A 56,685-nucleotide genomic window follows, 5' to 3' on the forward strand; every position below is an offset into this window, starting at 1 on the left:
GATGGCGACGCGTTGCTCCTGGACCGTCGGCTGGTCCTGGGCGAACTGGGTGCTGTACAACTCGTGATAGCGGCCACCAGCCGCGAGCAGGTCACTGTGTCGCCCGCGTTCGACGATGCGTCCTGCCTCCACGACGAGGATCTGGTCGGCCGCCCGGATGGTGGAGAGCCGGTGCGCGATGACCACGCTCGTCCGGCCGGTCAGCGCCTCGGCGAGGGCGTCCTGAACCGCCGCCTCCGAGGTGGAGTCGAGATGCGCTGTGGCTTCGTCGAGAATGACCACGCGCGGACGAGCCAGCAGCAGGCGCGCGATGGTGAGCCGTTGCCGTTCACCGCCGGACAGGCGGTATCCGCGCTCGCCCACGACGGTGTCGAGCCCATCGGGAAGTGAGCGGATCAGGTCGTCGAGGCGGGCCCGACTGAGCACCTCCCACATCTCGTCCTCGGTCGCGTCCGGCTGGGCGAATGCCAAGTTGGCGCGGATGCTCTCGTGGAAGAGGTGCCCGTCCTGGGTCACCACGCCCAACGCCGTTCGGATCGACTCGGCCGACAGTTCACGTACGTCGACGTCGGCCAGCTTCACCGCGCCGTCCTCGACGTCGTACAGGCGAGGCACGAGCTGCGCGATAGTCGACTTGCCCGCCCCGGAGGAGCCGACGAGCGCCACCATCTGCCCCGCTTCGGCGCGGAACGACACCCCGTGCAGCACTTCCTCACCGCCACGCGTGTCGAGCTTCGCCACGTCCTCAAGGGATGCGAGCGACACCTTGTCCGCTGAGGGGTAACCGAACCGGACCCCGTCGAACTCGACCGCGACCGGCCCTTCCGGAAGGGGCCGGGCGTCGGACCTGTCGAGGATCAGCGGCTTGAGGTCGAGGACCTCGAACACCCGCTCGAAGCTCACCAGCGCGCTCATCACCTCGACCCGGGCACTGGCCAGTGAGGTCAACGGTGCGTAGAGCCGCGACAGGAGCAGCGCTAGGGCGACCACCGTCCCGGCGTCGAGGCTGCCCCGTAGGGCGTAGAGACCACCCAGCCCGTAGACCAGGGCCAGTGCCAGCGAGCCGACGACGGTGAGCGCGGTGATGAAGACCCACTGGAGCATCGCGGCGCGGATGCCGATGTCCCGGACCCGACGGGCCCGCGCCGCGAACTCGGCGGACTCCTCGGCCGGCCGCCCGTACAGCTTGACCAGCGTGGCACCGGGTGCGGAAAAGCGTTCCGTCATCCGGGTGCTCATGGCCGCGTTGTGCTCGGCCGCTTCACGCTGCAACTGAGCGAGCCTCGAACCCATTCGGCGGGCCGGGAGAACGAAAATGGGCAGCAGGACGAGCGCCAACAGCGTGATCTGCCAGGAGAAGGTGAGCATCACGGCCAACGTCAGCATCAGCGTGACCGCGTTGCCGACCACACTCGACAGGGTGTCGCTGAAGGCCCGCTGCGCGCCGATCACGTCGTTGTTCAGGCGGCTGACCAGCGCACCCGTGCGGGTCCGCGTGAAGAACGCCACCGGCATGCGCTGAACGTGATCGAAGACAGCCGTCCGCAGTTGGACGATCAGCCCCTCACCGATGCTGGCGGAGAGAAATCGCGTCACCAGACCCAGCCCGGCCTCGGCGAGGGCGATCACGGCGATCAGTACGGCCAACCGGATCACCACGCCGCTGTCGGCGCCGTCGACGATCGCGTCGACCACCCGACCGGCGAGAACGGGTGCCGCCACCGTGAGGACCGCCGTCACCACACTCAACAGCAGGAACCTGACGATCAGGGCCCGGTGCGGCCGCGCGAACTGCGCGATCCGCTTCAAGGTGGCGCGGGACAGCGGTCGTTCTTCCTGCGCGTTCATCGCGTGGTGCAAAGACGTCCACGCCGTGAATTCCATGCTCATGCGTAACCTCCGATACCGGGAGGCTAGGACCTCACCCGAGCTTGAGGTCAAGTCGCCACGCAAGTTTGTGGCTACGGGTTGTTCACGGAGCTCGTAGCCAAGGACCGCGTCGATGCCGTCGACGGCATGCGGTACCGCGCTCAACGACGACGAGCTGGCGTCCGTGAAGCGTTGGCGCGTGGATGTTGGCCCACGAACCGTCGCTGCGGGTCGGTGCGGGTCGTCGTGGGCCGTCGCCGGCGGCGTAGGCAGTTGCATGCGTTGCGGGGTCGTGGTGGGCCGTCGCGGGCGGTCGTGAGCTGTTGCGGGTCGTCGGGCGCCTGCTGGCCTGCGACGGCGTCACCTGGCCCGCAGGCCGACGCGGCGTTGCGGCCCGTCGCAGGCGGTCGTGAGCTGCTGCGGGTCAGCGCGAGCCGTTGTGAGCAGCTCTCTTCTCGACCCAGCCGGCATGCGCCCGAGACGCGCCGCTCGACGCTTCGGCCTGCACAGTGGGTACCTGGCCAACCAGCCTCCTAGGATGCCTAAGGCGGTGTGCGGTGGGCGACGGTGTCGACCCGACATGGACGATCGTTCTCGGCTGCCTACCCCTACGTTCGTCGGTGGTAGTGGTTGCGGCGGGGGAGTTGTTCGGGGTCGAGCCAGGCGGGTGGAATGAACTCCGGATGTCCGTCGTCGCCGAGCCGGACGACCCAGTCGGCCTGGTGGACGTGCCGATGGTGGTGGCCGCAGAGCAGGACGGCATTGCCGAGGCTGGTTGGGCCGCCGTTGGCCCAGTGGTGGATGTGGTGGGCGTCGCACCAGCGGGGTGGGCGGTCGCAGCCGGGGAACGCGCAGCCGCGGTCGCGGAGCACCAGGGCGCGGCGCAGTGGCCCGGTGATGAGACGGCGTTGTCGGCCGACGTCGAGGACCTGGCCGGCGCCGCCGAGGACGGCGGGCAGGATGGTGGCGTCGCAGGCGAGTCGGCGCGCGGCCTCGGGTGTGAGGTTGAGGCCGGTGTCGAGGGTGCCGGTGCCGAGTTGCCGGGTCAGCGCGTCGTAGCTGGTGGTGACGACGATCTGGGCGGGGTCGCCGCCGTGTTCGGGCAGTTCGGTGGTGCGCAGGGCGAGTCGGCAGATGTCGGCGAGGGCGTCGTGGCGGCGTTGCCCAGGGGGGCGGGTGTCGTCTGGTCCGGACGGGGCGGTCAGTGGGTCGATGGCGGCGCGGAACAGGGTGGCGGTTTCGGCGTCGAGGGTGCCGGTGAGTCGCAGTCGACCGTCGGTCTGTTCGGACAACGTGAGGTGCCGGTCGCGGGCGGCGCGGCGGGCTTCGGCGTCCAGGGCGGCTTGGGCGGCGGCGTCGGCGATGTCGGGGGCGACGTGGTCGAGGATGCGGGTGCCGAGTTTGCGCAGGTGGGTGGGGTCGAACTGGCTGGCCCAGTCGGTGAGCAGGCTGACGGCCTTGTCGGCGGCCTGCGTGCCGGCGGTGGCCTGGACGGTGGTGGCGGTGTCGCTGATGACCCGGGCCTGGTCGAGGCTGAGGTGCCCGTCGGCTAGGGCTCGCCGGATGCCGGGGTTGCCGGTGTCGAGGGCGGTGGCGAGGTCGACGAGGCGGCGGGCGGCGGGGATGGTGAGTCGCAAGCGTTCGCGCAGCCACACAGCGGTGGTGGAGGCGCCGTGGGTGCGGGCGGTGCCGCGGCCGTCGACCTCACGAATCAGGGTGAGGGTGACGGCGGCGAGGCGTTGCTGGAGGCGGTGCGCGGCGTCGAGCGCGGCGATCAGGGCGTGCTCCGGCAGGGCCCAGGCGGCGGCATCGGCGCAGGCAGCGATCGCATCGTCTGCCTGCGCCAACTCCTCGACCATGCCCCGACACTAGAACAGGTGTACGACACTTTCAGTCACCAAGATCGATGTGCCGGCTGGTCGTCAGGGACTCGTCGGTGCTGGACTCCTCCCAGGCGGCGGTTGGGGACTGTGGTACGGGTCGAGGACACCGTCGCAGCAGCAGGGGTCAGCTCACCCGCAGATCACGACGCCGATGTCGGCGCCATCGACAATCGTCTCCACCACCCGCCCGGCGGGGACCCGTGCCGCCACCGTGCGGACCACCGTCGCCACGCTCAACAGCAGGAGGCGGCACTCGACCGGCGGTGGCAGGTCACAGGCCGGCGTGCATGGTCAGGCTCTGCCGCAGATGGAGTTTCGGCCTGGACCCGACGACCGAGCCGACGACCTCGCCCCCACGGAACACCAGTAGCGTCGGAAGGGACATGACCGCGTAGCGCCGCGTGGCCTGCGGGTTGTCGTCGGAGTTGAGCTTGGCGATGGTCATCCGGTCGCCGAACTCCCCTGCCAGCTCGACGAGGCTCTTCTCGATCATCTTGCACGGCGGGCACCACTCCGCCCAGAAGTCGACGACCACGGGCCGGTTGCTGGCCAGCACCAGCTCGGCGAACGTGTCGTCGGTGACGGTGATCAGGGAGCTGACGCTCGTCTCCTGGGACATGGTTCCTCCCGGTGCGCGATTGCGTGGGTGAGCTGGCTGTGCAACTGCTGACGGACCGCTCCGAGCCGATCGAGGTAGTCGTCGACCTCGGCGAGCTTGCGCCGCAGCACCAGCACGGAATCCGGACAGACGTCGCCGGACGTGTTGCCCGCTCGCAAACAGGCGACGAACGGACGGACGTCGTCGAGGCCGAAGCCGACGTCGAGCAGCGCCCGGATCTCCCGGACGACCCGCAGCTCCGCCTCGTCGTAGACGCGGTAGCCGTTCGCCGAACGCTGCGGGTGTACCAACCCGTGGGCCTCGTAGTAGCGCAGCGTTCGAGTGCTCGTGCCTGCTCGTTCCGCCAGCTCGCCGATCAGCATCAGACCTCCTCGACCAGCCTGTCGCGACCAGGCTAAACCTTGTCGTCAGCGTCAAGGCAAGGCTGCTCCCGGTCCCGAGAACCGCTCAGGGCGCCGCGAGGCGGCGCCCTGAGCGTCTGCGGGCTCCGAACTAGCCGATGCGGAACTGGTCGCCGTAGACGGCGAACACCAGTGGCGTGTTCAGGTTGAAGTTGCCGTTGTTGAGGAACACCCGCTGGGCGGTGTCGACGCGGGAGGTGTCCGAGTGGGCCACTTCCTTCTTCATCTCGACGACCCGCTCGTCGAGGAACGCGTTGAGCCAGGTCCGCTCGTCGCCGCCCTGGGCTGGCGGCTTGGCCCGGTTCAGGGCGCGGTTGCGGATCTGGCGCATGCCCTCGTACCCGTGCATGACCGCCGCGTCGTAGTAGGCGAACTGGCCGAGTGCCCGGACCTGGTCGTTCTTGCCGTCGCGTACCGATGGGTTGAAGTAGACCCGGTCGCGTTCGGCCTCCTGGGCGGCCTGGAACACCGAGTCGGTGGCCGCGGTCCGCCAGTCGCGGGGGAAGTTGGGGTCGAGGCCGGCGTGTGACGGGGTGCCGTTGACGTTGCGCAGCGCCGGCAGGTAGCCGGCGAGCACGTTGCCCGGCTTGGTGCGGGTGTACGCCTCGACCAGTTCGAGCATGTCGCCGGTGCCGGAGCAGAAGCCGATGATGCCGGCGGTGTAGCCGCGTCCGTCGCCGATGTCCTCGATGTAGGAGAACTGTGCGCGCCAGTCGAGCGAGGAGTTTTCCGCTGCCGAGACGAGTTGCATGGCGACGTTCTTCTTCGCCGGGTCGTCGAGGTTGGTCCCGCTCGGGGTGGTGGGCGTGGGGGTGCTGCCGCCGCCCGGCAGGGTCCACCGCTGGTTCGTGGTGCCGCCGCAGGTCCAGATCTGCAACCGGGCGCCGTTCGCGGTGCTGCGGTCGGTGACGTCGAGGCACTTGCCGGAGCCGGAGTTGACGAGCGTGCCGTTGCTGGCGGTCCACTTCTGCGCGCCGGTGTTGTTGCAGTCGTACAGCTGCACCTTGGCACCGTTGGCGGTCGACGCGGCGGTCACGTCGAGGCACTTGCCGAGTGCCCGGATCGAGGTGTCGGTGTTGCCGACGGTCCACGTCTGGGCCGCGCTGCCGTTGCAGTCGTAGAGCTGGACGGGCGTGCCGTTGGCCGAGCTGGCGCCAGCCACGTCGATGCACTTACCGCCGAGGCCGGTGATCGGCCCGGCGGTCGCGGCGCTCGCCGACGGCAGGCCGTAGCCGACGGCGGCGACGCCGATCAGCAGGGTGCCCACGACGTAGGCGGCTGTTCTCTTGTGAACCATGGGGTGTTCCTCGGGGAAGGGGCGGCGTGCCGCCAGCCGGTCGGTGGCCCGGCGCGACGGTTCGGCCTCGGCGGGCACCCGCGAGCATCTGGAAACTGTATTAACAGATACCAGTACGTCGATTCCTCGTCAATCGACGACCGCAAGGCGTGACGGGACGGCGACCGACGTCGTCGCGCCCTCGCCGATCAAGGGCAAGCTGCGCGGGTACGCCACCGTGCGGCAGCCGGACATGGCGCACATGTCGAAGCTCGAGGCGGCCAGGCCGTGGTGCTCTACCTCGCCCGGGACCCGGCTGCCCCGACGTTCCGGACGCGCAGCGGCGACTTCGGCGTGTTCGACCTGAACGGGTCCGACGCGGAGGCCGTCGCCACGACCCGCTCGCAGACCATTGCCGTCAACGGCCTGAACGCCGAGGACCCGGCCGCGTCCGGCCACGGTTTCCGCACCACTCTCGGCCGGCTGCGGGCGGTCGCCGCCCCGGCCAGGTAGGACGAGTGGGCACGCGGACGGCACCCGCCGAGTGCCGTCCGCGTGGTCACTGTTCCCGGTAGGTGGCCAGGTCGAAGTCGGCGTGCACGCCGTCGCCGCCCAGGTCCTGCACCCACAGGCCGAGAAACGCACCGGTGAAGCCCCACGCCGCCGGCTCACCGTCGATGATCAGCGCGGCGTGCTCGTCGGACAGGATGGTCGCGTCCAGCTCGGCCGGTAGCCGCTGCCAACCGGCGCCGAGGTCGTAGTCGAAGCGCACCGCCGGCCCGTCGAAGACGGCCCGCAGGCCGACCCGGGTGACGCCGTCGACATCGACTGTCAGCTCCGGGTACGCGGTGCGCCGCCCGTTGTCGGAGCTGAGCAGCTCCAGCACCGTCCGGCCGTCGTCTGCCCGGGTCAGGTAGAGGTGGTGCCAGTTGAGCGTGTTGTAGTAGGCGGTGATCCCGGCGAGCTGACGGTGGTCGGCCGGTTCGAACTCCACAACGGTCTCCAGCGAGCACTCCCGTGCGCCGACGCGTCGCCCGACCAGGCTGGGTGCCTGTCGACCGACCGGCGACTGCCCGCCGTGGACCCGCAGGTACGACGGGCGGGTGTGCAGGTCGACCCAGTCCGGGGCTGCCGGCCGACGCAGCGTCGACCAGCACCGGCCCAGCTCGGGGCCATCGAAGTGGTCCGTCTCGGGCTCCGCCGGCCACGGGTGCGCGGGCAGGTCGGGTGCGACGACGTCGTCAGCGGGCACCCCTCCGGCGATTCGCGGCCAGCCGCCCGACGGCCACTCGACCCGCTGGATCGCTGTCTCCCGACCCAGCACGCAGTTGCCCAGCGGGGAGTACGGGCGGCCGACCAGATGGGCCAGGTACCACTCGCCGCTCTGCGTGTGGACCAGGCTGCCGTGACCCGCCTTCTGCAACCGCAGGTCGGGCCGCCCGAAGGAGGTGAGCAGTGGCCCGTCCGGGTCCACCTCGTACGGTCCGAACAGCTCCCGGGACCGCGCCACTGTGACCTGGTGCTCCCAGCTGGTGCCGCCCTCGGCGGTGATCAGCCAGTACCAGCCGTCGTGGCGGTACAGGTGCGGACCCTCGGTGACCCCGACCGGGGAGCCGGTGAACAGGATGCGGGGGCTGCCGACCAGACGGCGTGCGGCCCGGTCGTACTGCTGGATCTCGATGCCACCGAAGCGGTCGCGGCCGGGCCGCCAGTCCGCGCTCATGCCCAGCAGCCAGGTCGTGCCGTCGTCGTCGTGGAACAGCGACGCGTCGAACCCGCGCCCGTGCAGCTTCACCGGATCGGACCAGGGGCCGGTGATGTCCTCGGCGGTGACCAGGAAGTTCTGCGGATCCCAGTAGCCGCTGGCGAAGCTGGCCACGTCGCTGTAGACGAGGTGGAACTGACCGTCGTGGTACGTCAGGTCTGGCGCCCACACCCCGTTGGAGTCACCGCAGCCGCGCAGATCGAGCAGGCGCCGGTCGGTGATGATCCCACCCAGGCTGCGCCAGTTCACCAGGTCACGCGAGTGGTGCACCAGCACTCCCGGATACCACTCGAAGGTCGAGGTGGCCAGGTAGTAGTCGTCGTCGACGCGCAGGATCGACGGGTCCGGGTGAAACCCGGCGAGGACGGGATTGCGGATCGACCGGGTAGCGGTCGCCACGTTAGCGATGTCGGTCGACACGAGCACTCCTCTGGACGGACTGTCTGGAACTTCCGGAAAATCGTGGTCCCGGATCACTGGAAGCCCTGCTTACGCTAGCTGGTCTCTTCGCAATAGGACAGAGGTCTTGACCGCTGGGACAACAGCTCGTAGCGTGCCGGCCATCGATCGACATTACCGGCGAAGCATTGAAAGTTTCGGAGATCCATAGCTCCGCAGGGGGGACCGTGGGCACGGAGAACGGCCGAAACGTCACCATCGCCATGATCGCGCGGTTGGCCGGAGTCTCCGTGCCCACCGTCTCCCGGGTCATCAACGGCCGCTCCGACGTCGCCCCCGACACCCGGGAACGCGTCGAGGCGCTACTGAACCGACACGGCTACCGCCGCCGCTCACCGTCACGGCGTACCGACGCCGCCCTCATCGACCTGGTCTTCAACGACCTGGACAGCCCGTGGGCCGTGGAGATCATCCGTGGGGTGGAGGACGTCGGCCAGACCAGCGGCGTCGGCACCGTCGTGTCGGCCATCCACTGGCGCATCTCCTCGGCCAAGCAGTGGCTCGACAACATGCGTACGCGCTCCACCGAGGGAATCATCTTCGTGACCTCGATGGTGAACCCACCGTTGCAGGCCGAGCTGCGCCGGCTCCACCTGCCGGTCGTCATCATCGACCCGGCCGGGGTCGACCCGCAGGAGTCACCCACCATCGGCGCCACCAACTGGGCGGGCAGTCTCAGCGCCAACCAGTACCTGATCAGCCTCGGCCACCGCCGCATCGGCTTCATCGCCGGCCCACCGCACCTGATGTGCAGCCGGGCCCGGATGGACGGCTATCGGGCCGCCCTCGGCGCCGCCGGGATCCCCATCGACGACGCCCTGATCCGCCCCGGCAACTTCTACCACGAGGCCGGCTTCACCGCGGGTACGCAACTGCTGACCCTGCCCGACCCTCCCACCGCCATCTGCGCCTCCAGCGATCAGATGGCGCTCGGCGTCTACGAGGCGGTCCGCAAACGGGGTCTGCGGGTGCCCGACGACGTCAGCGTGGTCGGCTTCGACGACCTGCCGGAGGTGCGCTGGTGCTCGCCACCGCTGACCACCGTCCGGCAACCCCTGGCCGAGATGGGCATGCTGGCCGCGCGGACCGTGCTACGCCTCGCCGGCGGCGAGAGGACCGAGAGCCCTCGGGTCGAACTCGCCACGGAACTCATCGTCCGCGACAGCGCCGCACCACCACGCTCGTGACCTCCCTCAGTCGACGCGCAACGCGTCGTCGACGCCCGTCTCCCGGCGGCCGAGGTGCGCCGGGTCCCGACCGGAGAGCAGCTCCAGCGCGGCCTTCAGGCACGCGCCGTTCTCCCGGGACGAACTGAACCACCACGTCTGGGCGTACCGCTTCGCGCTGTCGTCGCCCACACCGTTGGCGTCGATGCCGAGGCGCCGGCACAGCGCCACGGCGCGCGGCAGGTGGAAGGACTGGGTCACCACAGTGGCTCGCCGCACCCCGAAGATCCGCTCAGCGCGCGCACACGAGTCGTACGTGTCGAAGCCGGCGTAGTCCGGCACCACCTTGTGCGCTGGCACACCCCGCTGCACCAGCCAGTTCCGCATCGCGGCGGGCTCGTTGTAGTCGGCGTTCATGTTGTCGCCCGACACGAGGATCGCCCGCACCTTGCCGGCGTCGAACAGCCGCCGCGCGATCTCCAGCCGGGCGGTGAGGACGGGTGAGGGCGTGCCGTCGGCGTCCACCTTGGTGCCCAGGACCAGGGCGACCGGGGCGTCCGGCACCTCGGCCTCGCCGTAGAGGTGGCCCTCCGCGGTGTCGCGGATCCACGTCACGCTGGCCACCGTGCCGCCGGTCAGCACCACGACCCCCACCGTGAGTGCGAGGACCGTACGGCGGACCAACCCCCGGTGCTCCCCGTACCACCGTCTGGCCCCGCTGAATCGCCCCCGCATGCCGCAAGGCTATTCCGCCAGTGCACACGACTGTCGTCGGCGTAGCCGCGACCGTCCCGACCAGCGGACAAAGAACGTTGTCTATGGACAATCGCTCACTGTTAGCGCTAACGTGACGGACAGTCGTCGATCCTCGACCGACTTCGGGCCGCTGCGACGGGGCTGTCGCCATCGGCCCGATGCGTGACGGACGACGATCGTGGCGTGGGGCGGGTGGCACGTGGCCGGCGCGAGACGGCCCGAGACCACCACTGGGCGACCCGCGCGCCACGCGGCCGAGGCATGAACGGCCACCGCGATTCCAGGGCACCGCAGCAGCCGGAACAGTCGTGCGACGACAACCCGGTCCGCTCACCCTGCCCAGCGGACGCCGCTGGGCAGGAGCCCGCGCCTGGGCCGCCCTGATGGCGACCGTCGGCCCCAGCCCTGGCCGCCGGGTCGCGTCCCGCTGCTCGGAGTCCGGGCCCGAGCAGCGGGACGCACACCCGCCCGAGCAACCGACGGGGTACGCCGCCGTCGATCACCGCGTCAGCTTCGGGTCCACCGCTGGCTGTTCGAGCCGTTGCAGCTCGACAGGACCACAGGGGTGCCGTTGGCGGTTCCGGCGGCGTTGGGCGTCAGGCACAGGCCGGACTGCACACCGGCCACCGTGCCGTCGGTGTTGACGTTCCACTGCTGGTTGGTGCCGCCATTGCAGTCCCAGATGATCACCCGGGTGCCCGGCGAGGTTCCGGCGCCCTCGGCGTCCAGGCACTTCGTGCCGTACACCTGGAGTTGTTTCGCGGCGGTCGACGTCCACTGCTGGTTGGCGCCGCCGTTGCAGTCCCACAACGTCAGCTGCGTGCCGTTGGTCTGCGACCGCGACGGGACGTCGAGGCAGCGGTTGGCGCCGGTGTTGCGCAGCGGTGCCGACGTGCCGCCGGGTGGTGGGGTGGTGGGGCTCGTGGCGTCGAAGCCGAGGAACCGGATGGCCTGCGCGGCGTCGAACGGGATCGAGTGGCCGTACCCCTGGAAGCTGATCGCTTCGACGGGCGCCGTGCCGCCGGTGCCCCCGTACCGGGTACGGGTGGCGCTGGCCTGCGGGGAGTCGGTGAAGCTGGGGGTCTGCGACACGCCCTGCACGTTGGTCCACTGCTTGATCTGCTCGCCGAAGTTGACGTAGCTCAGCGTGGTGTCCGTGGTGCCGTGCCAGATCTGGAACCGGGGACGCTTGCCGGAGTAACCGGGGTAGGCGTTGCGGACCAGGTCACCCCACTGCTGCCCGGTCCTGACGATGCGTCCGCCGGAGCACTCGCTGTTCCACTCCGCGCCGTTGGTGGTGGCGAAGCACCCGAACGGGGCCCCGGAGGAGCTGAACCCGGCGTGGAACAGGTCCGGGTAGAGGCCGACCATGACGTTGGCCATCATGGCGCCGGAGGAGAACCCACCCACACCGATCCGGTTGGCGTCGACCGGGTAGCGGCTCCGAACGTGGTCGACCATGGACTTGAGGCCGACCGGGTCGCTGCCGCCGTCGCGCCGCAGGGCCTGCGGTGACGAGACGTCCCAACACTTGCTGCTCCGGGTCACCGACGGGTAGATCACGATGAAGCCGTAGTGGTCGGCGAGGGTACTCAGCCCGAAGCCGCTGTGCACCGCCGGACCGCTGCCGGTGCAGTAGTGCAGGGCGAGGAGCAGGGCCGGCTGGGCCGCGACCCGATCCGGCACGTACAGGTGCATCTGGAGGTTCGTCGGGTTGGTGCCGAAGCTGGTCACCTGGGTGAGCGCCGCGGCCGACGCCGGGGTGGCGACCGTGACCACGGCCGGCGGCAGCGCGGCGGTCCGGCGCAGGCGGTCGACGTTCGGCAAGCTGTAACGTATGACGTCTGTCGATCTCTTGTCGAGCGTCCGCTGACGCGACTTGAGATTGTCGAGCCGGCAGTGCCATTGTGATACGTCGATGAACAGCCGCGCGCGGGGCCGACCACCGTCCACTGGGCAACCGGGATCCAGATGTGATCTCCGGGGGACGGTGACACGAGCGATGGACCAACCAGAGTCCGCCGTCCACGAGATCGCCCGTCCCCGCGTCGCACCCTGACCGGTCGGGCGGCTCATCTGCGCGAAGGAACCCCGCCCATGCCTAAACCGAAGACCCGAACAGCACTCCTGACGGGCCTGCTGCTCGCCGCGAGCGCGCTCGCGGGCGTCAACCCACCAACCGCCAGCGCGGCTGTCGACCCGGTCACCGTGACCGTCAACACCCGCGCGGGACTGGCGACCGTGCCGGACACCGCTCTCGGCGTCAACCACGCCATCTGGGACTCGAACCTCGGCACCGCCGAGACATCGGACCTGCTCAGAGATGCCGGCGTGCAGATGATGCGCTACCCCGGCGGCTCGTACGCCGACATCTACCACTGGAAGGACCACACCGCGCCCGGCGGCTACGTCGCGCCGGGGACCGACTTCGACACCTTCATGGCGGCGGTCCGGCGCGTCGGCGCGCAGCCGATGATCATTGCGAACTACGGCACCGGCACGCCCGCCGAGGCCGCCGACTGGGTGCGGTACGCCAACGTGACGAAGGGCTACGACGCGCGGTACTGGACCGTCGGCAACGAGAACTACGGCAACGGCCACTACGGGTCCGCGTGGGAGGCCGACGACCACCCCGACAAGAGCGCGACACAGTACGCGAGGCTGGTCGTCGAGTACGCCGACGCGATGAAGGCGGTCGACCCGAGCATCAAGGTCGGAGCGGTGCTGACCATGCCGGGCAACTGGCCGGACGGGATCACCGCCGGCAGCGATCTGGGCCCGTGGAACCAGACAGTGCTCTCCATCGCCGGCCCGAAGATCGACTTCGTGGACGTGCACTGGTACCCGGGCGGCACCGCCGCCGAGTCGCTGACCCGCGTCAACCACCTCCCCGACGCCATCTACCTGCTGCGGCGGCAGCTCGCCCGGTACGCCGGCCCGAACGCCGACCGGATCGGCATCAGCTTCACCGAGCTGAACGTCGACGCCGGCCGGAACACCCAACCGGGCGCGCTGTTCCTGGCCGACGTCTACAGCGCTCTGCTGGAGAACGGCGTCTTCACCGCCCACTGGTGGAACGTGCACAACGGCATGGGCACCGTGACGCAGGTGGCCGGTCAGACCGACTACGGCGACTTCGGGATGCTCTCCAGCGGGGCCTGCGCCGAGGACGGCTCGGTCTGCCAACCGCCGCTGAACACACCGTTCGCGCCGTACCACGGGCTGAGCATGATGAAGCTCTTTGCGAAGACCGGCGACCAGTTCGTTCGCGCCGGCACCGACGAGCCCCTGGTCACCGCCCACGCCGTTCGCCGGAGCAACGGTGACCTTGCCGTGCTGCTGGTGAACAAGGACCCGGACAACGACCACCCGGTCACCATCGACTACGCCGGGTTCACCCCGTCGGCCGTCGCGCCGACGGTGTCCACCCTCACCAACGGCGCCACCGGCATCGCCACCAGCCAGTCCGGCTCGGCGACCAGCCGGACGCTGCCGGCGTACTCGTTGACCACGCTGGTGCTGCGCGCGGCTGACGCGTCCGCCGGTCGGCCGGCCGCACCCGGCCAGCCGACCGCGAGCGGTGTCACCGACCGCGCCGCGACGATCACCTGGCCGACGGCCACCCCGGGCGCCAGCCCGATCGCCAAGTACGAGGTGCACCGGCAGCACGGCGCGGTCAGCGAGCAACTCGGTGAGACGGCTACCACCTCGTTCACTGTCGACAACCTCGTGCCGGGCAGCCGGTACACAGTCAACGTGCTGGCCCGCGACACCGCCGGGCGGGTCTCCTGGGCCTCACCGCCGCTCACCTTCGCCACCGGCAGCCCCGCCGCCAGTACGTGCACAGTCCGCTTCACCGCCAACAACGACTGGGGCAACGGTTACATCGGCGGCGTCGACATCACCAACAACGGGTCCAGCCCGATCGACGGCTGGACGCTCACCTGGGCGTGGCCCACCGGCTGGCAGCAGGTGAGCAGCGGGTGGAGCGCCACCTGGGAGCAGGTCGGCACCGCGGTGCGGGTCACGCCCACCACCGACAACCGGCAGATCGCCGCCGGCGGCACCGTGAGCGCCGGCTTCGTCGGCGCGTACGGAGGGCCGAACGTGCTGCCCACGGCGTTCAGCCTCAACGGCACCATCTGCGCCACCGGCTGACCGATCGGCCAGGGCGTCGATGGTCACGGCGGCTCGGGTTGGCCCCTGACGCACTCCCCGAAGTGTGTGATGCCTGTGAGTCATCAAGATGACTCACAGGCATCGCGCTCGTCCGGGAAAGGCCGGCCCCACAACAGCCGCCGCAGTCAGCGACCCTGACGCATGATGACCGTGCCTGAGCCGGTGTCGTCCGCCCACGGGTCCAGCACGAGGGTGTACGTGCCGCCCTTCGGCAGCGGGCCCGACTCGAACCGCCCCGTGCCGCCGATGACGCAGCCACTTCCACCGTGTCGCCGGCCGGGCCATTCAGGAGCAGAATTCCGCACCGGTCGGGCAGGCTGGCGGCGTCACCTCGACGGTGACGCGACGACCGGCGTCGGCGGGAAACCTCAGCCGGCTCACGGCACCGGGTCGGCTGACCGTCAGAGTGGCGGCCCGGCCGTCCGCGAAGGTGTCGGCCTCTTCGTCGTGCGCGTCGCGCAGCCGCACGTCCCGGTCGGTCGATCCGGCTTCGACGAAACCACATCGTGACCGTGAAGATCGTGTGGAAACATGCGCGACGTGGCTCACGAACACCTCTGGTACGCGCTGCCAGTCCTCACCGGTCGAAGAATCCGGCTGGAGCCATTGACGCTCGAACATGTCCCCGGCTACCTGGCGGCGGCAGGCACCGAACCCGACGACGCCGAAGTCTTCCGCTGGCAAAGTCCACCCGGCGGCGCGCTGCTCCAACCCGTCACCATCGAGGACGCGACCCGGCACATAACCACCGCGCTCGCCGCCAGAGCCACCGGCACCAGACTCCCCTACGCCCAGATCGACACGTGTAACGGTGAGTTCGTCGGAACCACATCGTTCGCCGACCCGCAGCCCAGCCTGTTGGCGCTGTCCATCGGCTACACCTGGCTCGGCCGGGCCTGGTGGCGATCAGGCCTGAACACGGATTCGAAGCTCACGATGATGACGTTCGCGTTCGAAACCCTCGGCGCGGTCCGGGTCGCGCTGCAGACCGACATCAACAATATTCGGTCTCAGCAGGCGATCGAGCGATTGGGAGCGTCCCGCGAAGGCGTACTGCGCAAGCACCGGCGCCGGGCGGACGGCACCTGGCGTGACACGGTGCTGTACGCAATCGTCGACGACGCCTGGCCAGCGGCGAAGGAGAAGTTGCTGGCACGGCCGGCGGCGCACGAGCAGAACTAGCGATCTATACCGCCGACAACTCATGACCTCGTTGTCCTCCCACCAGCCGCGTCGCTGCTGACGCTCCGGTGTGGAGGAAACTACGCTAAGGCAACGCTCGCCGGATCGGATCGAGCTGGCGAAGCGCTCCACGCCGGATAGCGGTGTGAGTAGTTGTGGGGAGTACCGAATGGCCGACTTGCCGCACCCGCTCGCCGCGTTCATCGTGGCCGAGATTCGCCGCGCCCGAGGGGCCTCCGGGATGACCCAGGACGCCTTCGGTCGGGGCGCCGGCTTCAGCGCCTCCCACGTCAGCGCCGTGGAGAGCGAGACGCGGGCGTTGACGATGGACTTCATCAAGGGCGCCGACCGGGCGTTCAAGAACGGCGGGCTGTTCGAGCGCATGGTGGGCAAGCTCGGCGCCCCGTCCTGGTTTCTGCCGTGGCTGGACGCGGAGCGCACGGCGACGCAGCTCAGGTGTTTCCAGCCGAGCCTCGTTCCGGGCCTGCTCCAGACGGAGAGCTACGGCCGCGCCGTCATCCGCTGCAACGACACGCTGAGCGACGACGAGGTCGAGAAGCGGCTCGCCCACCGGATGGGCCGGCAGGAGACCCTCACGAAGGCGACTGCCCCGCACTTCGTCGCCGTCATCGCCGAGGCGGTGCTCCGCCGCGCCCGCACGGACTTTTGCGACATTATGGCGGGGCAGATCAAGCAGTTGACCACCCTCGCGGAGCGCCCGAACATCAGCATTCACCTGTTGCCGGACGAGGTCAGCATGCACGTCGGCCTGACCGGGCCGTTCAGCCTGGCCCGGCTGCCCGACCACAAGTGGGTGGCCGAGATGGAGAACCAACTCGGCGGCGTCGTCATCGACCGCGACGACGATGTGGATACCCTCATGTCGAGGTGGGAGATGGTTCGCAGCGAGGCGCTACCCCGCCAGCAGTCGCTGGATCTGATGAAGGAAGTGGTGACGTCATGGACCTGATCGACGCTACGTGGCGCAAGTCCACCCGCAGCGGCTCCGGCGGCGGCAACTGCGTCGAGGTCGCGGACAACCTGCCCGGCGTTGTGGGCGTGCGGGACTCAAAGGACCCCGATGGGCCGGCGCTGGTCTTCGGGCCGGTGGCCTGGCGGGCGTTCGTCACCGAAGTCCCCCGGCGGTCATAGCCCTAGCACGAACGGAAGCGCCCGCCCCAGCCGAGGGGACGGGCGCTTCGCTGTGCGGGCTCCGTCAGCCCACCACCGACCGCAGCGGCACCTTGGCGGCGTTCAGCGCGCGTACCAGATCTCTTGCGAACGGGTGTTCGTCCACCTGGAGCCCCTGCGGGTTCGGGATCACGACGTACGCCGAGCCGTTCTTCTCGGACGCCTTCGCGTCGGCGGTGAAGCGTTCGACGATCGCCCGGGTGCGGGCCAGGTCGCCGGCCGCCACCTGGATGGTGATCGGCCGCCAGCCGCCGCCCAGGTCCGGCGGCACCGGCGCGGCGGCGGCGCTGGCGCGTGCCGCGTCGACGCCGGCCGGGCGTCGCGCGTCGGGCGCGGCGGTCGCCGGGTAGAGCAGCGCGTTGGCGACCAGGTGCAGGCCATTTTCGTTGTACGCGCGGAAGAGCGGATTGAACGCGAACAGCACCGCCCGACCGGCGCCGGTCGGCTCGTCGACGACGGCCGCCGTGCCCTTCAACGTGTCCGCCCCGACTGTGTAGCCGTTGGCCCAGAAGGTGTCACCCGTGGGGTAGATGAGCACGTTCGTCCCGGTGGTGCTCGGGGTGAGGATCGGGTCGCTGTTGTTGAACTCGAAGTCCTCCGCCGGGCGACCCAGCGCCACCGGGCTGTCCTGGTCGACGTCGACACGCAGGTGCGAGCCGATCACCAGGTAGTCCGCCGGCTTGGTCTTCTCCGTGGTCGAGGTGAGCCCGGCGGCGCGGGCCACCCGGGTGCCCTCGTTGCGCAGCCCGAGGTAGGTGTGGCCCTGGCCGATCCAGTCACGCAGGTTGGCCTGCCCGGCTGCGGTCAGACCGCCGGTGGCGCTGCTGCCGTCCGGCACCAGCAGCACGGTACGCCCGGTGAACGCCTCGGTGTTGTCGTTGATGTCGGCGGTGGTGACCGGTGTGAGGTCGAGCCCCCACCGCTTGCCGAGCACGTAGCGGGCTTCGCCGTGCGAGCCGGAGGTGGTGGAGATGCCGGCGCCCTGGAACAACCCCACGTCGGGCAGGTCGAGGCGGGTGCCGGCGGGCCGACCGCCCGGGGTGAGGGTGACCCCGAGGGATTGGGCCAGCCCGTCCACGGTCCGGTTCACAGTGGCCGCCGGGATGGCGACCCGGCTGGTCGTGAGGTCACGGACCAGGGGTACGCCACGGCCGAGCAGGTTGAAGGTGAACTCCGCGGCGGCGGCCGAGTCGAGCGGGTACGTGTACGAGCCCCAGGGCCACGCCGCGCCGGTGCGACCGCCGGAGACCTTGCGCACCAGTTCGGCCCTCGGCCGGACGGTGTCTCCGGTGTAGATGGTGTTGACGCCCATCAGCAGCGGGTTGCTCCAGGACGACACGTCGTAGAAGTACGGGAACGGGACGTACGGGTCCTCGCCCATGACGGCCTGGATCCAGTGTTTCTGCGGCTGGTCCGTCGGAATCCAGTACGCGCCCTTGGGCACCGTCACGTTGGTGGCGCTGCGCCCGCCGAAGACCCGCACGGTGGGCACCCGGGTCGCCTTCTGCACCTCGTACACCTCGACGTCCATCCGGCGCAGTCGCTCGACGAGTTGGCGGACGTCGGCGAGCTGCCGGTCGGGCAGCAGGAAGTACGAGCGGATGGTGAGGTCCGGCACCGGGAACTGCACCTCGTTTGTGGGCTGCACCACCTCGTTCGGTTCGAGGGTGCCCGCCCTGCCCTGGGCGAGCGCGTCGGTCCAGATGTCGAAGTAGCCGTCCAGCACCTCGCGCTTGTTCGCGGCGGCCCAGCCGAGCGTCGACCACTGGGTGTGGAACTGCTGCTGGACCCGGTCGGCCACCGCCGACGCGCTGCCCTTCTCGTACGTCATGCCGGCCGCGCCGAAGCCGGTGGTGGGCACCGTGTCGCCGTAGCCCATGAAGAACATGTCGTACGTGTCGTAGTTGAAGTAGCACTCGGTGAAGGCGGTGTCGTCGCAGGCGCCGTTGAAGCCGAAGCCGACCTTGTTGGCCTCGCCGATGCGGTTGATCCAGTCCACCGCCTCACCGGCGATCTCGTGGTGGATCGGGTCGGCGTTGGGCGGGAAGAAGTACTGCCGACCGCCCATCTCGTGTGCGTCGATGAACACCTGCGGCGGGTAGCGGCGCAGCAGTTCGAGCTTGCCGTCGGTCTCCTGCTGGGTGCGGGCGAACCAGTCCCGGTTCAAATCGAAGCCGAACTCGTTCTGCCGGCGGGTCGCGTCGCGGCCGTCCGGGTTCTGGGTGGGGACGACGATGGTGACCAGGTTGTCGTTGCGCTGGGCGACAGCGCAGGACAGGCCCGCTGCCAGCTCGTACAGCGTCTTGAGTGCCGCGTCGGCGCCGCTCTTCTCGCCGCCGTGCACGTTCGCGGTGACCCAGACGATGGCCGGGCTGTCCTTCGCCGTCCGGGCGGCCGTTCGCGCGCTGGTCCGGCGCGGGTCGCGCAGGTCCCGGATGTCGTCGGCGATCTCGCGTAGCGCGGCGGGCCGCACGTGGCGTTCGTTGGACACCACCGCGTACGGCAACGGCTGGCCGAGCACGCTGGTGGTCATCACGCCGGTGACGACCCGGTTGGAGGCGCGATCGACGGCCCCGAGGTAGGTCCGGACCTCGTCGTTGGTGACGACCCGCTCTTGCCCGGCGCCGAGCGGGAAGCCGAGCACGGTCTCCGGGGCAGGCACCGTGCTCAACCGCGCCGTCGGGTCGTCACTGCACCGGGAGGGCTGGGCGGCGCTCGCGGCCGTTGTGCCGCCCAGCAGGGGAACCATGCCGAGCAGGAGCGCGATCGTGGCGGCACTCGCCAGCCGCCTGGCAGGCACGATCCGGAACTGACGCATCGATGGGGCCATGAGCCGTGTTTCCCTTCTCGGGAACAACCTCGCAGTGGCCGGAGCCTATGAACCGCCGATACGACGGTCAAGGGTAGATCGATATTGCTGACTACTCGGCGTGCCGGTCCCGACGCGGAATGGCAGGATGGTGGCGTGGGCTCGTCGTCGTCTGGGAGGAGGAGACGTGCCGGAGATGATCATGCTCTCGGTCCATCCGGATCTTCCGTCCGCCGATGCTCGGCGCTCGCTGGCGTCCTGGCTGCGCGCTGAGGATCGGCTGCGGGAGGGGGTGACCACGACGCCCCCCGACGAGATGTCCGCGGACACCACTGACGAACTGCGGGTGGCGGCCAGCGACGCGGGCACCGCCATGGTGCTGGTGCAGGCGATCGCCAGCTGGCTGACCCACCGCCGCGACGATGTGACTGTGAAACTCACCCGGCCCGACGGATGGTCGGCCGAGGTGGACGTGCACCGGGCTCGGGACATGGACCAGGTGACAGCGCTCATCGAGGCCGCGGTGCGCGCGGTGACACCCGCGCAGCGGTAAACGGCCCGCCGCCGGCCGAGAGGTCGGCCGGCGACGGGCCGCGCGGATCGGGTACGGCTACCAGGTCGTCAGGCCGAGGCCGATCGTCTTGGTCAGCGTGGCGTTGTCGTCGTCGCCGTCGAGCGACCAGATCATGGCGCCGGCCAGACCGGCCCGTCGGATGTAGAGCGTCTTCTGCAACACGACCGCCGGGTCGTCGTACGTCCACAACGTCGTACCGTCGAACAGCCAGGCGTGTCCGGCGCGCAGGTCGCGGTGCACTGTGTAGCCGTTACCGGCCAGGGTCTTCAGCTTCTTGTAGTCCTCGTACCCGGCCTCGAACGTCGCCGGAGCGGGTCCGGTGGCCGGCTGGAACAGGCCGTTGCCGCCGTCGGTGATGCCGGTCCAGCCGCGACCGTAGTAGGGGATGCCGAGCACGAGCTTGTCGCGCGGCGCGCCACGGGCGATCCATCCGTCGATGGCCACCTCGACGGAGAAGTCCGGGTTGTCCGGGGCGCCCGCCGGGACGCGAAGCGCCGACTGCTGGTTGGCCCGCGCGTCCCAGCCGCCGTGGAAGTCGTACCCCTGCACGGTGGCGAAGTCCAGGTACTTGAATATCTTGCGGCCCTCGTAGCCGGCGTCCATGGTGGCCGGGCTGGCCGGCAGGAACGCGGTCAGCGGGTGGTGCGCGCGGGTCGTGCGCCCGTACGCGTCGAGCTGCCGGCGGAACTCGGCGAGCAGCTTGGTGAAGTTCTCCCGGTCCTCCGGGCGGATGACGTTGCCAGGCTCACCCTCCGAGCCGGGCCACTCCCAGTCGAGGTCGATGCCGTCGAAGACGCCGGCCCCGGCACCCGGGGTGCTGCCCGGCAGGTTCCCCTTGAGGTAGAGGTCGATGCAGGACGTGACGAACGCCTTGCGGGAGGCGTCGGTGCGGGCCGCGTTCGAGAAGTACGTCGACCAGCTCCAGCCGCCCAACGAGATCAGCACCTTCAGTTTGGGGTGCTTGGCCTTGAGCTTGGCGAGCTGGCCGAAGTTGCCGCTGAGTGCCTGGCCCGGTGCGTCCGCGACGCCGTCGACGCTCTCCTCGGCCGGGACGGGACGCTGGTAGTCGGCCCAGGCGTCGCCCTCGCCCGGCCCACCGTCCACATAGCACCTGCCGTCCTCGCTGACGTTGCCGAAGGCGTAGTTGAGGTGGGTGAGGCGGCTCGCCGCCCCGGAGGTTTCGAGCTTCTTGACCGGGAAGGCCCGGCCGTAGATGCCCCACTGGGTGAAGTAGCCGACCCGGTGGTAGCCGGTCCGGCGCTGGTGGTTGTCACCGGCGCTGGCGGCGGTGGGCGGAGCGGCGGTGACCAGCACTGTCGCCAGGGCGACGACGGCGGTGAGACGGCGGTGGCGGAATGGTCGCATCGGCACACTCCCACGAGACATCAAGCAGAATTAGTAAAGACACTTATCTGATTGATGAAGTTAAGCCGATCACCCTCCGGGGTCAAGAGCCGTCCAGCCACATGGGGGATTGTGACGGCGTTACCGGGTGGTAACGATGTTGTGCCATGGACTCCGCCGTGACTCTGATCGGACTACCCGTCGCCCTCGGCATCATCATGCTCGGTCTGGGTCTCGGACTGACAATGGCGGACTTCCGCCGGGTGGCCGACCATCCACGAGCCGCCGTCATCGCCCTGGTCTGCCAGGTGCTGGTGCTGCCGGCGCTCTGCTTCTGCCTCGTCCTCGCGTTCGACCTGGCACCCGAGCTGGCCGTCGGCATGATGCTGCTGGCCGCGTCACCGGGCGGCACCACCGCCAACCTCTACAGCCACCTGTTCGGCGGGCACGTGGCCCTGAACATCACCCTGACCGCCATCAACTCGGTGCTCGCCGTGTTCACCCTGCCGATCCTGGTCAACCTGTCGGCGGCGTACTTCCTGCCCGACGGCAGGAGCATCGGCCTCCAGTTCGACAAGGTGCTCCAGGTCTTCGCCATCGTGCTCGTCCCGGTCGCGATCGGCATGCTCATCCGGGCGCGGATGCCGCACCTGGCCGAGCGGCTGAACCGTCCGGTCCGGATCCTCTCCATCGTCGTGCTCGTCGCGGTGATCGCCGGCGCGGTGCTCGGTGAGCGGGAGAACATCGCCGACTACTTCGTCTCGGTCGGCCTGGCCGTGCTCGCCTTCAACCTGCTCAGCCTCGCCATCGGGTACGGGGTGCCGCGCCTCGCCGGTGTCGACCGGAGCGCCGCGACTGCCGCCGGGTTCGAGATCGGCATCCACAACAGCGCCCTGGCCATCACCATCGCGCTCAGCCCGGCGCTGCTCAACAGCACCCAGATGGCGATCCCGGGTGCCGTCTACGGCATCGTCATGTTCTTCACCGCGGCGGCCTTCGGCTACCTGGTGACCCGCGTCGGCGCCCGGTCCGCCACCGCCCTGACGCCCTGACGGCCGGTGCCCTGTCGCCCCGACGGCAGCCGTCGAGGCGACAGGGCGGACGGCAAACGGTCAGCCGACCTGGTTGTTGTCCTTCTGCGCGCCCCAACCGTGCCAGCGGTCGATCTCGATCAGGGCACTGACCCGGGCACGTTCGCGACGTGGGTACGCGTTGCCCGTGTAGTGCTTCGACAACCGGTCGATGTCCGCCAGGCCCTCGTCGGGGCGCAGCTCGGCGACGTGCCCGATGATGCTGACGTGGGTGTACCAGCCAGCCTCGTCGAGCACCGTGAGGGACACCCGTGGGTCGTTGCGGACGTGCTCCAGTCGGCGGCGGCTCTCGTCCATGTTCACCAGGATCCGGCCGTCCTCCCACAGGTACCAGGTGGCGGCGGACACCGGCTGGCCACCGTTGCGAAGGGTGGTCATGACGGCGGGGTTCGGCTTCTGGAGCATGGCGACCGCGGCCTCGGGAAGCGGTGGCTTGGACATGAAGTCTCCTCGTCGCGACAACGTTTACCCCTGCACGTTACGCACCCGCAGGCCCCGATCATGGTGGTACGCGCGGGTCGGCGATGTCCACCGGCTCGGCGATGCCCTCGACGATGCTTCCTCCGGTCACATCGCGGTCGCCAGCGATGCGGCTTCCCAGGCGAACCCGTCCGGGTCGGTGAAATGCCCGGCGTCGCCGCCGATCGTGAGTCGGTGCGATCCGGTGCCGTCGGGGGCGACGCCGACGTCCCGGGCGAGGGCACGACGTCGGTACAGCGCCAGCTTCACGGGGCTGGACCCGGCTACGAACTCGACGTACATGCGGCCGAAGCTCTTCGCCACGGCGAGGCCGCGCTCGACGTAGAACCGTTTGCTCGCCGCCACGTCCGCGACTCCGAGCAGGAGCACGAAATGGTCGATCCGCCGGGTAGCGGGGCCGCTGTTCTTTTTCGCCGAGGTCGCGATCTTCCAGATCGTCCCGTCCGGGGCTTGCACGACACCGCCGTAGCCCCAGAGCGACTTCGCGGCGGGCTTCAGGGACGTGGCACCGGCGTCCAGTGCGGTGCCGATGAGGCCGTCGACGGTGACCGGCTGGGACACCGTGAGCGCCAGCGTGAACCCCCGGAAGCCGCTCGTCGGTGCGTCCGAGGCCCGCAGGCGAATCTGCTCGTCCAGACCGAAGGCGGCGCTGTAGAAGCGCTGGGCGGCCGCGGGGTCGGTCACGTCGAGGGTGACGGATGCGATGGATGTCATGGTGGTCACGCTAGGTGCGGCCCGACGACCGGTGCTTCTTGATTCCTGACCGGTCTCGTCAGCTGTCCCGAACGGCGCCCTCGAGGATCGGACGGCTCAGCGAAGCTCTTGGATGCGGACCAGGTTGCCGGCGGGATCGCGGAAGGCGCAGTCGCGGATGCCGTACGGCTGCTCGGTCGGCTCCTGGACGACCTCGGCGTCGCCGGCCTGCACCTTCTCGAAGGTGGTGTCGAGGTCCCGCGTGGCCAGCAGGATCCAGCCGTAGGTGCCCTTGGCCATCATCTCGGTGATGGTGCGGCGCTCGTCCTCGGTGGCCCCGGGATCCGCGGCCGGCGGCGCCAGGAGGATGGACGTGCCGGGCTGGTCGGCGGGGCCGACCGTGATCCAACGCATCGTGCCCTGACCGACGTCGCTACGGACCTCGAAGCCGAGGGCGTCGCGGTAGAAGGCCAGGGAGGCATCCGGGTCGGTGTGCGGCAGGGAGCACGTGTGAATCGTGATGTCCATGTCGATCATGTTAGGGGTAACGCCGCACCCCCGTGTGGGTCCTCGTTTGCCCCCGGCGAGGATGTGGTCATGACCAACCCCGCACTGCCCAGGCGTGTCGTCGTCACCGGCGCCACCGGCAAGCTCGGCCGAGCCGTGGTCGCCCACCTGCGCGCCGTCGGCGTCGACGTGCTGGCAGTGGACCGCGCCGGTGGCCGCGACCCGCGCGACGTGAACGGCGAGTTCCTGCTGGTCGACCTGACCGACTACGGGCAGGTGGTGGAGGCGTTCACCGGGGGCGCCGACGAGCACGCGGGCGGCGTCGACGCGATCGTGCACCTCGCGGCGGTGCCGGCCCCCGGGCTGATGTCGAACGCGACCACCTTCGCGAACAACTCCGCCGCGACGTACAACGTGTTCGCCGCGGCCCGGACGGCCGGCATCAAACGGGTCGTCTGGGCGTCGAGCGAGACGGTGCTCGGGCTGCCGTTCGACACCCCACCGCCGTACGCGCCGGTCGACGAGGAGTACGCGCCCCGGCCCGAGTCGACGTACTCGCTCAACAAGGCCCTCGAGGAGGAGATGGCCCGGCACTTCTGCCGGTGGGACCCGGAGCTGGTCATGGTGGGGCTGCGCTTCTCCAACGTGATGGACGTCGAGGACTACGCCCCGTTCCCGTCGTTCGACGCCGACCCGCGGCTGCGCCGGTGGAACCTGTGGGGCTACATCGACGCCCGCGACGGGGCCCAGGCGGTCGAGCGCGCGCTCGCGCACGACCAGCCCGGTGCCGACGTCTTCGTCATCGCCAACGCCGACACCGTCATGAGCAGGTCCAGCGCCAGCCTGATGGCCGAGGTCTACCCGGGTGTCGAGATCCGTAAGGAGCTGGGTGAGCACGAGACGCTGCTCAGCATCGACAAGGCCCGCCGGGTGCTGGGGTACGAGCCGCAGCACTCCTGGCGGGACCACGTCGACGTGCTGTAGGTCAGCGCGCCGCCTGGTAGGCGCGGCCGACGGCGGTCGCGGCGCTGCCGGTACGGAACAGGCCGGTCTGGTCCTTGTCGGTGGCGGGCAGGCCGAACCACGCGTACCGCTGTAGCCAGGACAGGCCACCCAGCATCCGGGTCGCCGCGGTGAGGAACGCGGCCTGCTGTGCCTGGGTGGGGAAGCGGACGCCGTTGGAGAAGTCGATCAGGGCGAACTCGGTGAGCCAGACCGGCAGCCCGTACCGGTCGTGCACCGCCTGCAGGTACGACCTGAGCTGGTTGACCGCGTTGGCGGTGGTGAAGTCCCCGCCGTACCAGTGCAGGGCGATGAAGTCGACGCGGTAGCCGCGCTGCTTCGCCCCGGCCATGAAGCGGTCGAGCCACTCGCCCGGCCGGTCGCCGCCCCAGGCCACCGCCGGGCTGCCCAGCGGAAGGCCGGTGGCCTGCAACTGCGGCCACAGCTCCAACGCCTGCTCGACTGTCATCTCCGCCTGACCCTTCAGGTCCGGTTCGTTAAACCCGAGCAGGTGGCGGCCGTTCTTCTTGGCCTGTTGCAGGTTGGTGGCGGTGACGCTCTTCGCCCCCCAGATCATCGGGACGAACTCGGCGCCCTTCGGGCTGGTGACGCCCGAGTGGGCCACGTCCCAGGTGTAGTACCAACTCGCCCCGGAGTTGGCCAGCGCCTGGCTGACGCCGTCGAAGGTCCACACCCCGACGCCCTTGCGCTTCGAGGTCGCCGCCGGGGCCGCCGGAGCGACCGGACGCCGCGATGTCGGCTTCGCCGTCGGCGTCGACGTCGGGGTCGTCCCCGCCGGGCTCGTCGTGGCGGCGGTCGTGGTCGCGGTGGGTGCGCCGGGTTGCGGGCTCGCGGGCGGCGGCGCGTCGAGCGCCTGCGTCGCCGCCGGGGCGGGCGTCGGCCCGGTGGGCTGCACCACGACGATCACACCCGTCACCAGTACGGCGACCACGGCGGCCACGAGGAGCGGCCACAGCAGCCGCCGCGCGCCGATCGGAAGGCGGCCGAGCATCCCGCGTCGGGGTTCCGCGTGGACGCCCCGGTTTCCCCTCGCGGCGTCCGCTTCACCCTGGCCGGTTGCGCGCATCGTCTCGACTCCCTCGTGTGTGGTCGCAGCACTGTTGCATGCTGCGGTGGCGGGGGAACCCCGCCAACGCCTCACCTCAGGAGACTCGCCGGCCGTACCCGGATAACAGTTTCGTCGGCCCGGAGCAGTGTCAGATGGATCATCCTTTCAGACCGGTGTGGGCGAGGCCCTCGATGAACTGCCGCTGCGCGATGACGAACACGACCAGGACGGGCAGCGCCGTCATCGAGGCCGCCGAGAGCTGTACGTCCCACATCGGTCCGCCGTACGCGTCGACGAACTGGGTCAGCGCCTGCGGCAGGGTGAACTTCTCCGGGGTGGACAGGAAGACGATCGGCTCCAGGTAAAGGTTCCAGCTGTGCAGGAAGGTGAAGATCGCCACCGCGCCGAGGGCTGGGCGGGCCAGCGGCAGCGCGATCCGCCAGAAGGTCGCCAGCCGGCCCAGCCCGTCCACCCGGGCGGCTTCCTCCAACTCGCCGGGCAGGGTGATGAAGAACTGCCGCATGATGAAGGTGGCCAGCACACTGGGCGCGCCGAGCGTCGGCACCAGGATCAGCGGCCAGTGGGTGTCGATCATCCCGACCGAGTTGAACATCTGGAACAGCGGCACGATGGTCACCTCGCTCGGGATCAGCAGGCCCACCAGCACCACCAGGAAGAGCGCGTGCTGACCACGGAACCGGATCCGGGCGAACGCGTATCCGGCCAGCGACGAGACGGCGAGGGTGCCGACGGTGACCACCGCGGCGATGTACGCGCTGTTGAGGTACTGCTGGGCGAACGGTTGCAGCTCGAACACCCGCCGGTACGCCGAGAAGCTCAGCTCGGTGGGGATCAGCGACGGAGGGAACGCGAAGATGTCGCTGACCGGCTTGAACGACGAGGTGACCATCCACCAGGTCGGGAAGACGAATGGGATGGCCAGCAGGCAGATCAGCCCATAGATCGCCACCCGGGCCCGCAAGGGGAGCCTATTGTTCATGGAAGACCCACTTCCTGCGCATCCGCCACTGCACGACGGTCAGCGTCAGCACGATCAGGAACAGCAGCACCGACAGCGTCGAGCCGTACCCGAACTGGTGGAACTGGAAGGCCTGCTGGTAGAGGTAGTAGACGAGCACTGTGGTCGAGGTGCCCGGGCCGCCCTGGGTGAGCACGGCGATCTGGGCGAAGACCTGTAGCGCGCCGACCACGGTGATGATCGAGGTCAGCAGGATGGTCGGGCTGATCAGCGGCACGGTGATCCGGCGGAACTGGGTCCACCGGCTCGCCCCCTCTACCCGGGCCGCCTCGTAGAGTTCGGCGGGCACGCCCTGCAACGCGGCGAGGAACAGCACCATGTTGAGGCCGACGTTCTTGACCACCTGGACGACGATCACCGACAGCAGCGCGGTCCATTCGCCGCGCAGCCAGTTCGGACCGTCCAGGCCGACCGCGCCGGCCACCCCGTTGACGCCGCCGTTGTCCTGGAGCAGGAAACCCCAGACGATCGTCCAGGCGACCAGCGAGACCACCACCGGTGAGAAGAACAGCGTCCGGAACACCACGGTGCCGCGCAGCCGCTGGTTGAGCAGGACGGCGAGCAGCAGGGCCAGGGCGAGGTTGAACACGACCAGGCCGACGGAGAAGAACAGCGTGCTCCGGAGTACGCCCGGCAGCTTCGGGTCGTCGACCAGCTCGCGGTAGTTGTCAGTGCCCACGAAGTCGAAGGTGTCCGCGAGCACGTTCCACTCGTGCAGGCTGTACCAGACCACCAGGCCGAGCGGCAGCAGCACGAAGAGGGCCGCACCCACCAGTTGTGGGGTCACGAAGAGCAGGCCGGCGAGCTGGTCACGTCGACGACTGGTCCACCACCCGCGTCGCGGCGACGCTGCCGTGCCGCCCGGGGCGGGCCGGGGCTCAGCCCGACCCGCCACGTTGTCCGTCAGGACCGGCATCGCTGATCCCCTACTTCGCCAACAGCGGGTTGATCGCCGAGCAGACCCCGTCGAGCACACCCCGCACGTCCGCGTCGGCCTTCCACATCGGGTCCAGCGCCGACCGCACGGCCTGGCTCAGCTCGGCCTGCCCGGTGTGGTTGGGCTTCACCACCCCGTTGGCGATCCCGTCGATCACGACGCTCTGCAACTGCTCCGGCTTGAGCAGGGGATTGGTCTTGGCCAGCGTCGCCGCGGTGAGCAGCGGGGTACGCGGCGGCGGGAAGAACTGCGCCAGCTTGGCGGAGTTGGCGGGGTTGGTGAGGAAGGCCAGGAAGTCCGCGGCGACGGCGGCGTGCTTGCCCTTCTTCAACACGCCCATGCCACCCTGACCGATCACCGAGTAGTTGCCCTTCGGCCCGGCCGGCAGCGGCACCAGGTCCCAGCCGAACTTCTGCTTCTCCAGCAGCGAGGCCCGGGAGATCTGGGTGATCGTCATGCCGGCCTCGCCGGCGAAGAAGTCGGCGGCGGTACCCGGGCCCGGCAGCGCCTTCGCGGTGAAGATCGCCTGGTGCAGGAAGGCCATCGCGTCGACCATCTCGGTGGCGTTGAAGCCGCAGGTCTTTCCGTCCGCGCTCCACGCCTGGGCGCCCCAGCCGGTCCAGATGGTGGAGAGGTTGTCCCAGCCCTTGTAGTCGAAGTCCCGTACCACCAGGCCCGCCTTGCCGGTCCGGGCGGCCACCGCCGAGGCGGTGGTCACCGCGTTCTCCCAGGTCCAGGCGTTGGCGGCGATCAGCTCGGCCGGGCTCTTCGCGCCGGCGGCCTTGACCAGGTCGGTGTTGACGAAGATGCCGAACGGTGAGGTGGAGAACGGGTAGCCGTAGAGCTTGCCGTCGGCCTGCCACAGCTTCGTCGCGGCCGGCGCCAGCTCGTCGAAGCCGTACCCGTCGGTCTTGCGCAGGGTTTCGTCCAGCGGCAGCAGCGCGCCCGAGGAGACGAAGTCGGGAGCCGCGTTCTCCAGGACCCAGGCCAGGTCGGGCGGGTTTCCACCGGCGATCTGGGTGGTCAACGTGGTGGTGTAGCTCTCGAACGGGATCGGGTCGAAGGTGATCTTCGCGACGTTGGGGTGGCTGCTCTGGTACTCCGCCGCGATGTCGTTGAACAGCTTCAGGTGTGCCTCGTTCGCCGACCAGGTGGTCATCCGCAGCGAGACCGGGCCGTCGGAGCCGGCGCTGTCGCCGCCGCCGCACGCGCTCAGGCCGAGCATCGCGGCGAGCGCGACGACGGCCGTCAACCGTTTCCTCATCAGGGTTCTCCCTCAGTAGCCGGCGATGTCGGGCCAGCGCAGCTCGACGCCCTCGTCGGCGAGGCGGTTCTGGAATTCGGCCAGCAGGCCGGGGGTGTGACGCACCGCGCGGGGAGTGACCCGGCGGGCCAGGCAGAAGTCCGCGAGCAGACCGGCGACCTCGCCGATGTTCCACTCCACGGGGTGCAGGCGGTACGAACCGTTGGTGATGTGGGTGGTGCCGATGTTCTTCCCGGCGGGCAGCAGGTTCTCCACCCGTCGGGGGATCAGGGCGCCGAGTGGGATCTCGAAGGGACACGAGGCCACGTCGACGTAGTTGTCCCCGCCGGTGGACGGGTGCAGGTCGATGCGGTACATGCCGACGCCGACCGCGTCCGGGTAGCTGACCGCGCCCTTGTCGCCGCGTACCGCCAGGGACAGGTCCTGCTCGACGACGGTGTACTCGGCGCGGATGCGCCGCGCCTCACGGATGTACGGGGCCTGGGCCAGACCGCTGTGCGCGACGTCGCCGCCGATGCTGATGCCACCGGTGCCGGTGACGTCGCCACGCAGCCGCAGCCCGGGGAAGCCGGTCCCGCCGTCGGCGCGCGGCGCCTCGGTCTGCAGCCAGTAGAGCACCGACAGGGAGAGCTCCCGGGCTGCCGCGATCTGGTGGGCGGGGTCGGGCACGTCGATCAGCGGCTGCTCGAAGTAGTCGATCATCGGCCAGTTGACCAGGCAGATGTCGCTGTCGTAGCTGCCCGGGACGAAGCTGCGCCGAGCGGCGATCCGCCGGAAGGTCCACAGGTTGCCGTCGCCCGGGCTCAGCCGTTGGTCGGCCATCACCAGCCACGGGTCGTCGTCCGGGTTGGGGGTGAAGCTGCGCTCGGAGATCTCCAACGTGCGCGGGTTGGGTGAGCGGAAGGAGAGCATCCGGTCGCCCCAGAACGGCGGCTGGTACGCCCGCCAGAAGTCGTACCGGGCCGGCCGGTCGATGGTGTGGTCGCCGTCGACGTGGTCGACCGCGAAGCAGACCGAGAACGCCTGCATGTTCTCCGGCTGCGCCTCGTCCGGCGCGCTCGGCTCCCCGGTCTCGCCCCGCGACTCGAAGCCGGTGACGTACTCGGTGCCGGTCAGCGGCAGCAGTTCGCCGGTCTCGGTGGCGTCCAGCACGTACGGCGCGACAACGTGCACCCGTTCGCCGCTGTCCCGGTGCGCCAGGGTCACCCCGGTCACCCGGTCGCCGTCGGTGTCGGCCCCCACCGGCAGGTACGGCTGGAGCAGCCGCAGCCGGCCGGCCCCCCGGTACGGCGCGAGCATCGCCTCCAGCACCGCCACCGCGACCCGTGGCTCGTGGCAGAGCCGGCTGACGTGCCCGGCCCCCGGGTTGAGCGCGGTGGCCTGGCGGGCCCGGTCGGTGAGCGGGTAGTAGGCGCGGTAGTAGTCCCGGATGCCGTCGCGCAGCTTGCGGTAGCTGGCGGTGACGCCGAACTGTTCGACCCAGGAGTGCTCGTCGGGCGGTACGGCCTGGCTGGTGAGTTGACCGCCGAGCCAGTCGTACTCCTCGCTGAGCACCACGGAACGGCCGGCGCGCAGCGCGGCGAGGGCCGCGGCGACGCCACCGAGTCCACCGCCGACGATCAGAACTTCGGCCTGCATCTCTGGCAAGAGCTGTCCTTTCACGGGGTCACCTTCGGCGGCGCGAGGGTGGCGCCGTCGACGGGCTGGCAGGGCACCAGCCGCTGCGGCACGGTTTCCGGGTCCGCCTCGAGCAGCCCGGTCAACACCTCGACGGACTGCCACCCCATCTCGCGGCGGGGGATGCGGAAGCCGGTGAAGTCGATGTCGGTGCTGGCCGGCCGGGTCGGGTCGCCGAGCGCCAGGATGGACAGGTCACCCGGGATGTCGAGGCCCCGTTCGCGGGCCAGCTGGGCGATGGCCACACCGTCGGCGTACTCCTCGACCACCGCCGCCGTGACGCCCGCCGCGAGCAGGGCGTCGAGCAGTTCCGCGGGGGAGCGGTCGGTGGTCGGCAGGTGCCGTGGCGTGCGTCCGGCCTCGTCGAGCGCGGCCCGGAAGCCGCGCATCCGGTCGGCGTGCGACTCGGGGCCGGAGCCCTGGCCCAGGTAGGCCAGCGCGGTGTGACCTGCGGCCAGTGCGCGGCGTACCACGGCGGCGGTGGCGGTCGGGTAGTCGGCGCCGACGTAGGGCACTGGCCCGCCCGCGTCGTCGCGGCGGCCGACCGAGACGAACGGTTGGCCCTCGGTGACCAGCCGGGTCAGCTCGTCATGGTCCAGCGATCGACCGAGCAGGACGCAGCCGTCGGCCAGGCGGAGCCGGTTGTCGTCGTGGAATATCCGCCGCCGGCCGCCCGCCACCGGCGCGCTGGTGAGCAGCAGCAGGTCACAGCCGAGCCGTTCGGCGCACTCCTCGATGCCGACCAGGAACGGGTGGTAGAAGTCGCCGGTGCCGGTGGGAAAGACCGGCTCGTAGGTGAAGACACCGAGGATGCGGTTGTGCCGCGCGGCGAGCCGGCGGGCGACCGGGTCGGCGACGTATCCGGTGGTGCGGATGGCGTGCAGGACCCGTTCCCGGGTTTCCGGGGCGATCCTGACGTTGCCGTCGTCGCGGCCGTTGAGCACCAGCGAGACGGTCGCCTGGCTGACGCCTGTCATCCGGGCGATGTCGTGCTGGGTGACTCGCCTGCGCGAACCAGTCACGTTCCGTGTCCAATCGTTACCGGGGTAATACGCATTAGCGTCGGTGAGGTGAAATGGTGCGGCGCATCCGGCGTCGCCGTCAAGACCCTCGGGCGGAGAAGTTCTGCCGACGAAAGCCGCTCGATAATTCGTATTAGCACCTTGACGGTCGACTGAGGACCCGGCCAGACTCGTCGATGACGACCCCGGGCCACCGGCCAGGCAGCCACATCACCGACAGTGACGCTGGTTGCGCTCTCGTCAGTGCCTTCCGGGCCGCCGTCGCGCCACCACTCACGCTCCGCGATCGACGAGCGTCCCCTCACGATCGGAGACACCAGATGGCACACCCGTACCCGAATCCGCCCTCCGGCCGACCCACCGAGCTGAGCCGGCGCGGGCTGTTGCGTGGCGCGGCGCTGCTCGGCGCCGCCTCCGCCGCCGGCGGTGCCGGCACCCTGCTCCAGGGCGCGCCGGCGCTGGCCGGGCCGGCCGGTTTCCCCAGCTACCGGTACGTCCGCGACGCGTTCGACCGCCCACTGGCCTACAACCCCACCGGCGAAACGATCTTTCCCTGTGTGCGCGGGGTCTACGACAAGATCACCGGCGCCAAGGGGCGGTACTACCTCTACTACGCCCCGCACGACGCGCCCGGCGGGATCTGCCTCGCCTACGCCGACCGGCTGGAAGGCCCCTACACCGAGCACCCCGGCAACCCCATCGTCGACCGGGTGCTACCGACCACGACGGTCAGCCACGTCTCGTCCCCGCACGTCGTCTGGAACGCCTCCAGCCGGGAGTTCTTCCTCTACTTCCACGGGGAGAACACCACTACCCGGGTGGCCCGGTCCCGAGACGGCATCACCTTCAGCGACGAGACGCCGATCCTGAGCACCAGGCTCGTGCCGAACACCACCGAGACGTCGTACGCCCGGGTCTTCGAGCACCGGGTGACCGGGCTCGCCAACAAGTACGTGATGCTCTACATGGGAGCGCACACCGTGCGGCCCGGCACCCGGAAGATCTTCTGGGGTTGGTCGCCGAACGGCTGGGACCAGTGGCAGTTCGCCCCGGAGCCGCTGATCTCGCCGGCCGGCGACGGCCTGAGCGACATCTCCGCACCACATCTGCTCACCCGCAACGGCACCGCGTACGTCGTCTACCACGGCGGTGACGGTCGAATGCACCTCACCGAGGTCGGCAACGGCTTCGACCGGGAGGTGCATCTCGGGGTGTTCCACAGCCCGATCGCCTCCGACAACGGTCGGGTCGCGTCACCGAGCTTCGGCACCGACGGCGGCGTGGGCTACCTGATCTACGAGGCGGGTCCACGCCTGGGCGCCCGGATCTGCGTGGCCCGGGCGGTCTGACCGGTCGTCACCGACGCAGGGTCGTGGACGGCGTCTCGCCGAAGCGGCTCCGGTACTCGGTAGCGAACCGGCCGAGGTGCACGAAGCCGTGTTGCAGGGCAACAGTCGTCACGGACGCCCCCGGCTCGGCCGACCGGAGCGTGCGGCGCGCCGCGTCGAGCCGGCAGGCCCGCAGGTACGCGGTAGGGGTGGTCTGCAACTCACGGCGGAAGCAGTCCTGCAGTGTTCGTACGCTCACCCGTAGCGCCTCGGCGACGTCGCCGACGGTCAGTGCCTCCCCGTGGTGTTCGGAGATCAGGGCGCAGGCCCGGCGGACGAGACGCCCGGGGTGGGCGTGCTGGCCCGGCTCGGCCAGCAGGTGGGAGTGGCTGTGCTGATGGGCCAGCAACAGCTTGCCGATGAGTCCCTGTTCGAAACGGGCGGCCACCTGTGGGTGGTCGAACAGGGACGCGTCCGCCGGCTGGGACAGCTCGTCGGCGAGGAACGCCACCCCGCGCGCCCACGCCCGCGCGGTCGGCGTGGTCATGAGCATGCCGACGTCGAGGCGGACCGGGTCGTCCACCGGGTGGCCCAGTAGGCGGGCGAGTTCCCGGTCGACGGCTCGCCGGTCGGCGTAGAAGATCCGGTGGGGCGATCCCTCGGACCACCGCATGTCCGAGGAGTCGTACGGGGACAGCACCGAGGCGACGTCGGGGGTCGAGGTCACTGTCTGACCGGCGTGCCGGACCATCGTGCTGCCGGCGCTGGGGATCTGGACGAGGTAGAAGGTCTCCAACGCGGGCGGTTGGATGCGCACCGCCTGCCCGTAGTCCAGGTCGATGACGCCCACACCGCCGGCCCGGCGAGCCGCCATCCGCAGTTGCACGCTGTGCACACCCGCCTGCGGGGTGAGCCGGTGGGGACAGAAGACCCGGCCCACCTCGGCGCGAGCCTGGTCGACGTCGTCCGTCCGGACCGTCATCGCATCCATCCGACACCTCCCGGGCGTCCCGTCGCGCTGACCGTAAGGCGTGACCGGGCCGGACCAGACCCGAAAGCCGTCGACCCGACAGGAAAAGGGTCCGGCCGCGTACTGCGGACAGCGCCCGCGTCGCGCGGATAGCGAACTTCCCGGCCTGCTCGCTAGCGTGCGAGCACCGCGGGCGGTCAGCGTCGGCACCGTTCGCACGTCCTTCGGAGGAGATCATGAGGATTGCCGTCGTTGGTGCCGGATTCGCCGGTGTGAGCGCAGCGAAGGTGCTGCGGCAGAGCGGATTCGACGTCACAGTGTTCGAGCGCGCGCCCGACGTCGGTGGGGTGTGGAGCCGTACCCGGCGTTACCCCGGCCTGCACACCCAGAACGACAAGGGCACCTACCACCTCTCCGACCTGCCGATGCCCGCCGACTACCCGCAGTGGCCGTCGGGTGAGCAGGTCCAGCGGTACCTGGAGAGCTACGTGGAGAAGTTCGGGCTGGCCAGCGCGCTGCGCCTGTCCACTGAGGTCGCCTCGGCCGAGTTGGTCAACGACGAGACCGGGTGGCTGGTCACCTCGCGGCCGGCGGGCGCCCAGGACCCGCTGACCGTGGAACGGTACGACCACCTGATCGTCGCCAACGGCATCTTCTCCGACCCGTTCGTCCCGTCCTTCGACGGGCACGCGAGCTTCGCCGCCGCCGGAGGGCGCGTACTGGCGACGGGGGAGTTCCACGACATCGAGGCGGCCCGAGGTAAGAACGTCCTCGTGGTCGGGTACGGCAAGTCATCCTGCGACGTGGCGGTCCCGGTGAGCGAGGTAGCCGCCCAGACCCACGTGGTGGCGCGCGAGCTGCTTTGGAAGATGCCCCGCAAGCTCGGTGGTGCGCTCAACTACAAGTACCTGCTGCTCACCCGGATGGGTGAGGCGCTCTTCCGCTACCTGCACCTGAAGGGCTTCGAGCGGTTCCTGCACGGCCCGGGGAACGGTCTGCGCCAGCGCATGGTCGACAGTGTCGGCTCGGTCGCGACCCGGCAGTTCAACCTGCGCGAGCTGGGTCTCGTGCCCAACGGCAGCTTCGAGGACATCGCCCGCAGCACTGTCAGCCTCGCCACCGAGGGGTTCTTCGAGCGGGTCACCGACGGCCGCATCGCCGTGCACCGGGAGCAGGTGATCACCGAGTTGCTGGTCGACGGTGGCCGGCCCGCCGCCCGCCTGGCCGACGGCACTGTGCTCCCCGCCGACCTGGTGATCTGTGGCACCGGCTTCCGCCAGCACGTGCCGTTCTTCGACGACGCGTTGCACGCCCGGCTCCAGGACGACGCCGGCAACTTCATGCTCTACCGGCAGATCCTGCCGATCGGCGTGCCGAGGCTGACGTTCGCCGGCTACAACTCGTCGTTCTTCAGCCCGCTCAGCGCGGAGATGGCGGCGGTCTGGACGGCCGCGTACCTGCGGGGTGGGCTCACACTGCCGACCGAGGTCCGGATGCGTGACGAGGTGCGCGCCCGGCTGTTCTGGATGACGAAGCGCACCAACGGACGACACGCTCGCGGCACGAACATCATCCCGTTCTCGATGCACAACGTCGACGAGGTGCTCGACGAGTTGGGGCTCAACGTCGGCCCGCTGACCCGGGCCCGGCAGTGGCTGTTCCCCGTCGACCCGGGCTCGTACCGCAGGGTGACGGCACAGATGATCCGGCGTACCGACGACCCGGTATCCGCCATCAGCGACGGCGACCCGATGAAGATGGATAAAATACGCAGATAGGGATCAAGCGGGGCCGGTCGGCGAGGGAGGCTCGGGGGCGATGGCAGCGGAACAGGGTCACCACAGTGGTGTGCCCGTGCCGGCGGCCCTGGCCGGCTGAGCTGTCTCGCCGTCCGTGCTGACGCGCACCGAGTTCTTTCGTGGGCTCGGGGACAGTAGGAGCCCCCGCTCGGCGACCGTCCTGGAACTGCTCTTCGACATCGTCTACGTCTTCGCGCTGGCCCGCCTCGCCGGGCGGATCGCGGACGACCTGACCATCGTCCGGCATGCGTTGCTGTCCGAGGCCGGTCAGACCGTCCTGTTCTTCACGGCGATGTGGATGATCTGGTCGCTCAACGCCCTGCTGGCGAGCACCTACGACCCCCGGCGCCCCGACCTGCAGGCCGTCCTGCTGGCGACGATGTTCGGCACGCTGGTGCTGGCGGTCACCCTGCCGCAGGCATTCGGCCAACGCGGCGTGATATTCGCCTGCACCTACGTCGTCATCCAGGTCGGTCGACCGCTCTTCACGTCGCTCGCCCTGCGGGGTCACGCGGGCCAGGCGTTCGCGCTCCGGGTGCTGACCTGGCACCTGGCGTCCAGCGTGCTCTGGATCAGCGGCGGCATCAGTGGTGGCCTCGGTCGGGGCATCTTCTGGACCATCGCCCTCGCCATCGAGCTGATCGGCGCCGCCACCACCTACCCCCTGCCCCGGATGGGAAGGAGACAGCTCACCAGCTCGGGGGTCACCGTCTCGCAGGAGCATCTCGCCGAGCGGTACAACCAGTTCTTCATGATCGCCCTCGCCGAGGTGGTGCTCGAAGCCGGCGCCGCGGTCAGCTTCCCGGGCTTCACCACCGAGGGGACCATCACCCTCGTCGCCTCGTTCGTGGCGGTCGTTTCGTTCTGGCGGATCTACTTCTACCACGTCAGATCCGGCCATGCCTCGACCCCGAGCGGGGAGGGGATCCAACTGTCGCGGTGGGCGAGCTACAGCCTGCTGTTGATCGTCGGTGGCATCATCTGCACCGCCGTCGGCTTCGGACAGGTCATCGAGGATCCGCACCCGCCGATCGACTGGGCTCTGGTGGCCATCATCTTCGGCGGCCCGGTGCTGTTCCTGATCGGGCGGAGCACCCTGGAGCGGGCCAACCGATCCGCCCCGCGGTGTCGGGCGCTGTACTTCGGCGTGGTGGCGCTCGTCCTGGCGGCCCCGCCGATGGTGCTGCTCCCGCCGGTCGCCGTCGCGGCCGTCGCGGCGATCATCCTGGCCGGCATCACCGTGTACGACCAGCGTGCCCACAAGCGTGGGGCGGAAACCAACCCGACGCTGTGACGATCCGTTGCGTGCCGGCGACCCCGGCGCGTAAGGTCGTCGGGCACGCCGTCGAGCTGGAAGGAGGTCAGAACAATGTCCGATGTTCTGCGCCCCCTCCGCGCTCCGGCGTCCGCGCGGATCTGATCCGGGGCGCGCGCTTCCCGGAGGACCAACCCATGACTGATCTCGTCATCCGTCCGCTCGTCGCGGGCGAGGAAAACCTGTTCGACTCCATGCCTGATCCGCTGCCCCAACTGCGCCAGGTCGCGTACGCCGACGGGATCGCCGGCGGCGGCTACCGTCCCGAGCACACCTGGGTCGCCCTCCGTGCCGGCCGGGTGGTCGGTCGAGCAGCCTGGGTCCTCCCGCCACGTGCCATCGGTGCCCCATGGCTGGAACGGTTCGACCTGGACGCCGAGCCGGAGGTGGGCGCCGAGCTGCTGCGCGCCGCCCACGAGGCGCTGGGCGGTCCCGTGCTGTACTACGCCGCGCTGCCGGCGCACTGGCGGCGTCGACCCGAGGTGCTGGCAGTGGTCCGGGCACCCATGGAGGCCGCCCGGCTCGCCGGGCTGGTCGAGCGGGGGGAGCGGCTCCGCTGCTCCTGGACGGGCACCCCACTGCCGGCGTCCTCCGGGCGGTACGACTTCCGCGCGCCCGTCGACGCGGCGGAGATCAAAGCCCTGGTTGCCCGGATCGCCGAGCCGGACGTGCTGACCGGCGTCGAGAACGCACTAGCGGTCAGCGGTGTCGACCTGGCCACCGACCCGCTGGCCTGGCTGGGCGACGCCACCGAGGGGTGGCGCGTCGCGGTGGACGCCGGTAAACCGGTGGGCCTGGCCGGAACGGCCGGCGATGCCTGCTTCCCACTGCTCGCCTATCTCGGCCTGCTCGACGAGGCGGCCCGGCCCGAGCTGCTGGCCGAGGCGGTCCGGGTGCTGGCCGCCGGCGGTGCCCGCGAGGTCATCGCCGACGTGCAGTCGCACCGGGTGACCGTGCTGGCGGAGCTGGAGCGGACCGGCTTTCGGCAGTTGCGCTCCCGGGTCGTCTTCGCGCCCCCGAACAGCCAGGAATAGCTGACCGGGTGCGCCCGGTCACCCGGGTGCACCCCCTCAGCCGACGCCGAGCGCAGCCCCTGTCAGCATCTGACCATGCCGGAGATCATCGCGCTTCTCGTCGGCGGGTTGGCGCTCGTCGGGGCGGCGGTCGCCGGGCTCTACCTCTGGCCGGTGGGCCGCCGTGGGCTACGGGTCGCGCCGGCCCGACCGCTCGACTTCGACACCGCCACCCGGGCCGCCGCGGCCATCATCGCCGCCGAGGCGGCCGATCCGGCGGTGCGACCGGAGTCGCGCAGTCGCCTGCTGAGCCATGGCTCCCGTACCGGCCGGGCCGTGCTGCTGTTGCACGGGTACACCCTCGCGCCCGAGCAGTACGAAGGGCTGGCCGAGGAGTTCTTCGACAGCGGGTACAACGTCTGGGCTCCCCGGGCGCCCCAGCACGGGACCGTCGACCGGCGGGCCCACCACCGGGTCGAGGCCGGTGAGCTGACGACGTACGCCGCGCAGGGCTGGGCCGTCGCGGCGGCCCTGGGAGACGAGGTCGGTGTCGTGGGGATCTCCGGCGGCGCCGTGCTGGCCGCCTGGCTGGCCCAGGTGCCGGGCAACGTCGTACGGCATCTGCTGTTGCTGTCGCCGTTCTTCGGCCCGAATCCGCGACAGGCACCGGCCTACGCGGTGAGACCGCTCATCGTGCTGTACGGGCGCCGCGTTCTGCGGGATCGCGTCACGTCGCGCGGATACTCGCTCGCCGCCGTCACCCAGTACCTGACGATCGCCCGTAGCCTGCCGAAACCGCCCCGGCGGGTCGGTCTACGGTCCGCGGCGGTCGCGATCAGCCCGCTCGACGGCGTGGTGGACCTCAGGGCAGCGGTCGACGTGCCGCGCCGCATCGCCGACGCGAACGCGATACCGCTGCGGGTGTGCACCCTGCCGGCGGCGTTGGGCGTCGAACACAACACCCTCAACCTCGCCGCCCTCGGCGCCGACGGTGACGAGTGGCGTCGGCGGTACGTCGCCCTCTACGAGGGTGAGCCAGCGCCGACGAACGACGCCCCGACCCGTCGGTAACCCCGCCGCCCCGCCCCGCGCCCCGCCCCACCCCGCCGATCTTGCACTTTTGGTTGTCGACATGAGTGGGACGCCCCTTATGCCGGGACAGCAAGTGCAAGATCGCGGGCAGGGGGTTGGGGGCCGGCGGCGTGCTGCGCGCGAGGTTCTAGGCGGCGCTGTTGAAGACCGGTGGGGCGTAGCCGGCCGGCTTGTCGCCGATGCCGAGACCGGGGCTCACCACCCAGGACTGGTACTGCGGGGTGAACATCACGTAGGGCGCCCCGAGTTCCGGCGCGCTGGCCTCCTCGAGCCGGCGGCGGGCGTCGGCCGGGATCTCGAAGTCGAGCGCCTCGAAGTTGCTGCCGACCTGCTCGGCGCTGCTCGCCCCGATGATCACCGAGGCGACGGCGGGCTGGGTCGCGACCCAGTTGATCGCGACCTGGGCCATGCTGCGACCCAGGTCGGCGGCCACGCTCTCCAGTGCCTCGATGACCTGCCACTCGCTGGGGCTGACCTCGCGACCTCCGGCGTCGGGATTGGTCAGCCGACCGCTGCCGCTCAGACCGTCGCCGGTGCGCCGGTACTTGCCGCTGAGCAGGCCGCTGGCGATCGGGCTCCACGCGGTGAGCCCCATGCCCATGGTCTGGGCCATCGCCACATACTCCGCCTCGATGCCCCGGCTGACCAGGGAGTACGGGAGCTGCAGATTGATCATCGGGGCCAGCCCGTGCGCTTCGGCGTAGCTCTGCGCCCGGGCCGCGTACCAGGCCGGTACGTCGGAGAGACCGGCGTACCGGATCTTGCCGGCGCGTACCAGGTCGTCGAGGGTGTGCACGACCTCCTCGACCGGGGTGATCCGGTCCCAGGTGTGCAGCAGGTACAGGTCGATGTAGTCGGTGCCGAGCCGGCGCAGCGACGCCTCCACGGCCCGCATGATGTGCTTGCGGCCGTTGCCGCTGGCGTTCGGGTCGCTCGGGTCGACGGTGTTGGTGAACTTGCTGGTGAGCACGAGTCGTTCGCGGACGCCGGCCCGGTCGATCAAGCGGCCGAGGATCTTCTCGCTCTCGCCGGCGGTGTAGAAGTCCGCCGTGTCGATGAAGTTCCCGCCCGACTCCAGGTACTGCCGGAAGATCGGCTCGGCTTCCTCCTCGGTCTTGCCGTACGCGGCGTGGAACCCGTCGACGCCGAAGTTCATGGTGCCCAGCGCCAGCCGGCTCACCCGCAGACCGGACCGCCCGAGCAGGTAGTAGTGGTTCACGGTGGTGCCCTCCCGATCGTGGTGTCGGCCCGCTGCGGGCCGCGCGTTCCCGACCTTTGCTCGGCAAAAATGGACCTGCAAGTCCAGAAACCGAGATAGGTTGGACCCGCAGGTCCGAACCCAGGAGGTCGCATGACACGGGCGTTGACCCGCAAGGGCGAGGCGACCCGGGCGCGGATCGTCGCCGGCGCCGCCGCCGAGATCCGCGAGCGCGGCGTCGACGAGGTACGCCTCGAGGACGTGATGGCCCACACCGGCACCAGCAAGGGCCAGCTCTTCCACTACTTCCCCGACGGGAAGGAAGGGCTGCTGCTCGCGGTGGCCCAGCACGAGGCGGACCAGGTGCTCCTCGACCAGGAGCCGATGCTCAGCAACCTGACGTCCTGGCCGGCCTGGCTCGCCTGGCGCGACCGACTGATCGAGCGGTACCTCGCCCAGGGGGTGAAGTGCCCCCTCAACGGTCTGCTCGGCCAGACCGGCCGACGGGCGCCCGGCGCGCAGGCCATCGTGACCGGGCTCATGTGGCGCTGGCAGAAGGCGATCACCGAGGGGATCCGGCACATGCAGTCGACCGGCGACGTCGACCCGGACCTCGACGCCGACCGGGCCGCCGCGGCACTGCTCGCCGGCATCCAGGGCGGTGTGCTGCTGCTGCTCTCCACCGGAAAGATCGACCACCTCGAAGCCGTCCTCGACCTCACCATCGACTCGCTGCGCGCTGGTGCCCGCACTGGCGGGAGCTGAGCCGGGGCCAGCGACGCCGAGTTATCCTTGCGCCCGAGTTTTCGGAGATCGGAGCAGGCGTGGCAGGTGACGACGACATCTCCGGGTGAGCACCCGGACCGGCCGCCGACGGGCGCGTGATCGCGCCTCAGTCGCCGCGGCCACTGTCGTCATGTCCTGCTTCCGCCGGGGTGCCGGTGTGCGCCCCGGATAGTCGTTCTCCGAGGTTCCCCATGTCTGTTCGACCTGCTCTCATCGCCCATGACCTCGTGCGGGTCCGTGGCGACCGCCGGGTGCTCGACGGCGTCTCCCTGACCGCCACGCCCGGCCACCGGATCGGCCTGATCGGTGAGAACGGCACCGGCAAGACGACTCTGCTGCGGGTCCTGGCCGGCGTCGACCAACCCGACTCCGGCACCGTCACGCGCCCACCGGACGTCGGCTTCCTGCACCAGGAGTTGCCCTTCCGTCCATCCACCACCATCGCCGCGGTCCTCGACGACGCGCTGCGCGAGGCCCGCGCCGACCTCGCCGAACTGGACCGGATCGGCGTCGCGCTCGCCGACTCGCCGGAGGGCACCGAGCGGCACGACCGGCTGCTGGCCGCGTACGGCGAGGTGCTGGAACGGGCGCAGGACCGCGACGCCTGGGACGCCGACCGGCGTGCCCGCACCGTCCTCGACGGCCTCGGCCTCGGCGGGCTGCCCCACGACCGGATGGTAAGCGCGCTCTCCGGCGGGCAACGTGGCCGGCTCGCCCTCGCGGCGATGCTGGTCCGCCGGCCGAGCGCGCTGCTGCTCGACGAGCCCACCAACCACCTCGACGACGCGGCGGCGGCGTTCTGCGAGGACCAGCTTCGTGCCATGCCGGGGGTCGTCGTGGTGGCCAGTCACGACCGGGCCTTCCTGGACGCGGTCTGCACCGATCTCATCGACCTCGACCCGGCGGTCGACGGGCCGGTCCGCTTCGGCGGCGGCTACACCGCCTACCTGACGGCGAAGCGCGCCGAGGCGCAACGGTGGCGCCGGCGCTACGACGACGAGCAGGCGCTCCTCGCCGAGCTGCGCGAGGCCGCCGCCGTGACCGGGCACCAGGTCGCCCACGGCCGGGGCCCGCGCGACAGCGAGAAGATGGGGTACGGGCACACCGCCGGCCGCGTCCAGAACCAGATCTCCCGTCGCGTCCGCGACGCCGTCCGTCGACTGGAGACGATCGAGCGCGACCCCGTTCCGGTGCCGTCGGAGCCGTTGCGCTTCCACGCGCCGGCGCTCGCCGTCGGCGACAGCGACGGGGTCATCGTCACGGCGGACCGGCTGGAGGTTCGCGGCCGACTGCGGGTGGCGAACCTGGAGCTCAGGTCCCGCGACCGGCTGTTGGTGACCGGCCCCAACGGCACGGGCAAGTCGACTCTGCTCGCCGTGCTCGCCGGCCACCTGGCCGGTGCCGGAACGCTCTGGCGACGACCGGAGCTGCGGATCGGCCTGCTCGCCCAGGACACCGTCTTCGCGGATGCGCGGCGCACGGCCCGGCAGGTCTTCGACGCGGCCGTCGGCGTGCAGCGGGCCGCTGTCGTACCGCTGTCGTCCCTCGGGCTGCTCGCCCCGGCGGACCTCGGCCGCCCGGTGGCCGACCTGTCGGTGGGGCAGCGCCGTCGGCTCGCCCTGGCGGTGCTCGTCGCCGATCCGCCGGAGCTGCTCCTGCTCGACGAGCCCACCAACCACCTCTCGCCGACGCTCTGCGACGAGCTGGAGGACGCCCTGGGCACCGGCCCGGGTGCCATCGTCGTGGCCAGCCACGACCGCAGACTCCGCTCCCGCTGGCCAGCCCGAGAGCTGCCCCTGACGTTGCCTCGCCCTTAGGTCGGTGATCAAGAGGTTGGCGTCACGCCACGCCGGGCGGGATGACGAAAACCTCTTGATCAACGGCGGTCCGGTCTGCTGGTACGGGGGTTGGAAACGTTTTCGTAACGGGGGGTTGACCTCTCTGGCGCCTGCGGAGCAGACTCCCCGGAAACGTTTACAGCTATCGGGTGGAGGTGCCGGACGTGGGTCGTAAACGTTTACAGGAACCGGCGGACGGCCGGCCCACGGTGCACACCGTCGCCGCCCGCGCCGGCGTCTCCATCGCATCCGCCTCGCGGGTGCTCAACGGCGTCGGCGGCAGCCCCGAGACGATCCGCAAGGTTCGCGAGGCGGCGGCCGAGGTGGGCTACGTGCCCAACGCGATCGCCAGGTCGTTGCAGTCCCAGCGCACCGGCCTGATCGCACTCGCGGTGGAGGACATCGGCAACCCGGTCTACGTGGAGATGATGCGGGCCATCGAGGCAGTGGTCGCGTCCTCCGGGCGGCAACTGCTGGTGCACGCCACCGGCGGGCGGATCGACAACGAGACCGCCCTGCTGCGACGACTGGCCAACCGCTACGTGGACGGCATGATCGTCTCGCCGATCCGGGTCACCGACGATCACCTCACCGCGCTGGTGGACAGTCCGGTGCCGGTGGTGGTCGTCGGCCAACTCGGCGCGGACGCTCCGATCGACAACGTGCGTACCGACTCGCGGCACGGCGTGGCGCTGGCCGTGGACCATCTCGTCGCCACCGGCCGACGGCGGATCGGCTTCGTCAACGGCCCGCTCGACACCGTTCCGGGTGCCGCCCGCGACGCCGGGTTCCGGGCCGCCCTGGCCCGACACGGCATCGGGCTCGACGACGAGCTGATCGAGGTCGGTGACTTCCAGTACGCGGCCGGCCGCGCCGCCACCGAGCGACTGCTCGCCCGCGCCGACCCGGACGCCCTGGTCTGCGCCAACGACCTCATCGCGGTCGGCGCACTGCACGCCCTGCTGGTCGCCGGTCGCCGGGTGCCGCAGGACGTCGCCCTGGTCGGCATGGACGACACCGAACTAGCCCGGATGATGTTTCCCCAGCTCTCCAGCGTCTCGCTCGGCTCGGCCGAGCGTGGTCGCCGAGCCGCCGAACTGCTCCTGCAACGCATCGCCGACGCGACTCTGCCGCCGCGGCGCGAGCAGGTGCCGCCAAGTCTCGTCGTTCGCGCGTCCAGCGCCGCGACCCTGCCGGTCCCTCGACCCGCCACCGGGCCGGCCGGCCCACCGACCACCCACCCGTCCAGCGAAGGGGTGACCGCATGACCACCCTGGCCGAGCGGCCGGACGTCGAGCGGGCCGAGCCGGCCCGCCGGCCGAACCGGTTCCGCTCCGACCGCACCACCATCTACCTTCTGTTGCTGCCGTCGCTGCTGCCGATCCTGGTGCTGTCGGTGTTCCCGCTGCTGCGGGGCATCTACCTCGGCTTCACCGACGCCCGCGCCGGTCGCAACGTCGAGGTCAGCTTCACCGGCCTTGCCAACTACCGCGAACTCCTCGGCGACGAGCTGTTCTGGAACTCGTTCAAGATCGGCCTGCTCTGGGCGGTCGGGGTGACGGTGTTGCAGTTCCTGCTCGCCCTCGGGCTGGCGCTGCTGCTCAACCAGCAACTGCGGTTCCGCGGTGTGGCGCGGGTGCTGGCCGTCGTGCCGTGGGCGATGCCGCCGGTCGTGGTCGGCATCCTGTGGAAGCTCGTCTACCACCCCGACGCCGGCCTGATCAACGAGTTCTTCCACCGCATCGGCGCCGACGGACTGCGGACGAACTGGCTGGGCGACTTCAGCACCGCCCTGCCCGCGGTGATCATCGTCGGGGTCTGGGCTGGTATGCCGCAGACCACAGTCGTCCTGCTCGCCGGTCTGCAGGGCGTGGGTCGCGAGCTGCACGAGGCGGCGGCGGTGGACGGGGCGAGCACCTGGCACCGGTTCCGGCACGTCACGTTGCCCGCGCTGGCGCCGGTGATCGTGGCGATCACCTCGCTGGACTTCATCTGGAACTTCAACTCGTTCGGCCTGGTCTACGTGCTCACCGCCGGTGGACCGGGCGGCAAGACGATGCTGCCGATGCTGTTCGCGTACGAGGAGGCGTTCCGCTACGGCAACTACGGCTACGCGGCGGCGCTCGGCAACGTCATGGTCGTGATCATCATCGCGCTGCTCGCTGTCTATCTCCGTCGCCGGCTCAGGGAGGCGAACTGACATGTTCGGAAAACCGAGCCGCACCAGCCGGACGCTGCAGTACCTGGCGCTCGCCGGTTACCTGATCTTCCTCGGGTTCCCGCTGGTCTGGCTGCTCTCCACGGCGTTCAAACCGCCGCGCGAACTGGTACGCCTGCACCCGACGTTGATCCCGGACAACCCGACACTGCAGAACTTCGTGCAGGCCTTCACCGAGCAGGAGCTGGGTCGGGCGGCGCTCAACAGCCTCCAGGTCTCCCTCGCCTCGGCGGTGCTGACCGTCCTGGTCGCCATGCCGGCGTCGTACGCCCTCGCCCGGTTCCGCTCCAAGCTCGGCACCGCCGCACTGGGCTGGGTGCTGCTGTCCCAGCTCTTCCCGTTCGTGCTGCTGATCATCCCGATCTTCCTGGTGCTGCGGCAGGTCGGCCTGGCCAACACGCACGCCGGGCTGGTGCTGATCTACGTGGTCTGGGCGCTGCCGTTCGCACTGTGGATGCTGCAGGGCTTCGTCCGCAACATCCCGAGGGAGCTTGAGGAGGCCGCATCGGTCGACGGCGCGACCCGGGTGCAGATCCTGCGGCGGGTGGTCTTTCCGCTGCTCGCCCCGGGCCTGGTCGCGACCGCGCTGTTCTCCTTCATCTCGGCCTGGAACGAGTTCTTCTTCGCACTGGTGCTGATCAAGACTCCGGAGCTGGCCACCCTGCCGGTGGCGCTGGCCCGGTTCGTCGGCATCGAGGGCACCGCCCGGCTGGGACCCCTGGCCGCCGGCTCACTGCTGGCCACGCTGCCCAGCCTGATCTTCTTCGCGTTCATGCAGCGCCGGCTCTCGTCCGGGTCGCTCGCGGGCGCGGTCAAGGGCTGAACCGTCCCCCCAACCACCACCACCAAGGAGGTAACCCCCCATGCTCCGTACCCGATTCCGTCGACTCGCGGCGGCCGCCGCGGTCACGGTCATCGGCCTCGGCGCGCTCACCGCGTGCGGTGCCGGCGGCGACGACGAGGCCACCGACGGCCCGGCCAAGCTGCGCTTCCTCAGCCTCGCCTGGCAGAAGGAGTCGCTGCAGGTCAACAAGGATCTGGTCGCCAAGTGGAACGCCGAGCACCCGGACATCCAGGTCGAGTACGTCCAGGGTGACTGGAACTCGGTGCACGACCAGCTGCTCACCTCGTTCGAGGGCGGCGACGCGCCGGACATTGTGCACTACGAGGCGTCCTCCATCGGCGAGTTCAGCAAGCAGGGCTACCTGGCCGACCTCTCCGACCTGGTCTCGGGCGACCTGAAGGGCCAGATCGACGAGGGCATCTGGGACACCGTCACCGTCGACGGCAAGGTCACCGGTGTGCCGTTCCTGCTGGAGTCGCAGGTCGTCATCGCCAACAAGAAGCTGCTCGACGCCGCCGGTGTCGCGGTGCCGCCGGCCGACGGCGGCTGGACCTGGGACGAGTTCCAGGCCAACGCGCAGAAGCTCACCAAGCCCGGTCAGTACGGCGCGGCCTGGGCGCTGAAGTCGCCGACCAACCGGGTGCTGAACCTGGCACTCAACTACGACGGCAAGTTCTTCTACGGCGACGGTGGCCGCGCCGAGGTCAAGGTCGGCGACGCGGAGAAGGAGATCCCGAAGCGGATCCACGACATGATCTACACCGCCAAGTCCGCCTCCCCGGAGGCGCTCGGCATGAGCGGCGCGGACACCCTGCCCGGCTTCTTCGGCGGCAAGTACGCGATGCTGCCCGGCTCGGTGTCGCTGCGCCAGCAGATGGTCGAGCAGGCGCCGGCCGGCTTCGAGTGGGTCACACTGCCCCCGATCAAGGGGCTCTCCACCAAGCAGGCCGCCAACCCGCAGACGCTGTCGATCTCCGAGGACAGCAAGCACAAGAAGCAGGCCGCGCAGTTCCTGGAGTACTTCCTGAACCCGACCAACATGGCAGCCCTGGCCAAGGGCGACTGGTTGGTGCCGACCGGCAAGCAGGCCAACGAGGAACTGGTCAAGCTCACCGCCGGCAAGCAGGGCTGGGACGTCGCCGCGGACAGCGCCACGGACCTGACCGTCGCCCCGTTCCAGCAGGCCGACGGCTACCCGGAGTGGAAGACCAAGTACGCCACCCCGGCCCTCCAGCAGTACTTCGCCAACAAGATCACCCTCGATCAGCTCGGCACGCAGCTGGTCGACGGTGGCAAGCAGGTTCTGAGGTAACGACATGTCACTCTTGCTCGACACATCGGTCGGTTGCCTGGTCGGCGCCGCTGTCGGAGACGCCCTGGGCGGCGCCACCGAGACGGCGCTGCCCGAGCAGATCCGTACTCGCTTCGGCGGCTGGGTCGAGGGCATCGTGCCCCCGTACCACGCCGACTGGGCCACCGCGCGACCCCTCGCGCCGTACCACAAGGGCGACGGGCACATCACCGACGACACGTTGATGACCCACGCCCTGGTCCGCGCGTACGCGGCCAAACGGGACCACCTCGACGCGTACGACGTGGTGGAGCTGCTGGTTCCCGACCTGATCGAGCGGGTGGTGTACATCCCCGACCTGGAGCGCGACGGGGTGACCTTCCACCGGCTCGCGGCCGCCGAGCGGTGGCTGGTCACCCGTCTGCACCACGCCCACGCGGACCCGCGCGAGGCCGGGGTCGGCAACATCGTCAACTGTGGCGCGGCCATGTACATGGCCCCGGTCGGCATCGTCAACGCGGGCGACCCGGCCGGGGCGTACGCCGAGGCGGTGGAGATCGCCGGCGCGCACCAGCACAGCTACGGGCGGGAGGCCGCCGCCGTGTTCGCGGCAGCGGTCGCGGCGGCCGCGACTCCCGGCGCGGGCGTCGAGGACGTCGTCGCGGCGGCGTTGGACCTGGCCCGCGACGGCACCCGCGCGGCAATCGACGCGGTGGTCAAGGAGGCCCGCGGCCACCACGACTGGAAGCAGGCCATCCCGGCGCTGCGGGCCGCGGTCGCCCCCTACGACACGGTGGGGGAGGAGTACCGCAGCCCCGGCCTCGGCGCGCGGCGGCCCAGTCGCCTGCACGCCATCGAGGAGCTGCCGGTGGCTCTCGGCATGCTCGTGGTGGCCGGCGGCGATTTCCGGGCCGCGGTGCTCGGCTCGGTCAACTACGGCCGGGACGCCGACTCCACAGCCACCATGGCCGCCGCCATCGCCGGGGCGCTCGGTGGCGCCGACGCGGTGCCGGCGGAGTGGTCCGACGTTGTCGCCACCGCCTCCAGGACCGACCTGGTGGAGCCGGCCCGGGTCCTGGCGACGGTGGCCGGCGAGGTCTTCGAGCGCGACCAGGCCCGGTTCGCCCGCCGGGCGGAGCGGTTCGCCGGGCTGGCCGCCGGTGCCACCCGGGGGGTTGGGGGCGAGACCCGGTGAGGATCACCTGGGTTCAGCCCGAGGACCTGCTGCCGCACGAGCTGGCGGCCAGCCGGGACGAGGGCCGCGACGTCGCGGCGATCGCCCAGCGGTGGACGGCGGCCGGCGGGGACCTGACCCCACCGGTCAGCGGGGCGTCGGTGACCCCGGCGTCGCCGGAGCTGCGGGCCCTCGCCACGGAGCTGCTGGACGCCGCCGACGCGTTGCCCGCCGTCGACACCGCCGACGAGGCCGACGACCTGGCCACGTTGCGCGCCGGGTGGCCGAGCAGCTGGTCGCTGCCGACCGAGGTGGCGTACGACCGGCTGCACGGCGGGTGGCTCGGCCGGGCGGTCGGCTGCCTGCTCGGCAAGCCGGTGGAGAAGATTCCCCGCGAGGGCATCCGGGAGATCCTCACCGCTACCGACCGGTGGCCACTGCGCGACTGGTTCACCGCGAAAGGGCTCCCGGCCGACGTGGCCGCCCGCTGGCCGTGGAACCGGCGCAGCGCGCCGACCAGCCTCGCCGAGAACATCGACGGGATGCCCGAGGACGACGACCTGAACTACGCGTTGCTGGCCCTGCGCGTGCTGGAGACGCACGGTCGGGGCTTCACCAGCGCCGACGTGGCGCAGGCGTGGCTGGACTGGCTGCCCGGCGGGCGGGTCTTCACCGCCGAGCGGGTGGCCTACCGCAACCTGTTGCTCGGGTTCCCGCCGCCGCACAGCGGCCGCCGGCACAACCCGTTCCGGGAGTGGATCGGCGCGCAGATCCGCACCGACGTGTACGGCTGGGTCAACCCCGGACGCCCGGACCGCGCCGCCGAGCTGGCGGTGCGCGACGCGACGGTCAGCCACGTCCGGGGCGGGGTGCACGGCGCGCTCTGGGCGGCGGCGCTGGCCGCCGCCGCGCCGGTGGCCGACACGGTGGACGAGGTGCTGGACGCCGCCGAGGCGGTGCTGCCGCCGGGGAGCCGGTTCGCCACCACCGTCCGGGAGGCACGCGCCCTCGGCGCGGGCACCGACGACTGGGAGCGCATTGTCGACGAGCTGTACGCACGACACGGCCACCTGCACTGGGTGCACGTCCGCAACAACGCGGCGCTGGTGGCCGCGGCCCTGGCGTACGGGCGGGGGGATCTGGAACGGTCGATCACCGCTGTGGTCAGCGGCGGCTGGGACACCGACTCGACCGGCGCGACGGTCGGCGCGGTGACCGGAGCGCTCACCGGGGCGTCCGGGCTGTCGCAGCGTTGGGTCGCCCCGCTGCGTAACCGGCTGGCCAGCAGCATCGCCGGCTTCGACGGGATCGGCTTCGACGAGCTGGCCGAGCGGACCCTCGCCCTGGCGCAGCCGGCGACGGAAGGGAGCGTGGCATGAGCGCGCGGGTGGCGGTGGTGGGCAGCAGCAACCTGGACCTGGTGGTCACGGCGTCGCGGCTGCCCCGCCCCGGTGAGACGGTGCTCGGCGAGAACTTCCGGACCGTACCCGGCGGCAAGGGCGCCAACCAGGCCGTCGCCGCCGCCCGGGCCGGTGCGGCCTGCGACTTCGTGGGCGCGGTCGGCGACGACGAGTTCGGCACCCGGATGCGGGCGAGTCTCGTCGACGCCGGCGTGGACGTCAGTGGCCTGCGGACCGCCGTCGGCCCTTCCGGTGTCGCGTTGATCGCCGTCGACCGGGACGCGGAGAACTTCATCCTGGTCGCGCCCGGCGCCAACGGCACGCTGACCGAGCTGGACGCGCACGACCGGGCGACGATCGCGGCGGCGGACGTGCTGCTGCTGCAACTGGAGGTGCCGCTGACCGCCGTGCTCCAGGCGGCGCACTGGGCCCGGGCGGAGGGCACCACTGTGGTGCTGAACGCCGCGCCCGCCGCCGCGCTGCCCACCGCACTGCTCGACCTGGTCGACGTGCTGGTGGTCAACGAGCACGAGGCGGCGGTCGTCGCCGAGGTCGCCTCCGACGACCCACCGGTGCTGCTCGACGCCCTGCTGAAGCTCGTGCCCCGGGTGGTGCTCACCCTCGGCGCGCGCGGTGCCGCGTACGCCGATCGACACGGCCTGCGTCTCGCCGTCCCGGCGCCGCAGATCGACGCGGTGGACACCACCGCCTCCGGTGACGCGTTCACCGGCGCGCTCGCCGTGGGCTGGGCCGAACGCGGCGGCGCCAGCAGCGAGGACACCGTCACCGCCAGCCTGCGCTGGGCCTGCGCCGCCGGCGCGGCCTGCGCCCAGCGGCCCGGAGCGTCCACCGCACTGCCCGACCGGCCGGCCATCGACGCCCTCTACGACGCGACCTACCGAGGTGCACAGTGAGCTTCAACCCGTACGTCCCACGCCCGATCGACCGGCCGACCGAGGTGCCGTTGGGCGGGCACGCCGACCTGAGCACCCTGGACGAGGCGAAGATCTTCGCCGCCCCGACCGACAGGGCCGACTGGCCGGCCTGGCGGGAGCAGATCGCCCGGTGGCGGGTCGACGCCCGGCACCGGATCGGCTACGTCGGCGAGCACTACGACGAGATCGCCGGTGACTGCTTCAGCGTCTGCCTGGCCTGGCTCTGGGACGAGACGCTCTACGACCACGAACGCGGCGTCTTCACCGTCGACGAGTTCCTCGACGCGGCAGGGCGGGACTTCGGCGGCTTCGACGGGGTGGTGCTCTGGCACGCGTACCCGGTGATCGGCCTCGACGACCGCAACCAGTTCGACTGGTACCGGGACGTGCCGGAACTGCCCGAGGTGGTGCGCGCGTTCCAGCAGCGTGGGGTGCGGGTCTTCGTCGACTACAACCCGTGGGACACCGGAACCCGGCGCGAGCCGGGCAGCGACGCCGAGGAGGTCGCCACGCTGGCCGGCAAGCTCGGCGTCGACGGGGTCTTCCTGGACACCCTCAAGGAGGGCGCCGGGGAGCTGCGCGCCGCGCTGGACGCGGTGCGCCCCGGCATGGTCCTGGAGGGCGAGAGCCGGGTGCCGCTGGCCCGCATCGCCGACCACGCGATGTCCTGGGCGCAGTGGTTCGCCGACTCCGAGGTGCCCGGCGTGCTGCGGGCGAAGTGGTTCGAGCGACGGCACGTGCTGCACCACACCCGGCGCTGGCACCGCGACCACCTCGACGAGCTGCACTCCGCCTGGCTCAACGGCGTCGGCGTGCTGGTCTGGGAAAGCGTCTTCGGCGTCTGGGTCGGCTGGAACGAGCGGGACCGCGCGGTGCTGCGGGCGATGCGCCGGGTGCAGACCAGCCACGCGGCGTGGTTGCGCGCCGAGGACTGGGTGCCGCTCGCCGACCATCCCGGCGACGGCCAGGTGTACGCGTCCCGCTGGACGCACGACGACGAGCCGCTGTGGACGGTGGTGAACCGGGGCGCGGACCACGACGGCCCGTGGGTGGTCACCGACCCGAGCGCCGGCCGGCACTTCGTCGACCTGGTCACCGGTGCCGAGTTGACAGTCACCGAGACCGCCGACGGTCGGCTGGCTGTCGGCGGCCCGCTCCCGGCCGGCGCCATCGCGGCCGTGGCGCGCGGAGTCGCCGCCGCGCACCGGCACGAGCCGCCGACCGGCGACCCGTCCTTCCCGGCCCGCGCCGCCGTGCGCGTACGCACACCGTGGGCGCCCCGACCGCAGGTGCCGCCGGGCCTGGTCGCCGTCGAGGGCGGCCGGCACGACCTGGTCGTCCGGCACCGGGTACGGGAGACCGGGCTGTACGGCGAGGCGCCCTACGTCGACGAGTGGAAGCCCTTGCCGCCTCGGCTGCACCACCCCGGCACGCTGCGGCGCAGTGTGCGGCTCGGCCGGTTCGCCATCGCCGTGCACGAGGTCACCCACGGTGAGTACGCCGAGTTCCTGCGCGCCACCGGCTACGTTCCGGTGCGCCCGGAGCGGTTCACCGCCGGCTCCGGCCCGGCCGACGCCCCGGTGACAGGGGTCGAGCTGGCCGACGCGCGGGCGTACGCGGCGTGGGCCGAGCTGCGCCTGCCCACCGAGGACGAGTGGCAGGTCGCCGCCGAGGCGGGGCTGCTCGTACGGCGCGAACCGCTGGTGTGGAACCTGACCGAGAGCGAGCACTCCGACGGTCGTACCCGCTTCGCCATCCTCAAGGGCGGCGCCCAGTACCGGGCGGAGGGCTCCGACTGGTACCTCGACGGCGGCCCGCAACCGGCGGACGTGTCGGTGAAGCTGCTGCTCACCGGCGCCGGTCTCGCCCGCTCCGAGCAGGTCGGCTTCCGCTGCGCGGCCGACCTTCCGGAGGTGACCCGGTGACCGCGCCACTGGACGGCGTCACTGTCGTCGACCTGGCCACCCTCTTCGCCGGGCCGCTCGCGGCGGCGTTCCTCGGTGACTTCGGCGCCGACGTGATCAAGGTGGAGCATCCGGCCAAGCCGGACCCGTCGCGGGGGCACGGCCCGGCCCGCGACGGTGTCGGGCTCTGGTGGAAGGTGCTCGGCCGCAACAAGCGCACAGTCACCCTCAACCTCTCCGACCCGGACGGGGCGGCGTTGCTGCGCCGGCTGCTCGCCGACGCCGACGTGCTGGTGGAGAACTTCCGCCCCGGAACCCTGGAACGGTGGGGGCTCGGCCCGGCCGAGCTGCACGCTGTCAACCCCCGGCTGGTGATCACCCGGATCAGCGGGTTCGGGCAGGTCGGCCCGTACGCCCGCCGGCCCGGCTTCGGCACCCTCGCCGAGGCGATGAGCGGTTTCGCCGCGGCCACCGGGGAACCGGACGGGCCGCCGACGCTGCCCCCGTTCGGGCTGGCCGACTCGGTCAGCGCGCTCGCCGCCGCGTACGCGGTGATGCTCGCCCTGCGGGCCCGCGACGTCACCGGCGCCGGACAGGTGGTCGACCTCGCCATCATCGAGCCGATCATGGCGATGCTCGGGCCGCAGATCACCTGGTACGACCAGCTCGGCTACGTCCAGCCCCGGTTGGGCAACCGGTCCAACAACAACGCCCCGCGCAACACCTACCGCTGTGCCGACGGGCGCTGGGTGGCGGTCTCCACCAGCGCGCAGAGCATCGCCGAGCGGGTGCTGCGGCTGGTCGGCCGTTCCGAGCTGATCGACGAGCCGTGGTTCGCCACCGGCAGTGGGCGGGCCGCCCACGTCGACGAGTTGGACGCGGCGGTGAGCGCCTGGGTGGCGCGACGGGACCGCGACGAGGTGGTGGCCGCGTTCGAGGAGGCGCAGGCCGCTGTCGCGCCCGTCTACGACGTGCGCGACATCCTCGCCGATCCGCAGTACGCGGCGCTGGGCACCGTGCGCACAGTGCCGGACGAGGAGTTGGGCGAGGTACGGATGCAGAACGTGCCGTTCCGCCTCGCCGAGACGCCCGGCGAGATCCGGCACGCCGGCCGGCGGCACGGGCAGGACACCGACGCGGTCTTCGGCGCGCTCGGCCTGAGCGCCGAGGAGTTGGCCGCGCTGCGCGAGCGGGGAGTGCTCTGATGCTGTTGAGCTGGCTCTACGTGCCCGGTGACCGCCCGGACCGGTTCGCCAAGGCGGTCGCCTCGGGTGCCGACGCGGTCATCCTCGACCTGGAGGACGCCGTTGTCGCCGGGCGCAAGGCGTACGCCCGGGACGCGGTCGCCGAGTTCCTCGCCGAGGCGCACCCGGTGCCCGTGCAGGTCCGGGTCAACGAGCTGACCGGCCCCGACCTCGATGCCGACCTGGCGGCGGTGGCCGGCCGGCCCGGGTTGGCCGGGCTTCGGCTGCCGAAGGTCGAGTCGGCCGCGACGCTGGCGGCCCTCGCCGAGCGGGTCGACGTGCCAGTGCACCCGCTCATCGAGTCGGCGGCCGGGCTGGAGGCCGCGTACCCGATCGCCGCTGCCCACCCGGCGGTCGCCTCGATCGGGCTCGGTGAGGCCGACCTGCGCTCGGATCTGGGGGTGAGCGACGACGACGGGCTGCTCTGGGCGCGTGGCCGGGTGGTGGTCGCGGCCCGCGCGGCCGGTCTGGCCCCGCCGGCCATGTCGGTGTACGCCGACGTGGTCGACCTCGCCGGTCTGGCCGCCTCCTGCGCGGCGGGCCGACGGCTCGGCTTTCTCGGCCGTGCGGCGATCCACCCGCGCCAGCTCCCGGTGATCGTCGACGCGTTCCGGCCGGCCGATCGGGAGGTGGCCCGCGCCGCGGAGCTGCTGGCTGCCGTGGCGGACGCGCACCAGCGGGACTCGGGGACCGTGGTCCTGCCCGACGGCCGGTTCGCCGACCGGGCGATGGTGGCCGCCGCCCGGCGCGTCGTGGACCTCGCCGCCCGCTACGCCGCCTGAGTCTCGGGATCGAGACGGTCGAGTCGTGCGAGGTCGGCGGTGCCGGACCGGACCACGGCCGCCGCCAGCGCCACGGTCGCCGGCTGGACTCCGTTCTGCTGCTCCGCGGTGGCGATCCGGACCGACTGCGCGAGATGCGCCCGCAGGTGCCCGGCCAGCAGGCGGTGAAACGGCTGCCCGCTGGCCGCCCGCAGCGCGGTCATCTCCTGCGCGGTGGCCATGCCCGGCATGTCGTGCCCCTCGTGCGGATTCGTCGTCGGGGCGGCGGCGTCGGCCAGTAGCCGGCGGGCGCGGTCCAGGTCGGCGCGCCGGGTGGTCGCCACCTGGGTGACCGTCTGCCGCCAGGCCGGGTCGGTGGTCCGCGCCGGCACCAGATCGAGTACGGGCAGCAGACGTTCGGTCATCGCCACCGTCAGTTGCAGCCAGGCGATGTCGGTGGGGTTGAACGCCGTACCCGTGGGTGTCGGCACGGTCGTCGCCGGTGGCGCGGTCGCGGGCGGTGTGGTGGTGCTGGCCGCGTCTGATGGCCCGGCGCCGCAGCCGGCGACGAGCAGCACGCCGATGAGCACTGTGAACGCCGTGGGCTGGCGCATCCGATCTCCCTTCCCGACCACTGCGGCGGGCCCGGGTGACCGGACCCGCCGCAGTGGTGTGGAGCTGTCAATCAGATCGGTCGGCCGTCGTGACCGCACTTGATGACGGGACGGATGCAGTCCTGGACGCGGCGGGCCAGCTCCGCCACCGGCCAGGCGTTGAAGAAGTCGCCGTGCATCGTGTAGCCCGGCCCGGAGGCCAGCCGGAACCGCGACGGGTCACCGGTGACCGGGTACCGAAGCACCTGGCGCAACTTCGGCACGTGCACCGGGTGGGTGCTCGGGCAGGCCTGGTTCACCGGGTACGCCAGGTGGCTCTTGTGGTCCGGCGAGTCGAGGTCACGGCCGTTCCAGCACTGCGGGAAGTCCAGGTACGACTCCAGCATCGTGCCGGACGGGCAGTTGACGAAGTCCTTCGACGGCGGCACGTGCCCGGCGTGCAGGCAGGACCAGCGGGCGATGCTGTCGTTCGGCCCGGTGGCCTTCGCGTTGCCGGCGACGAGCCGCAGCCCGAGCGGGAACGGCTGGGTGTTCGCGACGACGTCGGCGCGGACGCCCTCGCCAAGGTAGTAGAACGTGGCTATCGCCGGCTCCACGGGGACGTTGTCCCGGTACAGGGTTGGCACCCAGTACGACGAGACGTCCACCCGCGGGTTGCAGGTGGTGGGCGAGTTGACCAGGTCGGGAAGCGTGGTCCTGGCATTCGT

50 protein-coding genes (2 of these 50 only partly in view) are annotated in these 56,685 nt (G+C 70.8%); 26 read left to right on the forward strand and 24 right to left on the reverse strand.

The window, feature by feature from the left end; translation table 11 throughout:
• The 5 genes from PSH03_RS19655 to PSH03_RS32690 all read right to left on the reverse strand — a co-directional run.
• Positions 1-1,890 carry the 5' portion of an ABC transporter ATP-binding protein gene (locus PSH03_RS19655; RefSeq protein ID WP_238689998.1) on the reverse strand. The gene continues 3 nt to the left of window position 1, outside the view, so only the first 1,890 of its 1,893 coding nucleotides appear in the window; the start codon lies at positions 1,888-1,890; the stop codon falls past the left edge of the window.
• Positions 1,891-2,477: 587 nt separating this feature from the next.
• Positions 2,478-3,728: an HNH endonuclease signature motif containing protein gene (locus tag PSH03_RS19660; protein ID WP_238689999.1), complete on the reverse strand. Its 1,251-nt coding sequence runs from the start codon at positions 3,726-3,728 to the stop codon at positions 2,478-2,480.
• A gap of 295 nt (positions 3,729-4,023) precedes the next feature.
• The gene (gene trxA / locus PSH03_RS19665; protein WP_305076091.1) at positions 4,024-4,371 is read right to left on the reverse strand and encodes a thioredoxin; all 348 of its coding nucleotides are present in this window, start codon (positions 4,369-4,371) and stop codon (positions 4,024-4,026) included.
• Positions 4,341-4,733: a MerR family transcriptional regulator gene (locus tag PSH03_RS19670; RefSeq protein ID WP_210785308.1), complete on the reverse strand. Its 393-nt coding sequence runs from the start codon at positions 4,731-4,733 to the stop codon at positions 4,341-4,343. Before PSH03_RS19670 ends, trxA begins: the two co-directional genes overlap by 31 nt.
• 130 nt (positions 4,734-4,863) lie before the next feature.
• Positions 4,864-6,069 (reverse strand): chitosanase, encoded by a 1,206-nt coding sequence (locus PSH03_RS32690; RefSeq protein ID WP_305076092.1) that lies wholly within the window; start codon positions 6,067-6,069, stop codon positions 4,864-4,866.
• 267 nt (positions 6,070-6,336) lie between these two features.
• On the opposite strand from PSH03_RS32690, the gene PSH03_RS19685 reads away from it, so the two are divergent.
• Entirely contained in the window at positions 6,337-6,561 is a 225-nt protein-coding gene (locus PSH03_RS19685) for a hypothetical protein (RefSeq protein ID WP_238690000.1), read from the forward strand.
• Positions 6,562-6,607: 46 nt separating this feature from the next.
• On the opposite strand, the gene PSH03_RS19690 is transcribed toward PSH03_RS19685, so the two are convergent.
• Positions 6,608-8,233, reverse strand: coding sequence for a glycoside hydrolase family 43 protein (locus tag PSH03_RS19690; protein WP_238690001.1), 1,626 nt, complete (start codon positions 8,231-8,233; stop codon positions 6,608-6,610).
• A gap of 242 nt (positions 8,234-8,475) precedes the next feature.
• On the opposite strand from PSH03_RS19690, the gene PSH03_RS19695 reads away from it, so the two are divergent.
• Positions 8,476-9,459, forward strand: coding sequence for a LacI family DNA-binding transcriptional regulator (locus PSH03_RS19695; protein ID WP_247669833.1), 984 nt, complete (start codon positions 8,476-8,478; stop codon positions 9,457-9,459).
• Positions 9,460-9,465: 6 nt separating this feature from the next.
• Here PSH03_RS19695 and PSH03_RS19700 read toward each other — a convergent pair whose 3' ends face one another.
• Both PSH03_RS19700 and PSH03_RS19705 read right to left on the reverse strand, forming a co-directional pair.
• A complete protein-coding gene (locus PSH03_RS19700) occupies positions 9,466-10,173 on the reverse strand; it encodes a SanA/YdcF family protein (RefSeq protein ID WP_210785303.1) in 708 nt (235 codons plus the stop codon).
• Between the two features lie 528 nt (positions 10,174-10,701).
• Positions 10,702-12,021, reverse strand: coding sequence for an extracellular catalytic domain type 1 short-chain-length polyhydroxyalkanoate depolymerase (locus PSH03_RS19705; protein ID WP_372494813.1), 1,320 nt, complete (start codon positions 12,019-12,021; stop codon positions 10,702-10,704).
• A 270-nt stretch (positions 12,022-12,291) separates the two neighbouring features.
• Here PSH03_RS19705 and PSH03_RS19710 point away from each other — a divergent pair, with 270 nt between their 5' ends.
• Complete coding sequence (locus tag PSH03_RS19710) at positions 12,292-14,352, forward strand: cellulose binding domain-containing protein (protein WP_238690002.1); 2,061 nt, start codon at positions 12,292-12,294, stop codon at positions 14,350-14,352.
• A 306-nt stretch (positions 14,353-14,658) separates the two neighbouring features.
• On the opposite strand, the gene PSH03_RS19715 is transcribed toward PSH03_RS19710, so the two are convergent.
• On the reverse strand, positions 14,659-14,922 hold the full coding sequence (locus PSH03_RS19715) for a hypothetical protein (protein ID WP_210785301.1): 264 nt from the start codon (positions 14,920-14,922) through the stop codon (positions 14,659-14,661).
• Here PSH03_RS19715 and PSH03_RS19720 point away from each other — a divergent pair.
• The 3 genes from PSH03_RS19720 (at position 14,905) to PSH03_RS19730 (ending at position 16,707) form a co-directional block, all read left to right on the forward strand.
• Positions 14,905-15,555 (forward strand): GNAT family N-acetyltransferase, encoded by a 651-nt coding sequence (locus PSH03_RS19720; RefSeq protein WP_238690003.1) that lies wholly within the window; start codon positions 14,905-14,907, stop codon positions 15,553-15,555. The genes PSH03_RS19715 and PSH03_RS19720 overlap by 18 nt on opposite strands.
• Positions 15,556-15,724: 169 nt before the next feature.
• Entirely contained in the window at positions 15,725-16,525 is an 801-nt protein-coding gene (locus PSH03_RS19725; protein WP_238690004.1) for a helix-turn-helix domain-containing protein, read from the forward strand.
• Entirely contained in the window at positions 16,516-16,707 is a 192-nt protein-coding gene (locus PSH03_RS19730) for a DUF397 domain-containing protein (protein ID WP_210785298.1), read from the forward strand. Before PSH03_RS19725 ends, PSH03_RS19730 begins: the two co-directional genes overlap by 10 nt.
• 64 nt (positions 16,708-16,771) lie before the next feature.
• Here the strand turns inward: PSH03_RS19730 and PSH03_RS19735 are convergent, their stop codons facing one another.
• A complete protein-coding gene (locus PSH03_RS19735) occupies positions 16,772-19,576 on the reverse strand; it encodes a M14 family zinc carboxypeptidase (protein WP_238690005.1) in 2,805 nt (934 codons plus the stop codon).
• A 175-nt stretch (positions 19,577-19,751) separates the two neighbouring features.
• Here PSH03_RS19735 and PSH03_RS19740 point away from each other — a divergent pair, with 175 nt between their 5' ends.
• A complete protein-coding gene (locus PSH03_RS19740; protein WP_238690131.1) occupies positions 19,752-20,108 on the forward strand; it encodes an effector-associated constant component EACC1 in 357 nt (118 codons plus the stop codon).
• Positions 20,109-20,165: 57 nt separating this feature from the next.
• Here PSH03_RS19740 and PSH03_RS19745 read toward each other — a convergent pair whose 3' ends face one another.
• Positions 20,166-21,494, reverse strand: a complete 1,329-nt coding sequence (locus PSH03_RS19745) for a glycoside hydrolase family 18 protein (protein ID WP_238690006.1) — start codon at positions 21,492-21,494, stop codon at positions 20,166-20,168.
• Between the two features lie 146 nt (positions 21,495-21,640).
• Between PSH03_RS19745 and PSH03_RS19750 the strand changes: the two genes are divergently transcribed.
• The gene (locus PSH03_RS19750; RefSeq protein WP_210785294.1) at positions 21,641-22,525 is read left to right on the forward strand and encodes a bile acid:sodium symporter family protein; all 885 of its coding nucleotides are present in this window, start codon (positions 21,641-21,643) and stop codon (positions 22,523-22,525) included.
• A 60-nt stretch (positions 22,526-22,585) separates the two neighbouring features.
• On the opposite strand, the gene PSH03_RS19755 is transcribed toward PSH03_RS19750, so the two are convergent.
• From PSH03_RS19755 to PSH03_RS19765, 3 genes are all read right to left on the reverse strand, one after another.
• Positions 22,586-23,005, reverse strand: coding sequence for a PPOX class F420-dependent oxidoreductase (locus PSH03_RS19755; RefSeq protein ID WP_196926210.1), 420 nt, complete (start codon positions 23,003-23,005; stop codon positions 22,586-22,588).
• 126 nt (positions 23,006-23,131) lie between these two features.
• Positions 23,132-23,758, reverse strand: coding sequence for a VOC family protein (locus tag PSH03_RS19760; protein WP_210785293.1), 627 nt, complete (start codon positions 23,756-23,758; stop codon positions 23,132-23,134).
• Between the two features lie 96 nt (positions 23,759-23,854).
• Complete coding sequence (locus tag PSH03_RS19765) at positions 23,855-24,265, reverse strand: VOC family protein (RefSeq protein ID WP_091399534.1); 411 nt, start codon at positions 24,263-24,265, stop codon at positions 23,855-23,857.
• A gap of 69 nt (positions 24,266-24,334) precedes the next feature.
• Here PSH03_RS19765 and PSH03_RS19770 point away from each other — a divergent pair, with 69 nt between their 5' ends.
• Positions 24,335-25,228, forward strand: a complete 894-nt coding sequence (locus tag PSH03_RS19770; protein WP_210785292.1) for an NAD-dependent epimerase/dehydratase family protein — start codon at positions 24,335-24,337, stop codon at positions 25,226-25,228.
• A gap of 1 nt (position 25,229) precedes the next feature.
• Here the strand turns inward: PSH03_RS19770 and PSH03_RS19775 are convergent, their stop codons facing one another.
• The 6 genes from PSH03_RS19775 to PSH03_RS19800 all read right to left on the reverse strand — a co-directional run bounded on the left by PSH03_RS19775 (position 25,230) and on the right by PSH03_RS19800 (position 32,254).
• Positions 25,230-26,333 (reverse strand): glycoside hydrolase family protein, encoded by a 1,104-nt coding sequence (locus PSH03_RS19775; protein ID WP_210785291.1) that lies wholly within the window; start codon positions 26,331-26,333, stop codon positions 25,230-25,232.
• A gap of 139 nt (positions 26,334-26,472) precedes the next feature.
• Positions 26,473-27,315, reverse strand: a complete 843-nt coding sequence (locus PSH03_RS19780) for a carbohydrate ABC transporter permease (RefSeq protein ID WP_112700239.1) — start codon at positions 27,313-27,315, stop codon at positions 26,473-26,475.
• The gene (locus PSH03_RS19785; RefSeq protein WP_210785290.1) at positions 27,305-28,270 is read right to left on the reverse strand and encodes a carbohydrate ABC transporter permease; all 966 of its coding nucleotides are present in this window, start codon (positions 28,268-28,270) and stop codon (positions 27,305-27,307) included. Before PSH03_RS19785 ends, PSH03_RS19780 begins: the two co-directional genes overlap by 11 nt.
• A 10-nt stretch (positions 28,271-28,280) precedes the next feature.
• Positions 28,281-29,555 (reverse strand): ABC transporter substrate-binding protein, encoded by a 1,275-nt coding sequence (locus PSH03_RS19790; protein WP_210785289.1) that lies wholly within the window; start codon positions 29,553-29,555, stop codon positions 28,281-28,283.
• A 12-nt stretch (positions 29,556-29,567) separates the two neighbouring features.
• The gene (locus tag PSH03_RS19795) at positions 29,568-31,193 is read right to left on the reverse strand and encodes an FAD-dependent oxidoreductase (protein ID WP_210785312.1); all 1,626 of its coding nucleotides are present in this window, start codon (positions 31,191-31,193) and stop codon (positions 29,568-29,570) included.
• A 20-nt stretch (positions 31,194-31,213) separates the two neighbouring features.
• Complete coding sequence (locus PSH03_RS19800) at positions 31,214-32,254, reverse strand: LacI family DNA-binding transcriptional regulator (protein ID WP_210785288.1); 1,041 nt, start codon at positions 32,252-32,254, stop codon at positions 31,214-31,216.
• A gap of 320 nt (positions 32,255-32,574) precedes the next feature.
• Here PSH03_RS19800 and PSH03_RS19805 point away from each other — a divergent pair, with 320 nt between their 5' ends.
• The gene (locus PSH03_RS19805; RefSeq protein ID WP_210785287.1) at positions 32,575-33,603 is read left to right on the forward strand and encodes a glycoside hydrolase family protein; all 1,029 of its coding nucleotides are present in this window, start codon (positions 32,575-32,577) and stop codon (positions 33,601-33,603) included.
• Positions 33,604-33,610: 7 nt separating this feature from the next.
• Here the strand turns inward: PSH03_RS19805 and PSH03_RS19810 are convergent, their stop codons facing one another.
• The gene (locus PSH03_RS19810; RefSeq protein WP_210785286.1) at positions 33,611-34,564 is read right to left on the reverse strand and encodes an AraC family transcriptional regulator; all 954 of its coding nucleotides are present in this window, start codon (positions 34,562-34,564) and stop codon (positions 33,611-33,613) included.
• A 224-nt stretch (positions 34,565-34,788) separates the two neighbouring features.
• On the opposite strand from PSH03_RS19810, the gene PSH03_RS19815 reads away from it, so the two are divergent.
• The 4 genes from PSH03_RS19815 to PSH03_RS19830 all read left to right on the forward strand — a co-directional run bounded on the left by PSH03_RS19815 (position 34,789) and on the right by PSH03_RS19830 (position 39,750).
• Positions 34,789-36,330 (forward strand): flavin-containing monooxygenase, encoded by a 1,542-nt coding sequence (locus PSH03_RS19815; RefSeq protein WP_238690007.1) that lies wholly within the window; start codon positions 34,789-34,791, stop codon positions 36,328-36,330.
• A gap of 115 nt (positions 36,331-36,445) precedes the next feature.
• Positions 36,446-37,645 carry a low temperature requirement protein A gene (locus PSH03_RS19820; protein ID WP_238690008.1) on the forward strand — a complete coding sequence of 400 codons (1,200 nt, stop codon included), beginning with the start codon at positions 36,446-36,448 and terminating at the stop codon, positions 37,643-37,645.
• Positions 37,646-37,803: 158 nt separating this feature from the next.
• Complete coding sequence (locus tag PSH03_RS19825) at positions 37,804-38,700, forward strand: acetyltransferase (RefSeq protein WP_210785283.1); 897 nt, start codon at positions 37,804-37,806, stop codon at positions 38,698-38,700.
• Between the two features lie 75 nt (positions 38,701-38,775).
• A complete protein-coding gene (locus tag PSH03_RS19830) occupies positions 38,776-39,750 on the forward strand; it encodes an alpha/beta hydrolase (RefSeq protein WP_210785282.1) in 975 nt (324 codons plus the stop codon).
• 148 nt (positions 39,751-39,898) lie between these two features.
• Here PSH03_RS19830 and PSH03_RS19835 read toward each other — a convergent pair whose 3' ends face one another.
• On the reverse strand, positions 39,899-40,990 hold the full coding sequence (locus PSH03_RS19835; protein ID WP_210785281.1) for an aldo/keto reductase: 1,092 nt from the start codon (positions 40,988-40,990) through the stop codon (positions 39,899-39,901).
• A gap of 132 nt (positions 40,991-41,122) precedes the next feature.
• Between PSH03_RS19835 and PSH03_RS19840 the strand changes: the two genes are divergently transcribed.
• The 12 genes from PSH03_RS19840 (at position 41,123) to PSH03_RS19895 (ending at position 55,385) form a co-directional block, all read left to right on the forward strand.
• On the forward strand, positions 41,123-41,734 hold the full coding sequence (locus PSH03_RS19840; RefSeq protein WP_210785280.1) for a TetR/AcrR family transcriptional regulator: 612 nt from the start codon (positions 41,123-41,125) through the stop codon (positions 41,732-41,734).
• 212 nt (positions 41,735-41,946) lie between these two features.
• A complete protein-coding gene (locus PSH03_RS19845; protein WP_210785279.1) occupies positions 41,947-43,572 on the forward strand; it encodes an ABC-F family ATP-binding cassette domain-containing protein in 1,626 nt (541 codons plus the stop codon).
• 185 nt (positions 43,573-43,757) lie between these two features.
• Positions 43,758-44,861, forward strand: a complete 1,104-nt coding sequence (locus PSH03_RS19850; RefSeq protein ID WP_238690009.1) for a LacI family DNA-binding transcriptional regulator — start codon at positions 43,758-43,760, stop codon at positions 44,859-44,861.
• On the forward strand, positions 44,858-45,793 hold the full coding sequence (locus tag PSH03_RS19855) for a carbohydrate ABC transporter permease (RefSeq protein WP_112678220.1): 936 nt from the start codon (positions 44,858-44,860) through the stop codon (positions 45,791-45,793). The genes PSH03_RS19850 and PSH03_RS19855 overlap by 4 nt, the downstream gene beginning before the upstream one ends.
• A 1-nt stretch (position 45,794) precedes the next feature.
• Entirely contained in the window at positions 45,795-46,634 is an 840-nt protein-coding gene (locus tag PSH03_RS19860; RefSeq protein WP_210785277.1) for a carbohydrate ABC transporter permease, read from the forward strand.
• Positions 46,635-46,674: 40 nt separating this feature from the next.
• Positions 46,675-47,967, forward strand: coding sequence for an ABC transporter substrate-binding protein (locus PSH03_RS19865; RefSeq protein ID WP_210785276.1), 1,293 nt, complete (start codon positions 46,675-46,677; stop codon positions 47,965-47,967).
• Positions 47,968-47,971: 4 nt separating this feature from the next.
• Positions 47,972-49,141, forward strand: a complete 1,170-nt coding sequence (locus PSH03_RS19870) for an ADP-ribosylglycohydrolase family protein (RefSeq protein ID WP_238690010.1) — start codon at positions 47,972-47,974, stop codon at positions 49,139-49,141.
• Positions 49,138-50,499 (forward strand): ADP-ribosylglycohydrolase family protein, encoded by a 1,362-nt coding sequence (locus PSH03_RS19875; RefSeq protein ID WP_238690011.1) that lies wholly within the window; start codon positions 49,138-49,140, stop codon positions 50,497-50,499. The genes PSH03_RS19870 and PSH03_RS19875 overlap by 4 nt, the downstream gene beginning before the upstream one ends.
• Complete coding sequence (locus tag PSH03_RS19880; protein ID WP_238690012.1) at positions 50,496-51,434, forward strand: ribokinase; 939 nt, start codon at positions 50,496-50,498, stop codon at positions 51,432-51,434. The genes PSH03_RS19875 and PSH03_RS19880 overlap by 4 nt, the downstream gene beginning before the upstream one ends.
• A complete protein-coding gene (locus PSH03_RS32695) occupies positions 51,431-53,380 on the forward strand; it encodes an SUMF1/EgtB/PvdO family nonheme iron enzyme (RefSeq protein WP_238690013.1) in 1,950 nt (649 codons plus the stop codon). The genes PSH03_RS19880 and PSH03_RS32695 overlap by 4 nt, the downstream gene beginning before the upstream one ends.
• Positions 53,377-54,564, forward strand: a complete 1,188-nt coding sequence (locus PSH03_RS19890) for a CaiB/BaiF CoA transferase family protein (RefSeq protein ID WP_238690014.1) — start codon at positions 53,377-53,379, stop codon at positions 54,562-54,564. The genes PSH03_RS32695 and PSH03_RS19890 overlap by 4 nt, the downstream gene beginning before the upstream one ends.
• A complete protein-coding gene (locus PSH03_RS19895) occupies positions 54,564-55,385 on the forward strand; it encodes an HpcH/HpaI aldolase/citrate lyase family protein (protein WP_210786309.1) in 822 nt (273 codons plus the stop codon). Before PSH03_RS19890 ends, PSH03_RS19895 begins: the two co-directional genes overlap by 1 nt.
• Here the strand turns inward: PSH03_RS19895 and PSH03_RS19900 are convergent.
• Both PSH03_RS19900 and PSH03_RS19905 read right to left on the reverse strand, forming a co-directional pair.
• Positions 55,373-55,978 carry a DUF305 domain-containing protein gene (locus PSH03_RS19900; RefSeq protein WP_238690015.1) on the reverse strand — a complete coding sequence of 202 codons (606 nt, stop codon included), beginning with the start codon at positions 55,976-55,978 and terminating at the stop codon, positions 55,373-55,375. The genes PSH03_RS19895 and PSH03_RS19900 overlap by 13 nt on opposite strands.
• 71 nt (positions 55,979-56,049) lie before the next feature.
• On the reverse strand, positions 56,050-56,685 hold the 3' portion of the coding sequence (locus PSH03_RS19905; RefSeq protein ID WP_238690016.1) for a DUF1996 domain-containing protein. The gene runs 279 nt beyond the window's last position; only the last 636 of its 915 coding nucleotides appear in the window; its start codon lies beyond the right edge, outside the window — the gene reads right to left on this strand; it ends in the stop codon at positions 56,050-56,052.

This window comes from Micromonospora salmantinae (assembly GCF_022230905.1).
GTDB classification, from domain to species: Bacteria; Actinomycetota; Actinomycetes; order Mycobacteriales; family Micromonosporaceae; genus Micromonospora; species Micromonospora salmantinae.

Coding starts and splice junctions, on each gene's coding strand:
- PSH03_RS19720 (WP_238690003.1), top strand. CDS start 14,905: ATGCGCGACGTGGCTCACGAACACCTCTGGTACGCGCTGCCAGTCCTC.
- PSH03_RS19725 (WP_238690004.1), top strand. CDS start 15,725: ATGGCCGACTTGCCGCACCCGCTCGCCGCGTTCATCGTGGCCGAGATT.
- PSH03_RS19845 (WP_210785279.1), top strand. CDS start 41,947: ATGTCTGTTCGACCTGCTCTCATCGCCCATGACCTCGTGCGGGTCCGT.
- PSH03_RS19825 (WP_210785283.1), top strand. CDS start 37,804: ATGACTGATCTCGTCATCCGTCCGCTCGTCGCGGGCGAGGAAAACCTG.
- PSH03_RS19670 (WP_210785308.1), bottom strand. CDS start 4,733: ATGCTGATCGGCGAGCTGGCGGAACGAGCAGGCACGAGCACTCGAACG.
- PSH03_RS19790 (WP_210785289.1), bottom strand. CDS start 29,555: ATGAGGAAACGGTTGACGGCCGTCGTCGCGCTCGCCGCGATGCTCGGC.
- PSH03_RS19815 (WP_238690007.1), top strand. CDS start 34,789: ATGAGGATTGCCGTCGTTGGTGCCGGATTCGCCGGTGTGAGCGCAGCG.
- PSH03_RS19700 (WP_210785303.1), bottom strand. CDS start 10,173: ATGCGGGGGCGATTCAGCGGGGCCAGACGGTGGTACGGGGAGCACCGG.
- PSH03_RS19830 (WP_210785282.1), top strand. CDS start 38,776: ATGCCGGAGATCATCGCGCTTCTCGTCGGCGGGTTGGCGCTCGTCGGG.
- PSH03_RS19750 (WP_210785294.1), top strand. CDS start 21,641: ATGGACTCCGCCGTGACTCTGATCGGACTACCCGTCGCCCTCGGCATC.
- PSH03_RS19795 (WP_210785312.1), bottom strand. CDS start 31,193: ATGCAGGCCGAAGTTCTGATCGTCGGCGGTGGACTCGGTGGCGTCGCC.
- PSH03_RS19855 (WP_112678220.1), top strand. CDS start 44,858: ATGACCACCCTGGCCGAGCGGCCGGACGTCGAGCGGGCCGAGCCGGCC.
- PSH03_RS19880 (WP_238690012.1), top strand. CDS start 50,496: ATGAGCGCGCGGGTGGCGGTGGTGGGCAGCAGCAACCTGGACCTGGTG.
- trxA (WP_305076091.1), bottom strand. CDS start 4,371: ATGTCCCAGGAGACGAGCGTCAGCTCCCTGATCACCGTCACCGACGAC.
- PSH03_RS19860 (WP_210785277.1), top strand. CDS start 45,795: ATGTTCGGAAAACCGAGCCGCACCAGCCGGACGCTGCAGTACCTGGCG.
- PSH03_RS19865 (WP_210785276.1), top strand. CDS start 46,675: ATGCTCCGTACCCGATTCCGTCGACTCGCGGCGGCCGCCGCGGTCACG.
- PSH03_RS19755 (WP_196926210.1), bottom strand. CDS start 23,005: ATGTCCAAGCCACCGCTTCCCGAGGCCGCGGTCGCCATGCTCCAGAAG.
- PSH03_RS19805 (WP_210785287.1), top strand. CDS start 32,575: ATGGCACACCCGTACCCGAATCCGCCCTCCGGCCGACCCACCGAGCTG.
- PSH03_RS32690 (WP_305076092.1), bottom strand. CDS start 6,069: ATGGTTCACAAGAGAACAGCCGCCTACGTCGTGGGCACCCTGCTGATC.
- PSH03_RS19730 (WP_210785298.1), top strand. CDS start 16,516: ATGGACCTGATCGACGCTACGTGGCGCAAGTCCACCCGCAGCGGCTCC.
- PSH03_RS19745 (WP_238690006.1), bottom strand. CDS start 21,494: ATGCGACCATTCCGCCACCGCCGTCTCACCGCCGTCGTCGCCCTGGCG.
- PSH03_RS19695 (WP_247669833.1), top strand. CDS start 8,476: ATGATCGCGCGGTTGGCCGGAGTCTCCGTGCCCACCGTCTCCCGGGTC.
- PSH03_RS19775 (WP_210785291.1), bottom strand. CDS start 26,333: ATGCGCGCAACCGGCCAGGGTGAAGCGGACGCCGCGAGGGGAAACCGG.
- PSH03_RS19810 (WP_210785286.1), bottom strand. CDS start 34,564: ATGACGGTCCGGACGGACGACGTCGACCAGGCTCGCGCCGAGGTGGGC.
- PSH03_RS19740 (WP_238690131.1), top strand. CDS start 19,752: ATGATCATGCTCTCGGTCCATCCGGATCTTCCGTCCGCCGATGCTCGG.
- PSH03_RS19710 (WP_238690002.1), top strand. CDS start 12,292: ATGCCTAAACCGAAGACCCGAACAGCACTCCTGACGGGCCTGCTGCTC.
- PSH03_RS19660 (WP_238689999.1), bottom strand. CDS start 3,728: ATGGTCGAGGAGTTGGCGCAGGCAGACGATGCGATCGCTGCCTGCGCC.
- PSH03_RS19895 (WP_210786309.1), top strand. CDS start 54,564: ATGCTGTTGAGCTGGCTCTACGTGCCCGGTGACCGCCCGGACCGGTTC.
- PSH03_RS19765 (WP_091399534.1), bottom strand. CDS start 24,265: ATGGACATCACGATTCACACGTGCTCCCTGCCGCACACCGACCCGGAT.
- PSH03_RS19780 (WP_112700239.1), bottom strand. CDS start 27,315: ATGAACAATAGGCTCCCCTTGCGGGCCCGGGTGGCGATCTATGGGCTG.
- PSH03_RS19735 (WP_238690005.1), bottom strand. CDS start 19,576: ATGGCCCCATCGATGCGTCAGTTCCGGATCGTGCCTGCCAGGCGGCTG.
- PSH03_RS19770 (WP_210785292.1), top strand. CDS start 24,335: ATGACCAACCCCGCACTGCCCAGGCGTGTCGTCGTCACCGGCGCCACC.
- PSH03_RS19760 (WP_210785293.1), bottom strand. CDS start 23,758: ATGACATCCATCGCATCCGTCACCCTCGACGTGACCGACCCCGCGGCC.
- PSH03_RS19840 (WP_210785280.1), top strand. CDS start 41,123: ATGACACGGGCGTTGACCCGCAAGGGCGAGGCGACCCGGGCGCGGATC.
- PSH03_RS19900 (WP_238690015.1), bottom strand. CDS start 55,978: ATGCGCCAGCCCACGGCGTTCACAGTGCTCATCGGCGTGCTGCTCGTC.
- PSH03_RS19870 (WP_238690010.1), top strand. CDS start 47,972: ATGTCACTCTTGCTCGACACATCGGTCGGTTGCCTGGTCGGCGCCGCT.
- PSH03_RS19785 (WP_210785290.1), bottom strand. CDS start 28,270: ATGCCGGTCCTGACGGACAACGTGGCGGGTCGGGCTGAGCCCCGGCCC.